We start from the raw sequence: 55,079 nt of genomic DNA on the forward strand, positions 1-55,079 counted from the left end.
GCGGGAGTTCGGAGTCGACACGGAAGTCCGGGCGACCGTCGATCACTCAGACGGGCCTCGCTTCGGTGGTCGCATCGAGCCGCACTCCCGTCGGACGATGGGGTGTTCAGTGACGGGCAGTGGCTCCTTTCGTTACAGCGATCCGTCTCACTCGACGCAACGATTATTTGATAAACTGCCGAACTGTCGATCACAGATGGTCTCCCGCGAAAACCGCGTTCTCATCGGCTCCCTGCTTTTGGTCTGGCTTGCCGTCACCGTAATCGGGCTCACCGGAATCGGTGCGGAGAGTTCGGTGGTCACGTTCCTCGTACTGGCTGGGCTCGGAATCGTCGTCCCCCAACTGTATCTCGCCGCTACCGACGACGACGTTCCCGGTCGACAGCGCGTACGAATCGCCGCTGTCCTGTCGCTTGTGATCGCGATGCTCGGGTTCTCAGGCGCAGACCCGGGCGAACGGCTGCTCATCGCGGGCCTCGTCGCGGCGCTACTGATCGCTCTCGTCGCCTACGAGTTCACTGCCGGCTTTCGGCGCAGCGCCGCCGAATCATAACGCTTTCCGCTTCCCGACATCGAAAGCTCCCTCGAGCAGCACGCGCTCGTCTCGCCGGCTCCTCGATTCACTGTGATCGGGTTCTGACTCGATGAGGTCCCCCGGGCTGTAAAAAGCGTGTGAGACTAGAGCAACCGGAAGTGTCCCCTAGCCACGATTGCGGTCGCCTCGTCGAAGATCTGGACGTCGTTAAACGCCTCGCGAGAGACTGTTCCGCCCTCTCGAATCTGTATCGCGTCGGTCGTGCTTACGATGACGCCGTACTCGAGACCGTCGTAGTGGTCCTGAAGCGTCGCTTTTGTCTCTTCGGTAACGACAGGCGTTCTCTCTTCTGAGCGGGTGAATACGTCGGCGTCCTCGAACCGTTCGGTGACGTAGGGTGATTGGGTGGTGGTATCCGCGATGACGACGTGGAGGTCGTCGGTCTCGCCGTCGCGTCGTCCACGAATCCACTTCTCCCAGACCTTTCCGCGGTGAAGTGATTCGTTCACCCCGACGCCCGCGACGCCGATCCCGATTCCAGCTCCGGCCGCCATGAGCACCTGTCGTCGAGACACCATACAGACAGTTCGGTGTTCGTAAGAATGAACCCTCCGCTTTGCCGTCCAGTCGTCGCGAGCGGACGGACTGGTACCGAGGTCGTGCGTTCGTTCCGACGCCGGACTGTCGTCTGATTTGGTGGGCTGCCGTTCTGTTCATCGTGTTTTCGACGGTGCTCGCACTGCCCGGCTTCGGCAACGCCGAGCAACTCGCTCTCTAATACTCTGCCTTCCGACCGGTAACGTCTCGTCCGTTGGACACCTCCGTTCGGTGTGAACGTCTTCTGGCTCGATGAGGACCCACGCCTCGCCGCACGATATCACTGCGACCAGCACGTGAACAAGCTGCTGCTCGAGGCTGCACAGGTGCTTTGTACCGCAGCCCGCGAGAACGGGTACGAGGCCGAGTTTCTCTACGGATCGACCCACGTCGGCCATCCCGTTACGAGGTGGGCCACGGAGTCACGAGCCAACTGGCTGCAGCTTCGCGATCACGCCGCAGCGCTCAACGCGGAGTTCGTCGAGCGCTACGAGAAGGATGACGACCACGCCAGCTGGCAGGTGATCGAGCGCATCGACCTCGAGGCAATCTCGTTTCCTGCCACGGAGCCGACGCCGCGGCCACAGGCGATGCCCGACGAGTACAAGCGCCCGGACGACCCCGTCGGCGCGTACCGTGCCTACTACGCCGGCGAGAAGGCCGACTGGGCTGAATGGAAGTACACCGACGAGCCGCCGTGGCTCGAGGCGGCGCTGCAAGCACTCGAGTCAGACGAGTAGTCCGATTCGAGAGCGTCGTGGTAGCGACCCCACACGAGGTGGTTCAGTACCGAATTTCGAAGCCGTCCTCGCTCTGTGGTGTGTCGTACTCGACGTCGACGCCGTCGACCGCCGCAGCGGGACTGCCCGTGTGACACCACTCGACCATCGACTCGACGGCGTCCTCGGGGCCTTCGAAGACCGCTTCGACGCGGCCGTCCTCGAGGTTTTTCNCCTCGCGCCATCAGAGATGTGTATAAGTGACAGGTGTCGTACTCGACGTCGACGCCGTCGACCGCCGCAGCGGGACTGCCCGTGTGACACCACTCGACCATCGACTCGACGGCGTCCTCGGGGCCTTCGAAGACCGCTTCGACGCGGCCGTCCTCGAGGTTTTTCCCCCAGCCGTCGATGCCTTTCTCACGAGCCGTGTCGCGTGTATTCGCACGGTAGTAGACGCCCTGGACGGTTCCGGAGACGAAGACGTGTGCGCGAGTTCGGTCTGCCATGGCTGGATGATCGAGTGCGACCATCAAAAATCCGGCCTCCTGTCGAAATTCTACTGTGGCATCGCTCGAGGTGCCAGCCACTGACCCATCGCTCACTCCGACGTTTCGTAGCGACGACTGCCAACGATCATGCGAGCAGTGAGCCCGATGACACCGACGGTGAACACGATCCAGACGATCGCTGTTCCGTCGAACGGATCGGTGTACTCGACGACTGCGACGGAAAGGACAAGCACAGCCACGTAGAGCGTGTTCGTCCCGATGAACGCTGCAAGTCCCGCTTCGTCGGTGACTCGGTCCGGGTCGTAGCCTGCGATTAACCGCACTGCACCGGCGTACTTGATGAGGGCGCCCAGGAGCCCAACGAACCCCGCAGCGACACCAAGGAGGAGTGGCGACTCGGCGCTCATACGTCACTATTATCAACTAGTTAATAAAAAGTTCGTCGTCTCGGTTCGTGGTCATTCCCCGGTCCGCAGATGGTGAAAGATGTACGTCTGTGCGTAGCCCGCATACTCGCCCCCGAGTCGGTCACGAATTGCTCTCGAGGTCGCCGTATAGCTGCCACGATCACAGTCGGGGTAGTAGTCCTCGATCGCCGACTTGAGCCACGTATCCAACGGCACGGCCTCGTCGAAGCCAAGCGAGAATAGCAGGACACAGTCGGCCACCTTGTCGCCGACGCCGACGAACGTGGTCAGGTACTCGCGAGCCTGTTCGTACTCGAGGTCACGTGCCTCTTCGGGGTGGGCCTCGCCGTCGGCGACCATCTTCGCCGTGCGGACGACGTAGGGGGCTCGATAGCCGAGGCCGAGATCGCGCAGCTCTGCTTCGGTTGCTGCTGCGAGCTGGACTGGCGTTGGGAACGCGTGGTACGTGTCGCCGTTGAACTCAATCGGGTCGCCGTACTCGCGGGCCAGCGTCGAGACCATCGTATGAATCCGGCTGACACGCATCTGAGCCGAACAGATAAACGAGATCAAGCAGGGAAACGACGGGTCCTCGACCAATCGCATCCCACGGTGGACCTCGTAGGCCTCATCCAGCAGGGGATCGTCCGGCGCGGCCGCGACGATCGACTCGAGGTCGTCGTCCAATCGTAACAGCCGGCGGACGAGCGACTCGGCGGCGACCGTCGACTCCCACTCGAGTGTGTCCGCACGAACGCGTACGCGGATGACGGCGTCCGAATCCGTTTCTGGCCCGCTGACGACGGTGTGATACCACGCATCGGGTTCAGGTGAGCCACGATACATCTCGCCGTCGCTCCGGCGCCAGCAGTAGCTCTGTCCGCTCTCGAGCGTGCGGTACAGATCGAGGCCGCCGGAGAGGTCATCGAGGGGGATCGTCCCGGTCTCCATCTGTCCGTGCCTTCGGGGGGGGGGGCTTTTGCCTTTCGAACCGGACGAGGGCGACCGCTGACACTGTATCCGTACAGACTCCCCGCCGGCAGTCGATTCATCCGCTGGGGCGAACTTTCATACTGGTGGCGAGACAATACCATGGTATGGACTGCAGGGTTGTCGTCGAGGCTGCCGTGCCGGTGTTCGATGTCGAGACGGAAGACGAGGCGATCCGCATCGCCATCTCGAAGACGGGCGAAATGTTGAACCCTGACCTGAACTACGTCGAGATCAACATGGGTGAGCGCACGTCGCCGTCGGGCGAAGAGTTACCACCCGCGTTCATCGCCGCCGACGAGGCGCTCGTTGCACTCGAGTTGGAGATGACCGTCTTCAACGTCGAGCGTGAGGAACACGCCTCACGGATCGCCCGCAAAGAGATCGGCCAGCGCCTCGAGAACATCCCGCTCGAGGTGATCCAGATCGACGAACTCGAGGACGAAGACGACGACGATGAAGCGGACACGGAGACCGACGAAGACGAGACAGCCGATGACGACGAGGCCGAGTCGGCCGAAACAGCCGACGAACAGCCGAACGAGGACGACGATATCCTCCCCGAATTCGAGGAGTTAGTCGAACGGGACTAACCGCCTGCGTTCTCAGTCGACTGTTTCCCGGTTGAATCGCAGATTACGTCGGTTCACTCTCCGACACTGTTCAGTGTACCCGTCGAAAACCGGCTGTAAGTGTCCGTCAGCGAGTCTCGCCAGTGGAGACCAGTACTGCTCGAAGGAGGCGACGTACGTCTCAGTCTGCGGTGGCGGCGACTGCTTCCTGCTCGTCTTCGCGCATGTTCATTGTGATTCCGCCAGCGAGTGCAAAAACAGCGGCTTTGTGGTCCGTTTTCGATTTGTGGATCGATGTTGGTCGAATACCGAGCGATTCGTACTCCTCGAGGTCGATCTGACAGTCGTTCCAGGCTGCACACTGGTTCGATACCTCCGCGAGAAGGCCGTGAAGGTGAATGAGCTCCTGCTTCTTCATAACCATGCAAGCCTACCCACTGCAGGGTTATATTATTATCTTGAGTCGCGTTAGCACATACACCCTGTTCGATACCCTGTATGTCACGGGAGGTATGTAATCGAAAGACGAGTCTACTGGTCGAATACCGACCGAAGGGGGTCGATACAAGCTGCTGTTACTACTGAAATATATTATTTCTTTCTGGTTCTAAATGAAGGACTTTGACTGGGTAATTCGAAATTACTGTTAGTGGTTCAATATGAACGGGCGCGTTGACGCTGTGTTTAGCCGAGCTGTTTTAACGTCTGGAGGTCGCGGTCCGTCCGCATAAACTCGGACAGCCGTCGGGAGGCATGGCAGTTGGGACAGTGAAACATCGTCGCGGGTGCATCGAGGTCACCAGGCGGACTCTGCCAGTTTTTCGCACATTCGGGACACAACAGGCTCACGCTCGTTTCATCCATGACACGTCATTGCACACCATCCGACAAAAGTGTTGTCGCCTCGTCGACCGCGAACCGCCCATCACGCTATCGAACCGCGACAGCCCCGAGAGACACACCGGACAGTCGCGTTTATGCCGGGGCCGCGGTATCGGAGGCCTCGAGTAGTTCCTTGTATCGGTTGCGGATGGTCACTTCGGAGATGCTGGCGACGTCGCTGACATCGTTTTGCGTGACCTTCTCGTTGGTCAGCAAGGCGGCAGCGTAGACGGCGGCGGCCGCGAGACCGACCGGCGACTTACCGCTGTGAACGCCCTCCTGACGGGCCGACTCGAGCAGTTCGCGGGCCATGCGCTCGGTCTCATCCGAGAGGTCGAGATCGCTGACGAACCGCGGGACGTAGTGTTCGGGATCTGCAGGTTTGACCTCGAGGCCAAGTTCCCGGATGATGTACCGGTAGGTTCGGGTCAGTTCCATCTTCTCGACGCGGCTGACGGCCGAGATCTCGTCGAGACTGCGCGGCGTGCCGGCCTGACGGGCGGCGGCGTACAGCGACGCCGTCGCGACGCCTTCGATCGACCGGCCCGGAAGGAGGTCTTCCTCGAGAGCACGGCGATAGATGACGCTGGCGGTCTCGCGTACGTTCTCCGGCAGGCCGAGCGCACTGGCCATACGGTCAATCTCACCGAGGGCCTGTTTGAGATTGCGCTCTTTGGAGTCGCGCGTGCGGAACCGTTCGTTCCAGGTGCGCAGTCGCTGCATCTTCTGTCGCTGGCGACTCGAGAGCGCACGACCGTAGGCGTCTTTGTCCTGCCAGCCGATGTTCGTCGAGAGCCCCTGGTCGTGCATCATCTTCGTCGTTGGGGCACCCACGCGGGATTTCTGGTCTTTCTCAGCGGCGTCGAAGGCTCGCCATTCGGGACCGCGGTCGATCTCGTCTTCTTCGACGACGAGCCCGCAGTCGGTACAGACCGTCTCGGCGTGTTCCGTGTCGGAGATGAGGCGGCCACCACACTCCGGGCAGTACTCTTTCTCACCCGACCGCTCGGTCGTTTCTTCGGTTTCCGATTCGTCCGTATAGGTTCTGATTCTGGTGTCTGTCATGGTGTATCAGGTCGGTTACTCGGGGCTTCCGGGTGGGGTAACCAGAAGAAACCCGGTCGCCTCAGCTAACATATTGTAAGTCCGGAAAGGTTATAAAGGTTTCGCCTACTTTATAAACAACTCGGGAAAATAGTTAAATATGTTTCGGTTATATGTCTATTAATCATGTGGTATCCGTGCTACACAGTCAGGTACCGGCAGCGTAATTCGTAGCTCTTTGATCAGTTACAATCGACCACAAATCAGACTCACCGAATTCGCGCTGAGGCGATCAGACCGTAAAGAGATGTCCGTCCGTGGGCACATCGAACAGTCCTACGCGTGCGCCCGCATCAAGCCACGCGTGACCGTACGAAAACGAGGCCAGTGCGTTGACGAGATCCCCCTCGTCGCGGAAGTGGCTCCCGTCCTCGAGATACGAGGCCGCCATTTCATAACACTCCTCAGCCGCCTCGGCCATCGGTGTCCCCGCCGGTGGCGCGACCGACGCTTCCTCGAGTGCTTCCGTGAGCAGTTCGCCGTACCGGTCCGTCTTCTCCTCGAGATCCGCAGCCATACTCGCTCGTCGGCCGTCACCACCGTAAGTGCGTCGTCGTCCAACGAGCGAGCGCCGAACGGCTCCGTTTGTCACAGTATTCCCGACACGTGATTGCTGAGAACGCAAGGCGTTTAGGCCCAGTTTCCCAACTGGTATCCATGAGCGACCAGCCTCGAGTCGAGATCTATACCAAGGAGAACTGCCCGTACTGTGAGAAGGCCAAGGACCTCTTCGATGCGAAAGGCATCGAGTACGAACTCTACAACGTTACGGGCGACGAGAGGCGCTTCGAGGAGATGGTCGAACGCGCCAACGGCCGCAAGACCGCTCCCGAAGTGTTCATTGACGACGAACTCATCGGCGGCTGGGACGACACCTGTGCACTCGACGAGACGGGCGAACTGGACGAAAAGCTCGGCCTCGAGAGCGACGATGCCGTCGAACACCGCACGTTGATCATCGCCGGCACCGGGATCGCCGGCCTCACTGCCGCGATCTACGCCGGCCGTGCGAACAACGAGCCACTCGTCATCGAGGGCGACGAACCCGGCGGCCAGCTCACGTTGACGACCGACGTCGCGAACTACCCCGGTTTCCCCGAGGGGATCAGCGGCCCTGAGCTGGTCAACAACATGAAAGCACAGGCCACGCAGTTCGGTGCCGAGCTCAAAAACGGTATCATCGAAAACGTCGACGCCTCGAGCAAACCGTTCCGCGTCGAACTAACCAACGGCGACGTCTACACCACGGACGCACTCATCGCCGCCTCCGGCGCGAGCGCCCGTACGCTTGGCATCCCCGGCGAGGAGGAGCTCATGGGCTATGGCCTCTCGACGTGTGCGACCTGTGACGGCGCCTTCTTCCGCGACGAGGATATGCTCGTCGTCGGCGGCGGCGACGCCGCCATGGAGGAAGCGACCTTCCTCACGAAGTTCGCCGACACCGTCTACATCGCCCACCGCCGCGAGGAGTTCCGCGCGGAGGACTACTGGGTCGACCGCGTCCACGAAAAGGTCGAAGCAGGCGAGATCGAGATCATGAAAAACACGGAGGTCACCGAACTCCACGGCTCTCGAGAGGACGGTATCGATCACGTCACCCTCGTCCGCAACGACGAGGGCCACCCGACCGACCGCCTCGACGACCCCGACACCGAAGAATTCGAGTTCGACGTCGGCGCGGTCTTCTTCGCCATCGGTCACACCCCCAACACCGACTACCTCGAGGACACCGGCGTCGTGACCGACGACGAGGGCTACCTCGAGACGAAAGGCGGCGACGGCGGCGGCCAGACCGAGACCCACGTCCCCGGCATCTTCGGCGCTGGCGACGTCGTCGACTTCCACTACCAGCAGGCCGTCACCGCGGCCGGCATGGGCTCGAAGGCCGCACTGGATGCTGACGAATACCTCGAGGATCTCGAGCGCGCAGAAGCGACGAGTGAGGCCGAGGCGGCTGCAGCGGACGACTGAGGACGGCGACGTGTTCCCCAACCGATCATCGACTCCGGCTGTCTTCGGCTAGCTGGCTCCGGTCGCCCACAGCCACACGGCAACATCGGTTTCAGCGCAGCCCATCTCGACAGCCTAATTCTGGATAAACTCGCCCGAGCAGTCGTACTCGAGCAGCGTAAACTCCGCAATGTCCGGGTCGTCGTCGTACGGCCCGGAGCGGTCCGACATACCGTAGACAGTGAGACTCTCGAGTTCGGTCTCGTGTTCGCTGTTCCAGCGTTCACAGAGGTAGTTGGCAAAGTACGAGCGATGGTTCTCGTTGCCGGCATAGCGCATGTTCGAGATGTATTTGCGTTCTCGAGAGGTTTCGTAGGTCTCATCGACGTTTGGCGGTCGATCCCAGTCGACCTCGGATTCGTGCAGCGCGTCGACTGTCGAGCCGTCTGCCAACTCTCCGGGGACGACAAGCCACTGGGCGGTCGACGTCGGGTTCGGTGCGAACATCTGCCAGCTCTGGCTGGACTGGATCGTATCCAAAACCTCGTCACCAGCATCCGGCACTTCGGTGTAATCGACGGCTTCGGCACCCGAGAGCACGACTAGCACGAGAATAAACCAGGGGACCACCGTCCCAAAGAGCACACGCCCACGCGCGAGGATCGCCGAACGCACGGTCGTCTCGTTGGCTCTCCCGTTCCCGAGGCGCGCGTCGACAGTCTCTGTCCTGGGGAGCACTGCCTCGAGTCTGTCGAGCCCACGGCAAAGCGGTGCAGCGAACCCGAGACGCGTCGCCAGTGTCGTGACCCAATCCCAGACGACGGGTGGATAGAACAGCAGCAGGCCCGCCACGACGACGACGGGAAACAGGTCGATCCGCAGTGTGACGAGCATTCCGAGGTGCATCCCGACGAAACACGTCGTGAACACGGCTCGAGGGATGCCGGTGAGCAGAATCAGCAGCGGTGAGAGAAGGATGAGCACCATCCACGCGTAGGTGAACCCCTCTAACAGCAGCGAGTTTCCTGCGAGCGTGTTTCCGAGCAGGATCGTCAGATGATCGGCCTCGAAGATATGGAGCACCGCCTCGCCGTTCATCCACATCTCACTCCGAGTTTTGTGGACGGCGTTGACCACGTACATCAGCAGTACCTGCAAGAGCACGGCCATCGTCCCAACGGTAGCCAGCGTCGACTGCGATTGGTCACGAGTAGACTCGAGTCGGCGGGCGTCGATCGACCACCGAGCGCCGAGTGGCAAGAACAGCCCCCAGAACAACAACATCCGCAACAGGATGTCGCCAGCGTTGAGAATCATCGGGTTGCGGATATGCAGCGAGATCAACAGCAGCCACGAGACCAGCGCTGCAACGCGTGTGTGATAGCCACAGACCAATGCGAGGGCAAACCCACCGGCGACCAGAAACAGGAGTCCCTGGACCCACGCCTCACCGGAGAGGGCGTGCAGCGAGTAGACCGACGAATAATCCGAAAACAGTGCCTCCCGTGGCAACACGCCGGCGTCGGTGTAGAACGCCTCGAGCAGTCGTGCTCGTCGCAGCAGGTCGACGAGGAGCAGTACCCCAAGCGAGATTCGAAACGCCGCCAGCGCACGGGGATCGATCGCAAACCGACGCCGCGTTGCACGCCCGATCCAGTCGAGCCCGCTGGCAAGCCGGTCCCGGGTGGCGGAACTGGGTGTGTCTTGTGACATTATCTCGATCTATTATCAATCAGGACTCTCCAGTACGATGGCATAAGCTTGGTGTTCGGTCAAATAGCGCTTTTAGTGTTCACTCGGTTGTGCTGTAGCCACTGGGAACAGCCCGTCGTTTCGATGGCGGCTGCTCACTCGGCGCTAGACGCACGGGTCTCGAGTGCTGTCGCTACTCGAGTGAAGCGCGCTGGGTGCGGTGGTGCCCAAAAAAGTCGAAATGCGGCAAGAGCCGGATGAAATCCGGTAGTTGGTTACAGCTTAGTTCTGGCGGCGGAGTGCCAGCATTGCGGCTGCGAGGAGTGCGACAACAGCAACAGCAACGCCGAAGCCGGGCGTACCGTCGTCGTCGCCGTCGTCAGCTTCGCCGTCGTCGTCAGCTGCGTCGTCGTCAGCTGCGTCGTCGTCAGCTGCGTCATCGTCAGCTGCGTCGTCGTCGGTTGCGTCGTCGTCAGCTGGCTCGTCGTCAGCCTCTTCGACGGTCAGCGTACCTTCGGATTCGACGTCTCCGTCAACGATGAGTTCCCAGTCGTAGTCGCCAGCTGGGGCGTCCTCAACGGTGTCGGACCACGAATCGGACTCGCCACCCTCGAGTTCGACGTCGTCACCCGAAAGCAGGGTGTCGCCGTCAAAGACGAACTCGTAGGCTGCGGAGCCGGTTTCGTCGCCGAGGTTCTCTGCGGAGACGGTCACGTCAACATCGTCGCCCTCAACGGGCTCTGCTGGGTCGACGTCAACGTTCCAGTCGAGGTTGGCCTCTGCAGGCTCTTCCTCGTCAGCGTCGATGATCACTGCTTCGACACTGTCAGAGTTGCTGGATTCGACCTGATCTCGGACTCGGAGGTCGAACTCGTCACCGGCCTCGTAGTCGGAGAGGTCGACTTCCACAGTGACCTGATTGTCGTGGCCAACGTCTGCGTATTCGTAGGAGACACCCGTTGCGTGGCGCAGGCGGTATTCGACTTCCGTACCTGGTGCAACGTTCGTCTCAGCAGTCAATTCAGCCTCGTTGGAGTTTTCGACGAGAAGTGCGTCGTCATCGTCGAACTCGCCGGTAACTTCGAGGTCACGCTCTTCGAGAGTGAACTCCTCGGAGAGCAGTTCCTCGTCATCCTCACTGGCGACGTATGGGTTATCTTCCGTCACTTCGAAGGAAGACTCCCAGGTCTCGTCAGCCTCGAGCTGGTCGATTTCATCGTCTTCCATGACGATGAAGAACTGACCGTTCTCGAGGTCGTTCACGAAGTGCATTCCGTCAGCATCGTTGTCAAAGACAACGTAGTCACCTTCACCGAATCGTGGGTCGTCGGTGTCGGAGATGTTGAAGTAGATACCGTTCTCAGTGGTGTTGAAGTCCGAAGCATCGCTGATGTAGCCGTTGAGGCCGTCGGCCTCAACCTGCGTGATCAGCAGATCGCCCTCTGCGACAGTGTTTCGCTCAGTCGCATCGTCGAGGAGATCATCAGCATCGAGGTCGTCAACATCGATATCGTCACTGGATGCGATCCAGTTCGTGAGGTCGGTGCTGCTACGTTCCTGAAGTGCGAGGAATGCGACGTCGTCTTCGTCATCCTCTCCTTCTTCGAACAGTTCTAATTCGTAGTCAGACGGTGCGATTCGGTCTCCGTCATCGTAGTCAAACCCACTTGGGAGTTCTTCATCAGTGACATCAACGTCTGCGTCCTCACTGGTGAGAATGTCCTCTGGGTTGCTATCGAAGTCTCCCGCTTCAGCCGTATTGAACTGGAGCGTCAGCTGATCATCTTCGAGGTCATCGTCGATGTGGGTGATCGAAGCGTTCAGCTGGTATGGGTCGTCAACGTCCTCTTCTTCGAGCGTCAGATCGAACGCATCGTAGTTCTCGATGTCGAAGGTGATGTCGACGATGTCTCCCTCAGTTCCATCGAAGGTGTTCTCGCTGAACAGCAGCGTGCTGTCAAGGTCTTGGAGGTTGATCGTTGCAGTTGCCTCTGCACCGGTGTCAACTGCTTCGAACTCGAAGTCGTACTCTTCAGCGGAGAAGTTATCGGAGTCGAAGCTAACTTCCCACTCTTCCTCACTGGATGCTTCGAGGATCGTCAGAACTTCGTTATCGCTGTCGGTGTCGTACTCTGCGTCCTCAAGACCGAGTGCGTCAGCGACGTCATCCGCGTCAACGTCGTCAACAGTCAGGTTGAGTTCGTAGTTGTTACGTGCGGAGGTAACATCCAGGTCAACAGTGCTGTCAAGAGTTGCATTGTCAGCACTGAATTCAGCACCGAGATCTTGGTCGTTGACGGAGAAGTTCACCGTGTTGGTATTATCGTCAAGCGAGTAACTCCCGTCAAGTGATTCGGTGTTGAGACGGATGTAGTCTCCGCCATCGTCGTTCGTGCGAACTGCGATTTCTCGAACGAGGCTGTCGTCATCGTCGAGAAGTGCAACTTCGTCGTCATCCCATTCCGTTGTTGTTCCATCGTCTTCTTCGATACCCTCAAGGTAGAGGACTTCTCCTTGCCAGTATCGTTCACCTTCGCTAATCGTATCTAGGTCGTCGTTGGTTACTGCTGCTGCACCGCCCGCAAACGCTGCGGACATGGCAACGACAGACATAACCATAAGCGCGGCCAGGAACAGTGCGCGTCCCTTTTCGCGATATGAAGTTTCGTTTGTCATTAAGTTGTCTTGTATTTCGTGTTGTGTTAGTCGTCGCACGATTCGGTCGGAGTGCGAGTGTGGTATCAATGCGGAAGCCGCACTGACTCGCACCGGGTAGGGGTAACAAAACGTATAAAGCATCGCGTAATAAGCTTTCTGGATATTGTAACACTCTCTGGCACTGAGTAATCGGCTCGAGACCGCATGACTGCGTCCGATTCGGAGGTGTTTGCTTGAATTGATAACGTATCGTGAGACACGTTCGCAAGCATAAATTACCGACGAACACCCAGTAGGTAATGAGTGATTCCTCGAGCAGCCACCGGTCCGATCACGGACGCTGAAGTATCGCTGTGAGTGACTAACTCTGTAAAAACTGATTACCATCGTCGAGACTCGAGTCGAACGACACTGCAAAAGTGGATGTCGACCACCGGATCAGAAGCGAATCGTCCCCGTGGTTCGACCGCGCCGAGACCGATCGACTGGCCGTGTCGACTCAGAACGGGAACAGCGACTCGGCCTCGGGGTCGCGCTCGAGCAGTTCGATCTCGTGGCCGTCTTGGTCTTTCGTAAACGCGTACATGTTGTCGTTGCTCTCGGGATTGCGGTAGTCGGGGGCCTCGCGCTCGAGCAGCGTCTCCCAGTCCTCGGCGAGGTCATCGACGCGAACGCAGAGGTGGCCCCAGGCGTCGCCTTGCTCGTACGTGCGCCCGTCGTAGTTGTAGGTCAACTCGAGCGACATCGCTTCGTCGGCGGCGTCCCGCGGCTCGACGAAGTAGTTCGCGAAGGTGTCGGACTCCCAGCGGCCGACCTCGTCGTACTCGAACTTCCGGGTCCAGTAGCCAAGCGCCTCGTCGGCGTCTTCGACGCGGATCATGGTGTGGTCGAGCGACCATAGCGCACCCTGATCGCGCTGGACGATCTCGATCTCGTGGCCGTCGGGGTCTGTGACGAACGCATAGCGGCCGCCACAGCTCTCGGGATCGCGGTAGTCCTCGACGCCCTCGTCCATCAGCTGTTCGTAGTGGGCCTCGAGTTCGCCTTCGGGGACCCGAACTGCAACGTGGCCCCAGGCGTCGCCGACCTCGAGGTCGTCCTCGCCCTCGTTGTGGGTCAACTCGAGCAACGCCCCGTCTTCGTGCATGTCTTCGGGACCGAGATAGACGATGGTGAAGCCGTCGCCCTCGTAGCGATCCTTTTCTTCGTACTCGAGGTGGGTCTGGTACCAGTCGAGCGATTCCTCGAGGTCTGCGACGCGAAGCATGGTGTGATCGAGCGTTCCGTCCATACGCAAAATCACACCTGCAGGCGGCAAAAACGTGGCGAAGGCGGCGGTTCAGTCGCCGTTGCCCGGCTGTGAGTCGGCTGTCGCCGCCGACTCCTGCGTGTCGGGATCGGCGGCCACCGTGGAGGCTTTCGGACTGACACCTCTGCGTTTCGCGTCGAGTTCGGAGAAGATGTAGACGAGCCCGATCAGCAGGGCAACGCCCAGCGGAAGGAAGACGAGCGGCGAGACGCCCAGGAACCCATACAGCACGTAGCAGACGAGGACAACGAGCATGACGGTCCCGGCGTAGTACAGCTGCGTGCGGATGTGATCGATGAGGTCGGCCCCCGTAAACGTCGACGAGAGCACGGAGGTGTCAGAGATCGGCGACGTGTGGTCGCCGAAGATCGCACCGGAGAACACCGCGCCGACCATCACTGGCATGAGTTCGAACGTCCCCGTGAGGTCGTAGGCGACGGTGATCGCGATCGGCGTCACGATCCCCATCGTCGCCCACGACGACCCCATGGTGAAGGCGACGAACGCAGCGACGAACAGCACGACGATCGGGAGCACGGCGGGCGAGACGACACCCTCCGCGGCTCCGGCGACGTAGGTGCCCGTCCCGAGATCGTCGGCGACGGCACTAATCGACCACGCCAACACCAACACCGTCACGGCGGTCAGCATGAGGTTGAATCCCTCGAGAACGGTTTCGATGCCGTTCCCGATATCGAAGAGATCGTAGCCGATCCCGATGGTGATGGCGGTCACCACCATCGCGAACGACCCCCAGACGAGCGCAGCCGCGAAATCGCCAGCACCGACGACGTCGACGAGCACCTGCACGACGCCCTCGTCGCCCATGGCCGCCTCGAGCGACGTTGTCGCGCCCGCCTCGGTCTGTGCTGCGAGCCAGTCTTGGTACCCAGTCCAGAACGCACCCGAAAGCGTCACGGCGATCAACATGACGATCGGTGCGAAAAAGGTCCGCAGCATTGGCTTGTCCTCGATCGGTGCGCCGAGGTCCTTTTCGACTTCCTGCAGCGGCTGGGCCTCGTCGCGGTTGACTTTCCCCGTCTGCCACGACCGATGTTCGGCGGTAAGCATCTCACCGTAATCGCGCCGCGAGATGACGATCAGGCCGACCATCACGATCGCGAGCAGCGAGTACGTATTAAAAGGGATCGAGCCGACGAACGTTTCGAACACACCCGGTGTGTCGGCCGCGGCCACGTCGTGGGCCTCGCTCTCGACGAGGCTCGTATACCCCTCGTCGATCATCGACAGCTGAAACGCCACCCAACTCGAGAGTCCGATCGTCGCGACGGGTGCGGCCGTCGAGTCGACAATGTAGGAGAGCTTCTCGCGGGACATCCGCATCTGGTCGGAGATCTCACGCATCGTGGAGCCGACGATGGCCGTGTTGGCGTAGTCATCGAAGAACATGGCCATTCCCAGTATCCACGTCGCCAGCCCGGTGTTGCGCTGGGTCTCGAGCCGTTCGGTCGCCCAGTTTCGGACGGCGGTCGCGCCGCCGAGTCGCCAGATCAGGGCGACACCAGAGCCAAGAAGCAGCGTAAACACCAGAATGTTCGCGTGAAACACGTCCCCGATCGACTCGGTGATCCATTCGAACGTTCGTCCGATACCAATACCGCCAGTCGCAATGATACCACCCGACCAGATGCCGAGGAACAGCGAGAGCATTGGCCGGCGCGTGACGATTGCAAGCGCAATCGCAAGCAGCGGTGGAACGAGTGACAGTGCCCCAAAGTCCGACATATCGGATCAATCGCCGAGCAGTGGGATAATCCTGCTCCTTCGGAACCTGAAAGTCGTCTCACAACTCGCCGGTCACCCCCCGTCGAGGACCACAGCCCGTTACCGACGTAAAATGAGTTTGAGAACGTCTTCGTCCTCGAGGACGTGTTCGGTCCCCACCTGTTGTTCGTCGTGGACTGCACTGGGGCCGGTCACACGGGCGAATCGGAACCGCTCTTCCATCTCGCCGCCGAGTTTCTCGATGGCTTCGCCGACTGTCGATCCCGCCTCGATGACGAGAGGTTCGTCCCAGTCGATACCGCGGCTGGGTTTGTTCATGTAGACGCGAATCAGGCCCAGATTGTCCCAGATGCGGTCTTTGAGGGCGTCCAGTCCCTTCTCCATCTCGGCGCTGATAAACGTCACTTCCTCGGGGTCCAAATCGCGCTCGTGCAACTGCTCGTCGACGGTCTCCTTGTAGGAGGGGTCGATCAGGTCGACTTTGTTCACGCAGGTGATCGACGGGATGTACTCGCGGTTTTCCATCAGGCCGTCGACCAGCCGATCGATGCTGACGTTCTCCTGAAGATTGACGTCCGCGTTGACGTAGCCGTGTTCGCGGAGGACGTCCGAGATCGTCTTCTCGTCTAAGTCCTGTTCGGTGCTCGAGGTGATCTTGATCCCGTCTTTGATCTTCGGTCGAACCGTCACCCGCGGCGGCTGTTGGTCGACACGGATGTTGATATCGTACAGCTCCTCCTGTAAGCGATCGTACTGTTCGATCTCGAACACTGAGAGGACGAAGACGATCAGGTCGGCGTTGCGAACGACCGCCAGCACCTGCTGGCCGTCGCCACGTCCCGACGCCGCACCCTCGATCAGCCCTGGCACGTCAAGCATCTGGATGTTCGCGCCGCGGTGTTGGAGCATCCCCGGGTTGACATCCAGCGTCGTGAACTCGTACGACCCCGTCTCGCTTTCGGCGTTGGTCATCGAGTTCAACAGCGAGGACTTGCCGACGCTGGGAAAGCCAACCAGCGCGACGGTCGCGTCGCCGTGTTTCTCGACGGAGTAGCCTGTCCCCCCGCCGGAAGAGCTCTGGTTCTGAAGTTTCTCCTTTTTCTCCGCGAGCTTCGATTTCAGCCGGCCGATATGGGCCTCTGTCGACTTGTTGTAGGGCGTGTTGGCGATTTCGTCTTCGATCTTCTCGATCTCCTCCTCGAGCCCCATTTGCCTGTATCCAACCGCCCGTGCCGAAAAACACTTTCCATGCGACCTGCCGAATTCGAGTGTGTATCGCTATCACCGCCCACACTAACGAACAGTCGTTCACTCGAGCGATTCGACAGGGATAAACAGCATGAAAAATGATGTTGAATTATGCCAGATGCGACACAGTTGCGCGATAGCACCCAGATCGTGCTTCACCGGGAGACTGTCGAAGGACTCGAGCCGCCACTCGATGAGGCGTTTACGGTATCGATCGTCGCTGAAGGCGAAGACCAGCGCCGGATCATCGGCAGCCCTGCCGAAATCAAAGCAGCCAGCGAGTCACTCGCCCGCCGTGGAATCTGCGTTCGCTGAGCCACACGCATGACTGCTGTGTTCGTCTGCTCGTGAGTCTGTTTTGCCGTTCCGTGGTGGCGAATTTGTGTCCCCGTGTGATCCGGAGACGATCACGAGTGCACTCGAGGCGGCTGCCAGATAGACGAACGCATCGGCCACCAACAGCTGTGGCGAGATCACGTTCACCTGCCGGAGACCAACGACCCACTGCAAAATGATGTACAGGACCACGGCCAGTATCGCAGCGCCGAACACCGTAGCACTCGAGCCGTCGTACGTCGCTGCGAGCACGACGCCGACTGGCACCGCGAGCAAGAACGCAAGCCAGTGCGAGATGGGCAGGCCAACCAGTTCGGCCCCCGCGGTCAGCAGCTGCTGTGCTGGGGCGACTGCTGGGCCAGCAGCGAGCGCGAACTCGAGTGTCCGTCCGACTGAGACAGCCGACGCCCGACTCATCGCGAGCCCACCTCGTAGACCGTCGCTCCGAGGCAGTGATAGACCCGGTCGTCGGCGATCAACGGCGTACATCCAAGCGAGCCGTCCTCGATACCCGCTGGGGAAACGTGGAACCGTTCGTTTCCGGTGTCGGCCTCGAGAGCGAGCAGTCCGTCTCCCGTCGACGCGTAGACTGTCCCGTTGCCGACGCTGATGCCGAACTCGACCGAGCTCCGGTCTGTCTCCCACACCAACTCGCCCGTGATATCGAACCGCGTAATCGTTCCCTTGTCCGTTCGTGACCAGTAGACTGCACGGGCCGATGGATCGACAGCGAGTGTATCCATCATCGTGTGCTCGTCTGTCCCACCGGAGATCGTCCAGCGGCGGTCGCCAGTTGCTGCCTCGAGCGCTGTCAGATCACCGTCTGCGGTTATGACGAAGACGTGATCGTCGACGATCACAACCTCACCACGACTGAGCGACGACGCGGACACTGCTGTGTCGCTCATCCAGCGTTCCGTTCCGGTCTCTGGAACGAGACCAGTTACGCGTCCCGCATCGTAGTCGGCCACCACGACCAGCCCGCTGTCGGCAGCCAACACCGAGTCGCGTGCAGTCCGCCGCCAGCGCTCGAGACCGGTCTCGGCATCGAGCGCGACGAGTCGATACTCGCTGTCGACGCGGGCAGTGACATACAGCGTGGTGCCAAACAGCCAGCAGCCGTCGGCACTGCTGTTCAGATCGTAACGCCAGCGGAGCCGTCGTGTCTCGAGGTCGAGCGCACAGACGGTCGTCTGAAACACCAGATAGACGACGCCGTCGCGAACCTGTGGCTCCGAATCGAGCTGTGTCTGTTCGTTGTATCTCGCTGATGGCCGCTGATATGCATACTGCCAGCGCGTAGTGCCAGTTTCGGCGTCAAGTGCCCGCAGCGAGTGATGGGTGGGCACAAGTAGTGTGTCGTCGACGAGCGCGAACCCGGCGTGTTCGTATCGTCGACGCGACGTTTCTCGAGCGTGTGTTCCCACTCAATCCGCCCATCGCCGCCGGGGCCGGGATCGGCCGTCGACGCGACGTTTCTCGAGTCGGCCCGCGGGTGAAGCCAGTCGTCGTCGACGGCCGGATCGACGTGGTCCGAGCCGCCGACTCGAGGCCCGAGCAGATAGCCGCCGAGCAACGAGCCGCCCGCGACGCCGAGGAGCCGACGACGAGTCAGTGGAGGGCGCATGGTCGATCCATTCCGTGCCGAACAAATAGTCGTTCTGTCATCTCCGAACGCATCCCCGCCGGTGGGCTCGAGAACGCGCTCGCGACCTTATCGTTCAGGATGTGTCGGCGCGTCGAACCCGCCACGCACCAACGGCTTCGCAATATGTCTGCGCGCACACGGGGGGACCTCGTACCAGCCCCCCTCGAGGTCGCGCTCGAGGTCCTGTGTTGCCTTCCCGTCTGCACTGGTTCCACAGTCTCGGCAGCGATACCCCTGGTTCCGACCGGCGCTTTTCATTCGCCGCTCGCAGTCGGGACAGGTCGGTGTGACGCGTTCGGTCGTCACGAGGTCGCGAACCGCGAACTTCTCGAGTTTGAGCGTCCCGCGAGCGACCTCGCCACAGACGGTGAGTCGGTCGCCAATCCGCAGCGCTCGCACGCGGTCGCGAAACCGTTTGGTCGGCTCGAACGCAGCACACTCGAGGCGTGCTGGGTCGTCGTCACCCTCGCTCTCGAGGTCGACGAAGACGTGGCCGCCGCGCCGGGTTTCGGGCTCGCTTGCGACCCGCCCGTCGACGCGGTAGGCGTGGCCATCCGTGACTGACTCGAGGGTCCCGTCTTGCAGGTGGACGTCCGTCCCTTGATTGGTCACGAACAGCTGGCTCGAGGCGACGGGTTCGCTTTCGATCCGGTTGGAAACGGCGCGAACGGCGTCGGGATCGTCGCCACGAATCCCGTGGAGGATCGGTCCCGGTGTGTGCGGAACGCAGACTGTGTCGTCCTCGCCGCGGTCGACCGTATCCCAGACCTCGGGGCGACCCCAGTCGGCTGCGGCGAAGACGCGCTCGTGGTCGACGTCTCGCGGCGTGCCCCAGCGCTCGGGTTCGCGGTAGGAGATATGTTCGTACGTCCAATCTTCGAGCGCGCGCCAACTTCCGATCGCAGCCAGCGCGCCGATCCGCCCGCGGCCGTCGTCGGCGTGCCACGACCGGTAGCCGTGGCGGTCGATCAGTGAGGCGGCGTCGGCGATCGCGAGATGCTCGCGGATCGCTCGCCACGCGAACTCGGCCACGTCGTCGGGCGTGTCGTCGGGGCCGTCCGCCGTCACGACGAGGCCCGGATTCGTTCGCTCGTCGGCCGTTTCGGCGAGGTCCTCGAGGTGTTCGCGGGCGAGTTCGAACGCCCGGTCGGAGTCGCAGTCGGTGTGGATCGCGAGCGCGGCGTTACCCCGAGTCTTGTACTCGACGGCGGGGTTGAGCCGAACGAGGAGCAGTCGCTCGACGGTCGCCCCATCGAGGCGCAGTCGCTCGGCGATCCGGGCGGCGACGTAGGTCGTACACATCCCGCGCTCGCGGGAATCTGTATCGTCGATCCCGACGACTGTCATCGGCGATCGTTGGGCCGGCGGCGAGTAACCCCTTTCGGGACGGTGTCGGATCGAAAGCGGACCCATTCCACGGGCTGAAAACCTGTATATAAGTATACTGCTGGTACGGTATCGAACCACGTTACAGCAGATGGGGCAGCGGGGAAATCGTTTTATATGAGGAATCACTTACACCCCCGTATGTCCCGCTCCGCACTGGTCGGCAACGTAACCGCGATGTTAGAGGACGCGGGGTTCGTCGTCAGTGACCGGTGTGCGATCCGACCGAAGAGTTTCGACATCGCAGCCCGACGTGGTGAAGACCTGCTGCTGGTGAAGATCCTCGGCAACATCGATGCGTTCAACGAGGCAACCGGCCACGAGATGCGCCGGCTCGGCACGTACCTCAACGCGACGCCGCTCGTGATCGGCCTGCGAAGCCGCGACGAGGATCTCAAACCCGATGTCGTCTACTTCCGACACGGTGTCCCCGTCTTCAGCCCCGACACGGCGTACAACCTGTTCATCGAAAGCGTCCCACCGCTGATCTATGCCGCACCCGGCGGCCTCTACGTCAACATCGACGGCGACCTGCTCGCCGACGAACGACAGGACAGAGAGTGGAGTCTCGGCCAACTCGCGAACGAACTCGGCGTCTCGAGACGCACCGTCTCGAAGTACGAAGACGGCATGAACGCCTCTGTCGAAGTCGCGATGGAACTCGAGGACCTCTTCGATGCGCCGTTGACGAGTCCCGTCGACGTCTTGGAAGGTGCCGACGAGGTCCACGAAACCGAGGCGACGCCGGACGACCCCGAAGCCGATCCGGACGACGAGCAGGTCGTCGCCGTGCTCACGCGGGCCGGCTACAGCGTCCATCCGACGCTTCGCTCGCCGTTCAAAGCCATCAGTCAGGACGAAGCCGACGACGAAGGCATCGTGTTGACCGGCCACTCGAAGTTCACGAAAGCGGCCGAAAAGCGCGCCCGGATCATGAGTTCGATCGGGCAGGTCACTCACACGCGATCGGTCTACGTCGTCGACCGCGCGAAACAGGAGTCGGTCGACGGCACCGCGCTGGTCGAACGCGAGGAACTCGAGGACCTCCACGACGCCGCGGAGTTGCGAAAGGTCATCCGCGAACGCGCGGAGTACGAAGAAGCGGCCTGACCCTCGCGGCCCGTCGCTCGCGGTTACACGCCGTTTTCGCCGTACGTCTCTTCTAAGTATTCGATGATGTCGCTGCTCTCAGGCATCCCTTCGACACCGTGGGCCTCGTCGGTAATCACGGGGACGCCCGTCTGTCCACTCACTTCTTCGACTTCCGTCCGTGCAGCGTGTGAGCGAGGGACGTCGATCGTGTCGTACTCGAGGTCGAGTTCGTCGAGTTTCGAGCGAACCATTGCACAGAACGGACAGCCCGGAAGGTCGTACAGCGTGATGTCTGCCATGTCTCGAGAAAGTGGTCTGATCGGCAAGAGGCCACCGGTTGGCTGAGCCGGGCTGCGTACCGTGTCTGTCACACGCCCACGAGCCGTTCATGGTCGCACCGAACCTGCCTGAAGCGATTCGGATGAGACGGTGTCTGGAAGCCGATAGGTGCGAAACGCGTCGAAAACTGAGTGCGTGTGTCGACGCTCTCAGAACGTCACCGATCCGGATTCGACCGAGAAGTAGATGATGAAGTAGCCGATGAACGCGATCGCAAGCGCCCACTGACCCGGCGAGACGTCTCGCGTTTCACCCATCGCGGCTTTGACCAACGGATAGCTAATAATCCCTGCAGCGAGCCCGTTCGCGATCGAGGTGGTCAGCGGCATGACCGTGATCGTCAACCCGGCGGAGATCGACCACGCGGGATCGTTCCAGTCGATGTCGGTGACGCCTTGGAGCATGATGATCCCGACGACGACCAGCGCCATATACGTCGCATACAGGGGTATCGCGGCGATCAACGGGACGACCAGCAAGGAGAGGGCGAACAGGCCACCGACGACCAGCGCCGTAAAGCCGGTGCGGCCACCTTCCTCGAGGCCGGTCGAGGATTCGATGAACGTCGTCACTGTCGAGGTACCGATCATCGCACCGACGGTGGTGCCGACTGCGTCGGCCATCAGTGGTTTTTCGACCTCCGGCAGATCACCGTGTTCGTCGAGGAAGCCACCGATCTGCGAGACGCCGATGAGCGTGCCGGCGGTGTCGAAGAAATCGACGAAGAAGAACGTGAACACGACCAGCAAGAAGACGAACGGGTCCTCAGTAATCATGCCGAGGCCGTCGACGAAGCCCCAGAACAGCGGGGTAAAGTCGTACTGGACCGAGCTGAGCATTGACATGAGCCCCTCGTTTGTGATGTCGTCGTAGGATCCCTCCGGCGTCAAGACGTCGGGGGCAACGACACCGGCAAGCGTCAGAACCCAGCCAGCGACGGCTGTCGTCACGATCCCGATGATGATCGAGCCACGAACGCCACGGGCGTACAACAACAGCGTCAGAAACAGGCCGGCGAGCGACAGCGCAGCGACCGGGCTCTCGAGGACGTTTCCAAGCGTTACCAGCGTTGCGTCGTAGGGCACGACGACCTGCATCTCTTGCAGTCCGAGAAAGAGCAAGAAGACACCGATACCAGCCCCGACGGCGAACTTGACTGGTTCCGGGAAGAGTTCGATGATGTACCGTCGCGCGCCGACAGCGGTCAGGGCAATGAAGATGATCCCTTCGACGAAGACAGCGGCAAGCGCGACCTGCCACGGGACGCCGAGAATAACGACGACCGTGAACGCAAAGAAGGCGTTCAACCCCATGCCGGGCGCCAGCCCGAACGGTCGGTTGGCGTACAACGCCATCACGACGGTCGCGACGACCGAGGCGAGGATCGTCGCGACGGCGAGCATCTGGATGATCTCGCCAGAGCCGTAGACGGTCCCGTTGATCGTCGCCTCACCCTGGAACTCGCCGGTTTCGTGGTTCCAGAGGATCGCACTGCTGAGGATTGCCGGATTGACGACGATGATGTACGCCATCGCCAGGAACGTCGTTACCCCCGCAAGCGTTTCTGTTCGATAGTCGGTATCGGATTCGTTGAACCCGAAGTACTCCGCGATTGTATCGGAAGCCCCCATATTGGACGCTCGAGCATAGCAAGACCGATTAGTTAAAAGTTCCCGTCCGAGGTCGTCAGATAGATGTTCATGTTTGTGCATTGTAGGCTTCGCCACCACTTTTGTCAACGGCATTGGACGAATCTCGGACAGCGGTCAGATCATGAACCCGGACCCCCTGATTTTAGCGGTTTCAGAGACACGCTCGAGTATGGAAATCCAGATCGAGAATCGGTCGCAGGTAGCGACAACCGACGCACGCGACGTTGCGCTGACCTGCCTCGAGGCGGGGGTTGACGCCGGACATCCACGGCGGGTCATCCACGACGCACTCTCACTCGAGGGCGACACGCTCCGGGTGGCCGACGCGACCTATGACTGCAGCGCGTACGACGAGGTCGTCGTTCTCGGCGGCGGCAACGCCGCCGCACACGTCGCCGCGGCGCTCGAGGACGTCCTCGGCGATCGGATCGATCGTGGCGTCGTCGTCACGGACGATCCCACCGAACTCGAGGCGGTCACGGTCTCTGAGGGCGACCACCCGGTGCCGAGCGAGCGCGGCGTCGCGGGAACACGCCGGCTCCTCGAGGCGGCCGACACAGCCGGCGAGCGGACGCTCGTGCTGGCGGCCATCACCGGCGGCGGCAGCGCGCTCATGGCTGCGCCCGCAGACGGGATTTCGCTTGCCGACCTGCAGGCGACCACGGACGCGTTACTCGAGAGCGGGGCCGACATCCACGAGATCAACGCCGTCCGCAAACACTGCTCGGCGCTGAAAGGCGGCCAGCTCGCCCGCCGACTCGCCCCGGCGACGGTCGTCGCCGTCGTCTTGAGCGACGTCGTTGACAACGATCTGAGCGTGATCGCGAGCGGCCCCGTCGCGCCCGACGAGTCGACGTTCGACGACGCGCTCGCAGTCGTCGACCGCTACGATATCGACGTTCCGGAGACCGTCGCTGATCGCCTCGAGCGCGGCCGCGCCGGTGCGATTTCGGAAACGCCGGGTCCCGACGACCCCGTCTTCGATCGGGTTTCGAACCACATCGTCGCCGACGGCATGACCGTCCTCGAAGCCGCCGCTGAGGTCGCCACCGAGCAGGGCTACGACCCGTTGCTCCTCTCCTCGCGGGTTCGCGGTGAGGCTCGCGAGGCGGCGACGACCCACGTCGCCATCGGCGAGGAGATGCTGGCAACAGGGACACCGATCTCACCGCCGGCCGTCCTCGTGTCGGGTGGGGAAACGACGGTGACGGTCTCCGGCGACGGGTGCGGCGGGCCGAATCAGGAGTTCGTGACGAGCGCAGCGCTGTCGCTCGAGGCCGGACTCACCGTTGCTGCCGTCGACACCGACGGGATCGACGGCGCAAGCGACGCCGCGGGTGGGATCGTCGACGCCGAGACTGTCGACACCGACAAACGGGCTCGAGCAGCGCTGGCTGCCAACGACGTCACGCCCTATCTCGCCGAGCGAAACGCGCTCATCAAAACCGGGCCGACCGGCACGAACCTGAACGATTTGCGGGTCGTCGTCGTCGAGCACAGCGCCCACTGAACTCGAGTCGCCCCCACCGTCGGCCGTCTGGCGGGAGAGCGTCCCGTCGCTTCGACACTCGAGGCAGCCGGTGTCTGCCCGTAGCCTATTTGACTCCTGACCATGTATACCAGTATCATGAGATTTGTCATCGTGGGATATGGTCGCGTCGGCTCTCGAACGGCACAGATCGTCGCCGAGGAAGGCCACGAAACCGTGGTCGTCGACGACGATCTCGATCGCGTCAAACGGGCACGCGAAGAGGGGTTCGAAGCGATTCACGGGAACGGCGCCGACGAAGCGGTCCTCGTCGATGCGGGGATCGACGCCGCCGACGCGATCGGTGCGTTCACGCCCGACCTCAACGTCAACTTCGCGGCCTGTATGGTCGGCACCCACCACGGCTGTCGGACGGTCTTGCGGATCGACGAGGACTACCGCGAGGAGATCTACGACCGCTACGCCGAAGACGTCGACGAGATCATCTATCCCGAGCGACTCGGGGCTGCTGGTGCCAAGACGGCGATGCTCGGCGGCGACTTCAACGTCGTCACCGATCTCGCCACGAACCTCCAACTAACCGTCCTCGAGATCGTCGATGGCTCGCCAGCCGTCGGGAAACGGATGAGCGAACTCGAGCTTCCCGAAGGGGCACGCATCTACGCTCACGGCCGCAAACGCGAGCCGCTGACGATTCCACTGCCGGGAACCGAGCTTGCGGTCGGCGACGAGGTCGCCGTAATCACCGAAACGGCACGCGCAGACGAGGTCCGAGAGCGGTTGGTGCCAGCAACTGCTTGACCGCACGGCTAGCGTCGCCGTTCGGGAGCACGCGAAAACGGGAGTGGGGAGGAGTGCTGGCGCGCGGGTTGCGTGGGGTCGAGTGGGATGTGGGAGGTCTCCGCCAGCGCGCGCCATCTGAATCGTCACTCTATACCCCAATAAAACCGCGTCAGACACCCGAATGACGCAGGTCAGACTCTAGGATTGCTCGTCCTCGAGCCGGAAGACGAGCACGTTCTGATGAACCATCGACGGCACGAACGAGAAGGGGTAGCCGTAGACGTGGAGGTCTTTCGAGGGGTCATACCAGATCAGATTCGCCGCCAGCGTCACTGGTGCAGTCGACTCGATAGCGCGTGCGAGATCGGCTGACAGAAACTCGTAGGACTGGTCGCGATACATATCGCCGATGAAGACGACGAGGTGTCCATCCGGTGTGATCACATCAGTGAACCGATCGAATTTCTCGGCCATATCCGCCAGCCACTCGGCTTTGGTCTGTGTGCCCACGTCGTCGGATGCCGTCGTCTCGATGGGGTCGTCGTCGGCGTCGTCGAACGCCCCGAGTTTGCTCTCGCGGGTCGCGTGTTCGTTGCGCGTCTGCTCGAGTTCGTCCATGTTCCAGTAGGGAACGTCGGTGAGCAGCAGGTCGACCGAGTCGTCCTCGAGTTCGTCGATCAGGTCGGCACAGTCGCCGTGGCGGAGGTCCTGTTCGGCGAGTGGCGCCTCGCCGCGGGCTCGTCGCGCCTCGTTTTCGCGCTCGAGGACGGTCTCATAGATATCGATCCAGCGCTCGGTGCGCTCGAAGCCGATCGCCTCGCGGAGCCCGGTGCCCTCGTGTTCGCAAAAACTCGCGCCGAGTAAGGTGCCGCCGACGCCGGCGAAGGGATCGAGAACGGTGTCGCCGGTCTTGCTGAACCGACCGATCAGCTCCGCACAGAGCCGTGGCGGCTTCTGACCGCCGTGTTCGCTCCGAAGGTCGTGCTGGACGGCTGGGGGGNGCCTCGCGGAGCCCGGTGCCCTCGTGTTCGCAAAACCTCGCGCCGAGTAAGGTGCCGCCGACGCCGGCGAAGGGATCGAGAACGGTGTCGCCGGTCTTGCTGAACCGACCGATCAGCTCCGCACAGAGCCGTGGCGGCTTCTGACCGCCGTGTTCGCTCCGAAGGTCGTGCTGGACGGCTGGGGGGTATCCCTCCGCAAGCACCGACTTCGTTGCGTACTTCCACTCTTTGCCCGTCAGGTCGTTGACTCGATTTCGCTCGTCGTAGATGCCCCGGCCCTCGAGATAGCGCTGGTGGTCGGCAAGCGCGTCGGTATCGACCAGTTCGCCGTCTTCGACCGGAAGCGACTCGTCGCGGGCGCGTTCGGCGTCGAACGCGCCGTCTTCGTCCGTTACCAGCCGGCTCTGGCGGTGCCGATCCCCGTCAGCTGTCATATCTCGAGTGACTACCGCGGGGGCTTAAAGTCGTGGCTCTCGAGCGGCGCGACGGCGATCGAAAAACAGAGCAGGCCGGCTAGCCAGTGTAGGAACTCTCGCCGACAACCGCGAGGAATTCGCCGCGTCCGGTCGCGTTCGTCTCGTCGAACTCGGTAACTCGGACGCGAACACGTTTCTCGACAGTGTCAGGCCCAGCATTCTCGATCAACAGATGCGTATCGCCAATGTAGGCGTGCCCGTCACCATCGCTGTTCGACTCTGCAACGAACACCTCGATCTCTTCGCCCACGTCGAACGATGGGGTCGTGGTGCGGAGCGTCCACCCTTTGAGATACTTTGTGAATAGGCTCATATTCGTGCCACCTCCTCGGTTTCGCGGTCGGTAATATACTCACGGCCGAAGCCGGTAATCGCTGCGACGACGAAGACGGCAACCAACAGCCAGCCCTGGAAGACGAAGGGGACGACGTCGATCGGCGTCACGAGCATCCCGGAATCGAACCACTCGTACTCACCGGGCAGCTGTTGCATCGCCGAGTAGCCGGCGAGAACGCCGCCGGACCACGGGAAGATGTAGCCAAGCGCTGCGGTCTGGCCGTCCAAGATGTTCGCGCGTCGGTAGCCGTTCAGATTGAACCGTTCGCCGATCTTCGAGATGTACGGCCCGATCGCGACCTCTGCGGCCGTGTTGATCGTGATGACGGCGTTAATCAGCGCCGAGGAGCCGACCATCGTGAGTTCGGCGTTGCGAACGTTCGTCGCAAGGTTGTCGATCGACCAGTCCAGAATCGCCTGGAACGCGCCGCCGCGGATCATGATCTGGGCTGCGGCGATGATCAACAGGACGAGAATCGCCAGTTCGAAAAAGCCCGATGCGCCAGTGATGAGGCTGCCGCCGACGCTGATTGCGTTCGGGTCCTCGACGATCGTCAGAATCGGCAGGAACTCGAGTGGTTCGGCAAGCGGTGCGTCCGGGGGTGCGTTGAACATGACGATGTCACCAAGCGAGATCAGGCCGAGTACGAGACTCGAGACAGCCGCCACGACGATCCCCCACGAGATCGCCTCGACGATGTGTCGCCCGGCGACTGCGGTGCCGATCACGACGCCCATCGAAATGAGGTGAACGAGGCCGATCGGTTCGCTTTCTGCGACGAGCAGTTCTCGCGCATCGCCGCCGATCGCGAGGCCGGACATGAACTGACCGGCGACGAGGTAGCCAGCGAACGCGATGATCGCGGCGATGATCACGTATTTGAATCGAGAGGCGACGACGCCACCGATATCCGAATCCTGCGTGACGGCGCTGACGATCGTGGTGTCGCTGACGGGCGCGAGGTTGTCACCGAAGATCGACCCCGAGAGGATCGCGCCGAACAGCAAAACGGGGTTCGCCCCGAGCAGGATACCGGCGGGGAAAAACAGGGTGACGAACGCGATTGCGGAGCCGTATCCCGTCCCGATCCCGGTTGTAAACAGGGCCGCGAGGACGAACGTGATCGCCGGGAACAGCGTCGCGCCGATCCCGCCGACGTCGGCCAGCCAGACCAGTCCGTCGACGAAGCCGCCGTCCTGAAGCAACTGGGCGAACATGCCGGCCCAGATCCAGGCGACGATGGCGGTCACCGCGACGGGTTGGGTCATCCCCTCGAAGATCGTGTTCGCGTACGTCTTCCAGTCTCCGCGAACGAAGAACATCCCGAGGATCAGTCCGAGCAAAATACCGACGACCAACCCGCCTTCGTCGGATATCCGCCAGAACGCGGTCTGTACGATCGCCCAGACAATAAAAAAGGCGATCGGGAACGCGCTCATTCCCCTGCCGCCATAAAACGTTATTCGTGGCTCTCCATCACTGGTTCCCTGTACGAATGCCTCGGTCGAGTCACCATCGGTTGAATCATCGCTAGCACCACTCATCTAAAGACACGATACGAAATAATCAAACTCTCAGTGATAAGCTTTCTCAATGGATCAATCGCTCGCCGTGGTCAAGCGACGCTACTGGCCTGGACATCCCGGTATACGACTGCTTTCTGGGTCGAAATCACCACACTCGAGGGACAGGAGCCGGGCGTGTCGGGTGCCCAGCCCGAACCCAACGCGTGCAGTGGCGCGCTCGGTCGTCGCCGCGGCTCACAGTCTGAACGCTTCGTTCCCCGTTACTCAGTAGCTGCCGCCTCGGTCTTCGACAGCGGTTCGATACGAAACAGGTAGTCTTCGAAGGCACTATCGAGATTCACGGGACTCTCTTCGGCGGTATGCGCTCGACACAAGACAGCCTCTGCTTCGACGGCGCCGTGGCCGGTTTCTTCCTGGTACCGTTCGACGATCAGAAACGTCGCCGGCTCGGTACAGCCTCGACGGTGACACTCACGAGGCGACTCGAGGGAGTCGGCCGCCTCGTCACCCTCGTCTTCGGCATCCGGTGGTTCGGCTTCGTCGGCACGGTCACGCGCTTCCGTGAGTTCTCGCTCCCGCTGGCGGTTATCTGCGTCACGAGCTTGCTTGTCCCGGCCTTTTTTGGTATCTGCCATACAGTGAGATACGAGCGTGAACGGGATAAAACACGCTCCCGAAGCGACCTCGATGTGGGTGCCCACGACCCGTCGCCATCAGTCCGTTCTGTTCGACGGGTGGTAATATCAGCCCCATATCAGAATCGATACTGCTCGATGCGGCTCACTCCGATTCGCCGTTTTTCTCCACTTCGGTAACGATGACGTCCCAGTCCGGGTGTTCGGTACCGTTTCGACATTCCCATCCACCTTCGACGTTGATTCCCTTGGAGTGGGCCCGACGAAGGAGTGCTTTCAGTTCGGCATTTAATTCTGCTTCGGACGAGAGTGGTGTCTCTTCGGTAGTCATTCGTTCGTGGCTCCTGTCTCCCGGACGCCTGTTCGTTCGTGGGCCGGTGGCGAGATTGCCATCACTCCGTCGCTGGACAGGGTTATCGCGTATCCTTCGAATGTAAATGAGATGTCGACTGCTCCGTTCGGCGTCCCCTGAACCTGTCCGAGTTTGTCGAGGGCATCTGTGTCGACCGCGTCGTAGAGCCGATCCAGTTCGAGCGGATCGGCGCCCAGAATGTCTGCCATCGCTGCGACGACGGCGATGCTTGCAGACGTCGAATCTTGGTCGTACTGGGCACGATACGCTTCTAACTCTCGAGAGTACTCGAGCGACTCCAATTCGACACTGGCTAGGCTGGCTGTCATGCTATTCTACATCCGTTTAGTAGCCCGAATCGGTTTAACACGACTACTGATTATACAGGAGCTATTAATATACAGAGTAAGCCTTCCAGCAGGACTTACTGACTGATGAGCGTCCCGGCAATGAGCCGTCGGTGCCCGCGTCTGAGTCGAGACGAAAGTGACTGTTGGGTAATTCCCAGTTCGTCGGCGATGTCCTCGAGCGACGCCTCGCGTGGCGAATCGAAGTAGCCGCGTTCGTAGGCCAACACCAACGCCTCTCGCTGGGTGTCAGTGAGCTCGTAGCTGTCGCCCTGAATTGGGAGCAACGCGTGAACGGCGGTGATCTCGATCGGAATGTCGTGGTTCTGGCAGTTGGTCCGAAACTCGCTGATCGCCTCGCGACTCTCACCACGGACCTCGAACTCCCATCCGTCTTTCGTCCCGACCCCGGAGAGAACGGCGACGTTGGCCTGGGCAAGCGCGCTCAGGATGCCGAAATACGTTCCCTCCCACTCTGCACGCATCAGATACTCGTCTTCGACGCTGTCGATGAGGTCGATACTGACCACGCCAACATGGGCTTCGAACGCGGCTTCGATGTCCTCGGCCTCTGCGCCGCGGACCCAGAAGTACGGGATTATCAGGGTCTGGTGAGGGATGAGTCGCTCGAGGTCGATCGTCACCCCCGGCAGGTTTTCGAAGACCGTTCCCAGTGGAAACTCGTCCGCCGGACTCGTAAACTCCATCACGGTAGCCATGTCGACCGATTCGTCCCGAGAGCCGATAACCCACGTGGGTGGTGTATCAAGCATTAGTCACTGAGATCCAATACGATTGGTGATTGTACGTTGAGGGGCACGAGCGGGTGGTCCCCTGCCGGTTTCGGAACAACATGGTACACCATGCTGGTCCGTTTTGTACGGGCATGACCAACCAAGGTGGTAGAGCGATTCATGAGCGTAATTGCAGCATTTCGGATTCCATCTACTGACTTCGAACTCGGCCGGATTCTTCGTATCGAGGGAGTCTCGTCGATCGAACTCGAAAACCTCGTCCCGATCGGTGACGCTACCGTTCCACTCTTCTGGATCCATAACTCGACACGGGACTCGTTTGCCGCCTCCGTCCAACGCCATCCGACTGTCAACAGCGCATCGGAAGTGGACGTGTTCGAAGACCGGGCACTCTTTACGCTCGATTGGGACGCGAACCACGATCATCTCTTCGAAGGGATCAGAAAGAGCAAGGGGCAGTTGTTGAGTGCCGTCGGAACACCCGATAAGTGGAACTTCGAGATTCGATTTCCCACTCGCGACGCCCTCAGCGAGTTCACGACACACTGTGAAGACGCGCAGGTCTCGCTTGAGGCAACCCGCGTCTATAACCCGACAGATCCGACTGCCGGCCCGTGGTATGGCTTGAGCGAACCCCAGCGCGAAGCGATTACGCTCGCCGTACGGAATGGGTACTACGATATCCCGAGAGGCTGTACGACCAAGGAGCTCGCGGACGAACTCGGGATTTCCGATCAGGCCGTGACGGAACGGCTTCGTCGTGCAATCGTGGCACTCACCACCCATGCACTCTTTCCCTCCGACTCAGAGACGTAATCCGCTTGTTTCCCTTGTGAGTCATGCCAAAATGACACAACGCTAGCGATGTACTAGACGAGCATGGATCCTTCCTCGAACATGGACCGACTGAACGCGAAAGAGTTTGTGACAACCGATTCATCCGAGCAAGGGCAATCGATCTCTCTCGATGAAATTCTCTCGATGGTCGCTCACGAACAACGTCGGGTCGTCCTTCGAACACTGACACGTACCGACGAGGACGCGGTGGCGGTTTCCGCGCTCACAGAGCAGGTTGCCGAGCAGCTTCAAAATGGAGACCTCCCGGACGACGACCATCGACAGCGCGTTCGCACTGCACTCCATCATATCCATCTCCCAAAACTGGACGCCTGCGGGATGATCGTCTACGATACCGAAACGAACCTGGTTCGGGACGGTACCGGGAAACAGAGTCAGCAACTGCTTGCGACGCTCGAGTCGTCCCTCGCGAGTGAGTAGATCCGTTCGTCGCGGTTATACTAATTTAATTGAAACAAGGTACGATCGCTCATCCGACGGTTCGGCTCCGTTTTGCTGACTCGGCAAGCGGTAACACGAGTGTTAGCGAGACCATTTGTGTCCGACAGCCCTACACGCAGTATGAACATGCTCGTCGACGGCGAGTGGCGAACCGATGCGTACGAGACGGCCGGCGACGACGGCTCGTTCGACCGCCAGGAGGCACCGTTTCGCGACCGGATTCGAGACGCTCCCGACGCCGAGTACCAGCCCGAAGCCGGCCGGTACCACCTCTACGTCTCCCTCGCCTGTCCGTGGGCCCACCGAACGCTCGTGACGCGGGCGCTGTTGGGCCTCGAGGACGCGATCTCCGTCTCAATCGTCGACCCGTATCGCGGCGACGATGGCTGGCAGTTTACCCCGGAGAAGGACGGCTGTACGCGCGACCACATCCGCGACGCCGACTATCTCCGGGAACTGTACGTCGAGGCGGACCCGAACGCAACCTGTCGCGTGACGGTGCCGGTGCTGTGGGACACCGAACAGGAGACGATCGTCAACAACGAATCGAAAGAGATCATGCGGATGCTCACCACCGAGTTCGGCGACCTCGCGACGCACGACGTCGATCTCTCCCCCGAAGGGTACCGAAACGAGATCGATCGGGCTCTCGAGGACATCTACGAGCCGATCAACAACGGCGTCTATCGGGCCGGCTTCGCGACCGAGCAGGAACCCTACGACGCGGCTATCGACGACCTCTTTGGGGCACTGGACCACTGGGACGAGGTGCTGGCTGACCAGCGCTATCTCGCTGGTGACCGACTGACGGAGGCCGATATCGCGATGTTCACGACGCTCGTCAGATTCGATACTGTCTATCACACCCACTTCATGTGTAACGTCCAGTACATCCGGGAGTACGACCACCTCTGGCCGTATCTTCGTGATTTGTATCAGACGCCCGGCGTCGCCGAGACGGTGAACATGGCCCACATCAAAGAACACTACTACACGACCCATCCCGACGTGACCCCACACGGGATCATCGCTCGCGGTCCCGACCTCGCGTTCGATGCGCCACACGATCGCGACGAACTGCCGGGAGCGCCGCCGTCGGCGTTAGTTGAAGCTAACGCAAACTAATACGGTCTGCTATCCCGAGCTCCCGGTGCACCCGCAGGGCGGGTTGCGGGTGCACTGGAACTGACTGACCGCAGTCGGGATGAAAAGAAATCTGCGTCCGTTCCGTTTACTTACCGACCCGATTCGCGCCGCCACATCTCGAAGCTGTGTTCGACCGGCTCCTCGGCGATGAACACGCGCCAGAGGACGTACGCAGGGATGAGCACCGGCAACAGCGGGAGCAGTAGAATCACCATTACGACCGCCATAATGTAGCCGAACGCAGACATCTGGAAGTTCGGCGTGTAGCCCGTCGAGTCGGCTACTTTCGTGGACATATGTTGCGATAGGGACCTGTCGGTATTCGGTCTTACGGTCCCAGGATCCGGATGCTGTGGGGCGCTCGACCAGCTCGGTGGCTTACAGCTCGCCGAGGGCGGCGGCTGAATCGTCCTGTGGCCGATATCCCAGCTCGAGCATCGTCTCCGACAGCGAGAGGAACCGCTCGGCGTTGGCCGAGATTCCGTGGGCGGTCGTCGGGGTCGACTCGAGCGTCGTCGTCACGGCAGCGTCGATCACCCGCCGGCAATCCTCGGGACTGAGCCACATCGCACGGGCGTATCGCTCGCCGGCGGCGTCGCGGTCGTTACACTCCGCTCTGAGTTCGTCGGGTGAGAGCAGCCAGCCGATTCGTAGATTGACAACGTCCAGTCCGTGCCGGATCGCGTAGTAGTGGCCCATCGCCTCGCCGAAGACCTTGGTGACGCCGTAGTAGGTGTCGGGGTCCATCGTCTCGTCCGGGCGAACGACGTCCGGCGTGCCGACCGTCGACTCCGGGCGGATCGGCGAGACCGTGTTTCCCATATTGACTGCGTGGTTCGAACTCGCGAAGACGACGCGCTCGAGGTCGTTCTCGACAGCGGCCGCGTAGGCGTTGTAGACGCCCTCGATATTCGGCCCGGAAAGCGAATCCCACTCGGCGCGCGGATTCGGGTTGGCCGCGAGGTGGAGCAACACGTCCTGTCCCTCGAGCGCGTCGACGAACGCCGCTCGATCCGCGATCTCGAGCGGTTCCGCGTCCAGATCCTCGGGTTCGCTGTGGGAAAAAAGCGTCAGGGTCGCGTCCGACAGCGCCTCGATAGCCTCGCTGCCGACGCGGCCAGTCGCCCCGGTGATGGCGATCTCGGTCATGGGCGGACGACATCGACGGAACGGAAATAGGTCGGGCCGGCGCGTTCCGGCTACTCGGTCGGTGCAGCGCGGAACCACCAGTTTCGACGGCGTGGGACACGGACTGAGACGGGCTTCTGTCGGCCAGTGCCGGTGTACCCGCGACCGGCCAGCGAGTCAACCAGCCATCGGGATAGCGGGCCGTATGAAGGCCCCGCCCGGCGGCGGAACGGTCGGCTGGCAATACGCGTTTCCAATCGGGTGGGTGACGCTACGGTTCGACGACGAGTTTGCCGACGCTCTCCCGGTCCTGCATCGTCGCAAAGGCCTCGCCGGTTTCCTCGAGCGCGAACGTCCGCTCGATCACCGGCTCGAGGGCACCCGCCGCCGTCAGCTCGACAAGTCGGCGCAGGTCGTCCTGGGTCCCCATCGTCGAGCCGACGACGCGCTTGTGGCCGAGAAAGAGGTCCGGCACGTCGACGGTCGACTCGGTCCCGGCCGTGCGGCCGCAGATCACCATCGTCCCGCCGCGGCGCATGACCGTCTGGCCGAGCCGCGTGTACTCGCCGCCGAGGTGGTTGATGACCGCGTCCGGGCGGCCGACGTCGTCGACCTGCGCCCGAATCTCGTCGGGATCGGTCGCGTGAACCGCGTGATCGAGGCCGAGGTCGCACACGCGCTCGAGTTTCCTAGCCGACGAGGACGTCCCGATGGTTCGAGCGCCGAGGATCGCCGCGAGTTGGACGGTGGCGACGCCGACGCCACCTGTCGCGCCCGGGACGAAGACGAGGTCGCCCGGGCCGACGTCGGCCCGCCGGAGCATGTGGAAGGCGGTCATGTACGCCGTCGGCAGCGCAGCCGCGGTCGTCGCGCTCACGTCGTCGGGTACCGAAAGGAGGCGATCCGCCCGAACGAGGGCCGTTTCGGCGAGCCCCCCGTGATACAGCGAGAACTGCTCGCAGGTGTTCTCCGGCCCCTCGCTGCAGAACCGACAGGTGCCACAGGTCTGGTTCGGACAGAGGACGACTCGGTCGCCCGGTTCGACGCCTCTGACGTCGTCGCCAACTGCCTCGACGACGCCGGCCACGTCCAATCCCGTGACAAACGGCAGGTCGCCCCCGTCGACCATCGCCGAATCCCCCTCGAGGATCCACAGGTCGTGGCGGTTGATTGCACAGGCCGAGACGTCGACGGTGGCCTCGTCGGGGCCGGGCTCTGGATCCGGCTGGTCGATCACGCTCACGCCGTCCGGGCCGATGAGGTCAGTGAAGGCAGCGGCTCTCATCGGCTTGGGAGATGGTCTCTATGGTAAAGACCGTAGGGGCCAGCAGGAACGTTTTTAGTGATCTTCTTCGACGGTTTGGGTGTGCTTGACGATACCACAGCGTTCGTGACGGGAGCGAGTCAGGGACTCGGCCGCGAAATCGCCATCACCTTTGCCGAGGCAGGCGCGAACGTCGCGCTCGCGGCGCGAAGCGACGGAATCGACGAAACCGCGGAGCTGATCGACGCACCGGAGCGAACGCTCGCGGTCGAAACCGACGTGACCGATTCCGGGTCGGTCGCCGACGCCATCGACGCCACCGTCGACACGTTCGGCGGCCTTGACTGTCTGGTGAACAACGCCGGGATCGCCGGCCCGACCGCCCCCGTCGAACGAACGACCGACGAGGAGTGGCTCGAGACGCTCGACGTGAACGTCGTCGGGATGGCGCGAACGGTCCGGGAAGCAGCGCCCCATCTTCGGGAGTCTGCCTGTGGCAGCATCATCAACATCTCCTCGATCGGTGGCAAGCGACCGTACCCGAATCGGACGCCGTACGCCGCCTCGAAGATGGGTGTGATCGGGCTGACTCGAGCGCTGGCGTTCGAGTTCGGCGACGACGTCACCGCGAACGCGATCTGTCCGGGCCCGGTCGAGGGTGAGCGCATTCGGAACGTCTTCGAACGGCAAGCCGACGACCGCGGGGTCGACCCCGAAGACATCAAAGACGAACTGCTCGAGAGCTTCGCGATGACCGAGCTGGTGCCGCCAGAGGACGTGGCCGAACTGGCACTACAGCTCGCGGGGCCGGCGTCGCGACACGTGACGGGCCAAGATATCAACGTCTCGTCGGGTGGCGCTTGGTACTGACGCGACCCCGGAGAACGTCACAACGTCGTTCGCCGATCTCGAGGGAGCTACAGCAGGTGTTTCGCTCGAGCGAGCCCAGTGGCCACGATCGTCGCGATCAGTCGACGAACTGATCGAGCGTCGTGTCCAGTCCGTCTCGCACCTCGCTGACCAGCGCGCCGTCGATATCGAGGTCGAGGACATCGACGGCGGCCCGGCCGACTCGATCCCGATCCGATTCGGGCGAGTAGATTCCGAGTCGCCACTGGGAGTACTGGGCCGCCCGAAGCGCCTCGACCAGCGGCGACTGCTGACCGAGCTGGCGAACGTCGCCGTTGACCATCACCCGCGTCGTGGATTCTTTCATCGAGGGACGGGCCGGCACGTCGAGGATCACACACTCCGGATCAACGCCCGCATCGGCCGCGATCTCGCGTTCGAACGCCCGAATCGCCTCGTGATCGGCTTCGATAATCCCCCCAGGAACGTCGTCGATTTCGGCCCACACCGCCCGCTTGAACAGCTCGCGATGATCCAGTCGCCGCGTAAACTCACTCGTCGACGGACATCCCCGCAGGGCGGCGATCAGATCGTGATCGTCCATCCGCTGGAGGCGGCCGGCATCGAGGTCGGTGTGTGGTGACTCGAGCAGTCGTTCGGCTGCGCGGCGAAGCATCGCCTTGCTGATCCGGGCGACGCTGTGGCTGTAGACGGTGGGGTTCATCAACGCCCGCGCGACCAGGAGGCTCTCTGCGCTCTGGACGTTGCCCTCATCGAGCACGAGTTCGCCGCCGACGAAGGTCAGCTCGCGGATCAGCCGGCCGTGGTCGATCGTGCCGTAGGGAACGCCTGTGTGGTGGGCGTCCCGGACGAGGTAATCCATCCGATCGACGTCGAGTTCGCCCGAGACGAGCTGTCCGAATCGGCCCTCGCCCGCGACGAGGTCGGCGATTGCGGCTGGCTCGAGATCGTGGTCTCGCAGGGCGTCTCCGACTGCGCCGTCGGTCAACAGCTCGTGGACGTCGTCGTGATAGCGGCCGGTCCGACGGTGGGTCAGCGACTCGAGGTTGTGGCTGAACGGACCGTGGCCGACGTCGTGGAGGAGCGCCGCGGCGTGGACCCGTTCGGCCTGTGTGCCGTCGATGCCGAGATACTCGAGGGCCTCACACGCGAGATGATAGACGCCGAGACTGTGCTCGAATCGGGTGTGGTTGGCCGAGGGATAGACTAGCGAGACGGTGCCCAGTTGGCGGATATTTCGGAGCCGCTGCATCTCGGGCGTATCGAGGAGGTCGCGGGCCACGCCGTCGATTCGAATGTGGTCGTGGACGCTGTCCTTGATGGTCGTCATACCACTCGGTTCGGCGCTCTCACGGAAAAACTGTCGTGCGAGAGGGTGTGCAGTGACGCTCAGTGGCAACTATGTCCGACGGCCTAAAAGCGCCCGGCCGCTGACGAGTCGGTGCTTACACCGCTTGCGCCCCTTCTCCGGACCGACGATGACCGAACTCACTATCCCGCCGGACACCGACAAAAATCGCGCCGCGGAACTCGTCCGTCAACACGTGACGACGGGCGATACCGTCGAAATTTGGGACCGCGAACGGACCGACGGCGACGACCCGAACCATACCGGCACGGTGACCGATATCACACCGGGGTATCTGGAACTCGACGGCCACTCACCCACCGACAGCAGCGTTCGATACGACGAGATCGATACGGTAATTCGCGTCGAGTCTAGCTGATCGAAACCCACTCACGTTTCTCGTCGCTCGCTTCGATCGCTGCGAGCACGCGCTGGGCGGCGAGACCATCCGCGAAGCTGGGTTCGAACGTATCGCCGCTTGCCACTGCGCTGAGGAACTCGTAGTTCTCGTGGACGAAGGTGTGCTCCCAGCCCAGCACGTGTCCCGGCGGCCACCAGTGGTCGACGTACGGATCGTCCTCGTCGGTGACCAGCACCGTCTCGTAGCCGCGATTCTCGTCGGCCCGCATGACCTCGAGTTCGTTCAGTCGCTCGAGGGAGAATCGCAGGCTGCCCTTCGAGCCGTGGATCTCGATCGTGTGGTCGTTTTTATGCCCCGTCGCGAACCGGGAGGCCTCGAGAGTCCCCATCGCGCCGTGTTCGAACTCGACCTGCGCGGAGTAGGCGTCGTCGACGGTCACGGATCGCATCTCATCACTTCCGTCCACAGGTCGCTCGTCGACGAACGTCTGGAGGTGGCCGCTGACGCGTTCCATCTCGCCGGCGAGGTCGTCGTCGCCGACGAGAAAGCGAAGCAGATCGACCGTGTGCGCGCCGAGGTCGCCCAGGGCACCCGACCCTGCCATCTCCGCGTCGTTTCGCCACGACCACGGGGCCTCGGGATCGACCAGCCAGTCCTGGAGGTATCGCCCGCGGACGTGGTGAATCTCGCCAAGTTCGCCGGCCTCGAGCAGCCCCTTTGCGTGCTGGATCGCGGGGACGAAGCGGTAGTTGAACGCGGTACCGTTGGGAACGCCAGCCTCGGCGGCGGCGTCGGCCATTCGTTCGGCCTCGGCAAGCGTCGGCGCGAGGGGTTTCTCACAGAAGACCGGCGTTCCGGCCTCGAGGGCAGCGATCGAGGGCTCTGCGTGGACGTGGTTCGGCCCGAGATTGTAGAAGACGTCGACGTCGTCGACGACGGCTTCCCAGTCGGTCGCGATCGACTCGAATCCGAGCTGGTCCGCTGCGTCCGAAAGGGCGTCTTCGTCGCGGCCGACGAGCACGCTGCGCTCGACCTCCGGTGCGTCCGGGAAGAACATCGAGAGCCGCGACAGGGCGTTTGCGTGGGCTTTCCCCATAAACCGATAGCCGAGTACACCGACTTCGAGCGTCATACACACTCATTCACAATAGGTGTAGTTAGTGCTTTTCGTCACGAGTGACAGTCTCACGATCCGTGATGAATCGACTCGAGAGACGGTCGGGGTAGCGACGCGGCTACTCGGCCCAGTACGCCTCGCCGGGCTGTTCGCGGAAAACCGCACGCTCGAGGAGGTTGACTGCCTTCTCGAGGCCTTCCCGCGAACTCGTCAGCGAGTCCTCGTGTTCGATGCTCAGGGCACCGTCGTAGCCGACCATTCGCAGCGTCGAGACGACGTCTTTCCAGTGGTCTTCGCCGTGGCCGTAGCCGACCGAGCGGAACAGCCACGACCGGTTGGGCTCGTCGTCGTAGTCAGTCGTGTCGAGAACGCCTTTCTCCCGGGCCTGCTCCTCGTAGATCCGCGTGTCCTTGGCGTGGAAGTGGTGGATCGCGTCGTCGAGATAGCGGATCGCGTCGGTGATCGAAATCCCCTGCCAGTACAGGTGTGAGGGGTCGAAGTTCGCACCGACGCGTTCGTTCGTCGCCTCGCGCAGGCGAGCCATCCCGTGGGGTTCATAGACGAGCATGTTGGGGTGCATCTCGAGCGCGAGGTCGACGCCGTGGTCGTCGGCGAACGCCGCGAGGTCGGCCCAGTACTCGATCGCAACGTCCCACTGGTACTCGTGGGCGTCGGCGTGTTCGCTCGGCCACGGCGCGGTGATCCAGTTCGGCACCTCGTCGTCGGGACCACCGGCTGGCAGGCCCGAAAAGCAGGTGACGGTGTCGACGCCGAGCTGGTCGGCGAGACGGATCGCTTCGCGCAGTTCGGTATCCGCGGTTTCGGCCTGCTCGTCGTCCGGGTGGAGTGGATTGTTGTGCGTTGCGAGTGCGCTGACGCGCATGTCGTACTCCGCGAGCAGGTCGTGTAATTCGGCCTGTGCGTCCTCGTCGTCGAGGTAGTCTCGGCGGACGAGGTGGGCGTCGCCAGGGTAGCCGCCGACGCCGGGTTCGATTGCGTCGACGCCGATCTCAGAAAGGTATTCGAGGGCTCCCTCGAGCGATTCGTCTGCCAGTGGCGGGGTGTGAACGCCGATATCCATACGTTGAACTCGAGGACTTCGACCAGTATAAATTCATCGGATATATGGCTGTAATTTAATCATAGAGGCGTCACTACGTGCCGATTTCTGTCTCGCACAGGGGTGTCCACTGACTCGAGTCGAATCGACCGAACGCGTGGCCGGTCCGGTTAGTGAGCCCGTGGGGGCTCGTTCACCGCGACCGTCTGCCCGTCCTCGCTCGAGCGATAGATGGCGTCGACGATCTGCTGTACGGTCAGTGCTTGCTCGACGCCGCCACCGACGGTTCGCCCGGCGTCGATTGCCTCGAAGAACGCCCGCTGTTCGTCCGCGTGTGGATCGTTCTCCGCCGGTTCGATCGTCGTATCGACGAAGTGATCAGCGCCGTCAGAACTCGCCGAATGAATCGTGAGCTCGTTCTCGAGCAGGTCGAATCGGGCCGCGGCCTCCGTTCCTCGGACGACGAAGTCGTGGGTCGGCGGCCGATTCGTGGCCCACGCGACCTCGAGTGAGATCGTTCGGTTGTCCGCACAGCGGATGAAGCCGCTGGCAGAGTCGTCGACGTCGAACGCGTCGGGGCCGCTGTCGTCGCCCCACATCTCGAGATACGTATACTCCTCGCGGGAGCCGAACTCCGATCGGGTGACACCCGAGACCTCCTCAACGGTCGGTTCACCGAGCAGGTGCAGCGCGAGGTCGATGGCGTGGACGCCGAGGTCGATGAGCGCGCCGCCGCCGGAAACCTCGCGCCGGGTGAACCACGAGCCGCGGCCGGGGATGCCACGCCGGCGGACGTAGTTGGCCTCGACGTGGGTGATCTCGCCGAGTTGGCCGCTGTCGATTCGCTCTTTGAGGAGTCGGACTGTGTTTCGAAACCGGTTGTTGAAGCCGATCATGCACGTTCCGTCAGTCGTTTCAGCCGCCGCGACGATCCGTTCGGCGCTCTCGACCGAGTGTGCCAGTGGCTTCTCGAGGAGCGTATGGAGGTCGCGCTCGAAGGCGTCGACGGCGTACGCCTCGTGGAACCTGTTCGGGGTCGTGATCACGACGGCGTCGGCGACGTCGTAGAGATCGTGATGATCGTCGTAGACATCGACGCCGTAGCGCTCGGCGAACCGGTCGCGAGCCTCGGCCGAGACGTCCATCCCGCCGACGATCGGAACACCGAGTTCCTCGAGGCGATCGGCGTGATACTGGCCGATGTTGCCGAGACCGACGATACCGGTTCGGACGGCTGGTGGCTCCGCCGTCATCGCTCCTCCACTGGGTGGGTCGCGTCGGAACCTCGCTGCGACTTGGCGTCGTCGGTGCGATCAGTACAACTGCTCTTCTCGGTCCTGTCTCTCATTGTCGTGTTCCTCTTGTCGGCTGCGTTGGGTTCTCGCGCGTCGATACTGTCGAACTGTGGGGATGAGCTTGTTTTTCACGTCGAGTGCGAACGAGACGATCCCGTAGATCCAGAAGAAAAACAGGACCGTCAGGCCACCGTAGTAGACGACGGCGACGAGTTCACTCATGTTGGCCTCCCGAGTCGGCCTCCGGAGCCACGCTCGCCGTCGACATTCCGTCCGAGAGGGCAGCGATTCCGTGGGCGATCGCCTCACCCGAAGCCGTCTCGAACAGGTGAATCTTCGACCGGTCGAGAACGATCGACACGGATTCGTTCGCGTCGATCTCCGTGTCCGGATCGACGCTCATCAGCAGCTGGTTCGACGCGGCCGATGCCTCGTCGCTGGTCATCAGTTCGCTGCTCGCGCCGTCGAGTGAGAGATAGACGAAGATCTCATCACCCATCGGCTCGAGGACGTCCGTTCGCGCCTCGACCGTCTCGGACGCGCTCGTCGTCGAGTCGGCTTCGTGCTCGAGGTAGATGTCTTCCGGGCGAACGCCCATCGTGATGTCGTCGGCGACCGTCTCGAGGGCGTCGGAATCGAACTCGAGGTCGAAATGGTCGGTCGTGAGTCCGTCACCGGTCAGGTCGCCTTCGACGAAGTTCATCGACGGGGAGCCGATGAAGCCGGCAACGAACCGGTTTGCGGGCTCGTTGTAACAGACCAGCGGTGGATCGATCTGCTGGAGTTCGCCGGCGTTGATGACCGCGATCCGGTCGGACATCGTCATCGCCTCGGCCTGGTCGTGGGTGACGTAGATGATCGTCGTATCCAGCTGTTTGTGGAGTCGCTGGAGTTCGGTGCGCATGTGAACGCGCAGCTTCGCGTCCAGATTGGCGAGCGGTTCGTCCATCAGGAAGACGTCGGGTTTGCGGACGATCGCGCGTGCGATCGCAACACGCTGTTGTTGGCCGCCCGAAAGCTCGTTTGGCTCCCGGTCGAGCATCCCCTCGAGCTGGACGACATCGGAGGCCTCCTGGACGCGACGATCGATCTCGTCTTTGTCGAACTTCCGTAGTCGGAGGCCAAAGGAGATGTTGTCGTAGACGTCCATGTGGGGAAACAGGGCGATGTTCTGGAAGACCATCGAGACCCCACGGTCTTTCGGCGGCAGATCGGTGACGTCTGTCTCACCGATCGTCACCGTTCCCTCCGTCGGTTTCGTCAGCCCGGCGATGGTCTCCATCGTCGTCGACTTGCCACAGCCGGAGGGGCCGACGAGACAGACGAACTCGCCGTCCCGAATCTCGAGGTTCATCTCGTTGACGGCGATGATATCTTCGTAGCGTTTCGTTACGTCGTCTAAGTGTACTCGTGCCATGATTACTCTTTGAGTGCGCCCTCGGTCAGTCCGCTCACGATCTTTTCCTGTGCGACCACGACGATGATCAGCATGGGCAACACGCCGACGATACTGGCGGCTGCCATCAGGTTGAAGTCAGTCGTGTACTGGGTCTGGTAGCTCAAGATCCCGCCCACCAATGGCGACCACTGCTCGGGCTGGTTGTTCAGCGCCATAATCGAGCTGAAGAAGTACTCGTTGTAGACGGCGATGAACGTCAACACGGCTGCCGTGGCGACACCGGGTGCCGAAAGCGGCATGATCACGCGAAACAGCGCGCCCAGTCTGGTCGTTCCTTCGACGCGTGCCGCATCTTCGAGTCCGTCCGGAATCTGTGCGTAGAACGTGGTGAGGATGAAAATCGACAGCGGGAGGAACAACGCGCTGAAGGGCATGATCATCGAGCCCGGCGTGTTGACGAGCCGCGGCGGCTCGAATAGTTCGATCCCGAGGAAGGGAACGACGACTGCGTTCCCGAGGAACGCATCGAACAGCGGGATCAGGAACGCCGCCGGCGGGAAGTACGACACCGCCAGAATGGCGAGCATCATCAGGCCGCGGCCGGGGAACTCGAGGCGGCCGAAGACGTAGCCTGCGAGGCTCGCAAGCAACAGGACGATGATCGTCGTCGTCGTCGCGAGCACGAAGCTGTTGAACACGTAGAGGTGGAACGGCACCTGTTGGAACACCTCGACGAACGCGTGGACGTTGAACCCCTGTGGCGTCGGGAACGGAACCTCGCCAAGCAGCGGGATGGAGACGTTCCAATCTGCCTGTCGAACGCTGGGTGTCAGTGCCAACACCAACAGCCAGTAGAACGGGAACAGTGTCGTGACGAGGAAAAACGCCGCTGCAACGTAGAACAGCGCCTTGTACAGTCGGTTGCGCTTTTCCTGATCGTTGACGACGCCGTGAGTCCATCGCTCGAGTGGTCCCATTTCGTCGTCAGCTGTCTGAGCGGGGTCGGGTTCGGTCCCCATCTCAGAACCCCTCCTTGTACTGCTGGTAGATGACGCCCATTACGGCGATCGCGATGAGGCCGGCCGTGACGAACGCGACGGCGGCCGCGAGGCCACGGTTCGTGTTGAACGTCTCGACGACCATACACGACAGCGACGGGACGGTCGTACAGCCCGACACCGAGTCGATGAGGCCGTAGATCCGCATTGCGTCGATAGTTCGGAACAACACCGCGATCCCGAGGGCGGGCAACACCAGCGGGAACGTAATCAGCTTGAACTGTTGCCATTTGGTCGCGCCAGCGACTTTCGCCACGTCGTAGAGGCTCCGATCGATGCTCTGGAGCCCGGCGAGGATGAGCAACGCCATGAACGCCGTCGTCTTCCAGATGTCCGCGACCGTGATGATCAACAGCGAGCTGAACGGATCGTTGAGCGTATTCGTCGACGCGATGATCCCCAAGTTCGAAAGTGGTCCCGTCAGGAAGCCGGCGCTCGGGTGGAACATCAGGTAGAAGATCATTCCCTGAATGACGATCGGAATCGCCCACGGGATGATGATCGCGGCGCGGACCCAGCGTCGGCCACGGAAGTCCTGGTCGAGGACCAGCGCCTGTCCGAAGCCGATGATCGTTTCGAAGAAGACACTCACGACGGTGAAAATCAGCGTCACCGCGAGTGCGCTTCGGAGCAGTCCCTCGACGTGGACGAACGGGAAGCTCCCGCTCGTGCTCACGCCGGGTAAGAACGTCGTCGAGCCGGGGAGCCGCGCGCTCGCACCGCCGGTGAACAGCTGGACGTAGTTCTCGAGGCCGACGAACTCCGGGTCAGAGAGCACGTTCTGATACAGCGACAGCTCGAACGTCCGCAAGAGCGGATACAGCGCGATTGCGCTCAACAGGAGCATGACCGGCGTCAACAGCAGGTAGGCGAACCCTGTTTCGCCGAGGTTCTCCATCCAGCGCGTGATCGCGACGACCGGCCCCGACCGATTCGATTGCCGGGTGGGTCCCGTCGTCCGGTCTTCTGTGCTCATCCTTACTCTTCCGTGGCTTCGAGTCCGTCCTGCAGATCCGCCGCTGCATCTTCAGGACTTTTGTCTCCGGCAACGGCGAGGTTGACTTCCTCGGCGATGAGACTGGATTGGTCCGGCCAGACCGTCGTCACGGGTCGAGGCATTGCGTTCTCCCCGGCGACACGAAGCGTGTCCATGTAGTGTCCCATCGGCTCGACCGATTCGGCGTCCTCGGTGTCGAACAGGGCCGGCTTCGGTGGAATCCATCCGTAGAGATCGAACATGCCGAGATTGAACTCGTCGGTCATCGCCGCACGGAGAACCTCGAGCGCCTCCTCTTTGTTCTGTGAGTTAGGGTTCAACACGATGTGCCAGCCACCGAGGGCGGACGTCGAGCCGCCGGTTCCGGGCTGGGCGGCCTCGTCTTCGGTCACGGCGTAGGGCATCGGCATCGCACCGTAGTCGTCGACTGTGAGGTCGTGATCCTCGCTTCCGAGATTTTCGTTGATCGTGTACGGCCAGTTGCGCTGCATGACCGCATCCCCGTCGAGGATCGCCTCACGGGCGTCTTCTTCCGTCCAAGAGGTGATATCCGAGGTGGCGAGGCCGAGCGGGTACTCGTCCTCGAGGGTGTGTTCGTCTGCCTCCTCGGCGACGAACGTCCGCATCATCTGCAGGCCCTCGATAAACTCGGGTTCGTCGACAGTCACGTCGCGCTCGCCGATCGGGCCGAAGAGGTTGTCGAAGCCGCCGAAGTACGCACCACCGAACGAGGACATGACCTCGTTCCACGTACAGCAAGCGGTTCCCTCGTACTGGTCCCACTGGGTTGCGAGGCCGTACTCCGCGTCGGAGGCCTCGACGATCTCTTCGGTGACCTCGGCCCACTCCTGCCACGTCATCGGCTCGGTGGCCCACTCCTCGAAGTCGTCGTCGTCGTAGCCGGCCTCCCGGGCGTAGTCCTTGCGGTACTGCATCGTCGGGTAGTCCGGGAAGATCGGAACGCCGTAGAGGTCGCCCGTCTCCGGATCGCGGGCCGTCTCGGTAAAGGACTCGAAATACTCGTCTTCGACGAGCGAGAGATCCTCGTCGTCGAGTTCCTCGCTCAGGTTGGCGATGTGGCCGCGCTGGATGAAGACGTTTACCCAGCCGTTGTCCATCAAGAACAGATCCGGTTGAGTCTCCTCAGCCTGCAGCAGGTTCGTGTACGAGTCCCGTCGATCGTCCGTGTCCTCGTCGCCGGGTTGCAACTGGATGTCGATCCCGTCGGCCCCGTTCTCCTCGAGGAGGTCGATGATCTCGTCACCGACTGCGTCCTCTGCGTTCGGGTCGAATCCCCATACGACGGCGTCCTCTGACGCCGAGTCGCCGTAGATACAGCCTGCGAGGCCGACTGCGGCCCCGCCTGCGCCCGCTGCCTTGACGAACGTCCGCCGTGAGACGCTCGAGTCGATCTGTTCGTTCCCCTGTGAGTATCTCTCACTCATAGGAAAGAATATGACAGTCTCTGCTATTTATAATTACTGGTGAGGTACAACAGGTGTAGTTAACAAGCTCAGTCCGCGAAAACCGAGAGCATGTGCTGTTCCAGAATCAGCCATGCACTGTCTCTACCGGTTGTTCACCGTCGAGACGATCTCGGTACAGCGATCGGAACGAGAAGTAGTCATACTGTCGGACCGCAGTCCGTGAGACGTCGGCCGCGAATCCGCGACCGACCGTCGAATCGTGCTGGCCGGAAGTATCAGTCGATCGACTCGAGCGTGATCCGTGTCGCTTCGAAATCCTCGATCATCGCACCCCAGCCGCCGACGGTGTACGTTCCGTCGTCGGTCGAAATCGTCAGCGAGGCTTCGCCCGCCAGCTGTGTAAGCGGCGTCTCACGATCGTCACTCGTCGAGACTCCAGCGTAGGTGCTGTCGGTGATCGTCCCGTGTTGGATCACTTCGTGTCCTGTATCCGTCTCGAAGCCGTGGATCGTCGCATCGACCTGCCGACCGTCCTCGAGCAGCGGGACGATATCCCGGAGACACTGCCGGAGATCGACGTAGGTGATCGGCAACTCGTCGTCGCGTGCCGAGTAGATCGTCTCGTGGACCTCCCAGAGACAGGTCTGGAAGTACCAGTTGAAGACGTATGCGTGGGTTCGATCATCGACGATGACGCCGTACTCGTTTGTCGACCCACCGTGCGGTGAGAAACACGTCCACGACCGGTCGATCAACGCCAGAAACGGCGACGGAATGTCTCGGTAGCGGGCCTCCGTACACGCCCGGGAAAGCTCGTCGGTCGACGGGAGCTCCGGCTCGGCCCCCGTCTGTGGGAACAGACAGACCTTCACGTCGACGCCGTTTTCGGTCGCGGTCTCGAGCGCATCCGAGAGGTCACGAAACTGCGACGGTGTCAGGCCGATCTGAACCTGATTCGTCGCCGCCCGAATCAGCTCGTCGGCCTGCGCCAAGACGGTATCGAGTCGTTTGACAATACTGACTTTGTGGTCCTCGAGATCCGGGCGACTCCAGCGGTCTTCGATCTCCTCGGCTGCAGTCTCGAACCGATTGGCACGCGAGCGCAGATCCGCGAGCACGTCCGCCGGATCGTGCGCTCGAGCGTGTAAGCTGTCCTGTTCGTACGTCTCGATGTAGCCGGCGTCCTCGAGATCTCGCAGGACGTCGTAAATTCGCGGGTCGGGAACCGAACTGGCCTGTGCAATGTCGGTCGCCGAGGCCGAGCCGAGGCCGAGCAGCGTCACGAACGCGTCGGCCTGATACGGCGAGAGGCCCGCGTCCTCGAGTATCTCGGTGAGTTCGTCACTGTCCATGGGAAACTCTCATTTGCAGTGGCGCTTGGAGACCGCTCGGCCGGCAAGAGCCTGATGAGTGACGCTGCTGGCGGCCACTCAGCGTTGATCGTCGGGTCACTATCACACGCGTGTCCATCACTGGCTGAACCTTAGACCTGTTACAAAAAAAGGTATTGCTGGCGCTACACTCAAGACAGTGCACTCGGAACGCATGGTCCATGATCGACCCTCTCGAGCGGATTCGACGGCGCGAGTACACCGGCGAGAACCGATGTTGGCCGTGTACAATTACCAACAGCGTCCTGCTGGCCGCTCTTGTCGGCACGCTCACCCTCTTGGGACGGCGGACCATCGCCGGGGCAGTTGCCGTCGTCGGCACGGCAGCGATCGCTCTTCGTGGCTACGTCGTGCCGTACACGCCGCGGTTCGCGCCCGCACTCGTCGCCGCGTTGCCGATCGACCCATTCGATCACGGACAGCCAGCCGCTGCCAGCGGCTCGCTGTCGGACTCGAGTACCACAGCCGACGGGACGCCCAGTGCAGCCGAGCCAACCGGCAAAGACGTTCTCAGGACACTCCTCGAGGCCGGAGTTCTCGTCCCCGAGGGAGACGATATCCAGCTTACAGACGACGTTCGCGACGACTGGCGACGCGAGATGCGAACGCTTCGGGAGGCCGAGTTGGCCACGCTCGCACGGATCGCCGACGAACAAACCGAGTCGTCGATCGACGCCCGCGCGGGCCGTAACTGGAGCCGGCCGATGCTCGTCCTCGAGCGCGATGGCGGCACCCCCGTCACGCTTCGGCGGAGCGTCGCCATCGCCGAACTCGCCGCCGTGTGCGCCCTCGAGTCCCACGTCGATGCCGCCCCGGTTCGTCGCGCCGCCGGCCGACCGATGCGCTCGCTGCTCGAGACGTGTCCACTCTGTGAGACCGAGTTGACCATCACGCAGTCGAGTTGCTGTGGTGAAACGACGCCAGTCGGGCAGACGCCGTCGGAAAAGCTGGTCTGTCCCGCCTGTGACGAGCGAGTGTTCACGTTCGACGACGCGGGACGCTGAGCGTGTTCAGTCTTCGAACGACGTCACAGCCGCTCGAGTCGGGAGTGCCGCCATCGCCCCGGCAGCCGTCGTCGCGGCGGCACCGACGGCGTTGGCGAAGGCGAGCGTCTCAGCCAGATCACGATCCTCTCGTAACCCTGCAATCGCGCCGGCGACGAAAGCGTCCCCCGCACCAGTCGTATCGACGACGTCGGGTTCGTAGCCGGGATGGGAAGCTGTGCCCGCCCACGGCGTCCCGTCGTCGGCGACGGCGATCGCCCCTTCACTGCCGCGCGTGACGAAGACGACCGACGGACCGGCCGTCATCGCGTCTCGAGCGATCGCCTCGGTGCTGTCGCCCTCGAAACCGAGGCGCTCGAGTTCGCCCGCGGTGGCTTTCAGCACGTCGACGCTCGCGAGTGCGTCGCGGACGACGCGCCGGTAGGTGTCGTCATCTGGCCACAGCTCCGGGCGCTCGTTGGGGTCGAACGAGACCGTACAGTCCCGTTCGGTGGCTCGCTCGAGCAACTCGAGGGTCGCCTCCCGGGAACGCCCGCTCGAGAGCGCCACGCCGCCGGCGTGGACCCACTCGTGGTCGGCGAGAACGTCGTCGTCGATTCGTCCCGGCTCGAGGCGCGTGTCGGCGGTGTCGTCGCGATAAAACGAGAACTCACGGTCCCCGGTTTCGTCGTGGGTCACGAAGGCGAGTGAGGTCTTCGCGTCGGGGTCCAGTTCGACGTACCGGTCGGCGATGCCGTACTCGCGGAGGGTTTCACGGAGGTACCGACCGAAGGGATCGTCGCCGACGCGGGTCCAGAACGCCGGCGTGTGCTCGAGTCGAGCGAGGGCGACGGCGACGTTCGCGGGCGCGCCGCCGGGTCGTCGTTCGAACCCCTCGACCGCCTCGATCGGGCCTGAAGCAGTCGGGAGAAAGTCGATCAGCGTTTCGCCGGCGATCAGTACGTCGTGGGACACGCCGCTTCGTTCGCCGTCCCTCGGATAATGTGTTCCGAATACATACGAGCGACGAACGGACGCGAGCGCGTTACTCGAAACGGCCCTGGAAGACGATCTCCGACAGGGGCTTGCGGTCGCTTGGCTGTTCGCGCTCTTGTAGCTCCTCGGGCAGCGTTTCTGGCGGCGCGCGCTCGCCGACGGCGAACATCGCTTCGACCGCGAACTCCTCGGGGACGTCGAGTTCCTCGGCAGCGCGCTCGTAGTCGAAGCCAGCCATCCCGTGGACGGCGAGGCCGCGACGGGCACCCTCGAGCGCAAGGTTCTCCCACGCCGCACCGGTGTCGAAGGAGTGGACCGGGGCTGGCTCGCCGTTGTGGTCGAAGGTCGTCTTCGAGAGAATTACGGCGAGGACGCCGGCATCGGCTGCCCACGCGTTCCCCTCGCTCAGGAGGTCGACGAACGTCTCCCACTCGTCGTCCTCGCGTGTCGCATAGACGAACCGCCAGTGCTGGTTGTTAAATGCCGATGGAGCCCAGCGTGCGGCTTCGAACAGCGGGAGAAATTCGGCTTCCTCGAGCGGTTCGCCGGTCATCGCGCGCGGCGACCAGCGGTTGACGAACAGCGGGTCGATGTCGTGGTCGGGGCTGCGGTGGTCGGCGACGTCCTCGTCGAGTTCACGCTGCTGTGGTGGGACTTGCGTCATTACGCACTCGTATGGCCGCGCCCCATATGTATCCTTTTGGACATATGGGTTACCAGGTGACAGCGATGTCGTCGGAACGTGTCGACAGGAGCCATGAAACGGCCACTCTAGCCCTCAGATTACATGTCGCAGCAGGAATAACTACTGGTGTTTTCGAGCCGTGACGGTGACAACGGTACAAAAACGAAGACGACAACCCGGCGTCGCTGTGTCGCGAGCGACAGCCCGGTGGTTCGAGGTGGGTTGCGAGTCGCTTAGTCGTCTGCGGGTGCAGCCGTGTCGCGTTCGATGTCGATGGTGCCCTCGTCGAGGTCGGCCTCGACGTTACGGGCCGCTTCGACCATGTTCGCCATCTTGCCGTAGGCGACTTCGCGTGGCAACAGCTTCACGCCACAGTCCGGCGAGACGACGAGCTGTTCCGGGGGAACGACCTCGAGGCCTTTCTTGATGTTCTCCTCGATCTGCTCGACGGACTCGACCTCAGCGACGTGGACGTCGGTGACGCCGAGTGCGAGATCCGCGGTGAACTCGGGGTCTTTGAAGACGTCGAGCTGGTCGTAGTCGCCGTTGGCGAGTTCGAGGTCGAACTCGTCGACGGGGAACTCCAGAATTTCGGGGTAGATCCGGGAGTAGTCACCGTAACAGACGTGGAGGCCGATGCGGACCTCGTCGGGAATGTCGGCGACGATCTGCTCGAGCGCTTCGCCGACGATGGCGTGGTCGTCCGGGGTCGTCGCGAGGGCGGGCTCGTCGATCTGGATGTAGCGTGCGCCGGCGTCGACGAGCTTTTCGATCTCCTCGTTGACGAGGTCGGCCAGTGCGAGCGTGAGTTCGTCGTCGTCCTCGTAGGCCTCGTTGAACGACCAGTTGGCGAGCGTGTAGGGGCCCGTGATCGGGACCTTCACCGGACGGTCGGTCGCCTCAGCGGTGAACTCGTACTCGTCGACGAGCCACGAGTCGGTGTACTCGACCTCGCTCACGACGCTTGGCTTGTCGAAGTAGTTGTGTCCCCACACCTTGACGGGGCCGTTGAACTCGTATCCCTCGATACGGTGGGCGAAGAACTCGACCATCTCGTTGCGGCGCATCTCGCCGTCGACGACGACGTCGAGCCCTGCGCGTTCGTGTTCGTTCGTGATAAGGCGGGCGGCGTCGTCTTTCGCTTCCTGATAGTCGTCCTCGTCGAAGCCGTGGTCCGGGTCCTGATACAGCTCTTTGGCGCGGTTGAGCCATTTGGGCTTCGGGTAGGAGCCGACGACGGTCGTCAGCAGGAAGTGGTCGTTTTCGTGGTCCTCCGGTCGGAACTGGTCTTTGTTCTCGTTTGTGCTCATGCGACGGTCACCTCGGCGAGGTCTGCGGCCTCAGCAAGGACGGCGAGTTTCTCCTCGTACTTGGCGTATGGCAGATAGAACGTCTCCGTGTTCGTCGTCAGGTAGACGGTCTCGAACTCGGCGACTGGTAGCTGTCCTTCGACCCAGTCGACCCGGTCGCGGATCGCTTCGGGGTCTTCGACCAGCGTGTTCTGGCCGTCGGCGAGACCGAGCGAGATGTCCGCCGGCGCGCCGTACTCCTGAATGTTGTAGAGGTTGTCGTCCTGATTTGCGACGAAGTCAAAGCCGACCGCGTCGATGTCGGCATCGAGCAGGTGGGCGTAGACCTTCTCCTCGAGTGCGCCCCAGTAGGGCTGGACGACGACGTCGGCGTCCGTCGCGGAAGCGACCTGATCGATCGCCTCGCTTGCGCGTTCGTCTGTGCCGTCTTCGGGTGCGTTCTCGACGAGCGAGGGCTCGAGCAGGAACAGGGTTTCGACATCCGGGAAGGCGTCGACTTCGCCGGCGAGGAAGTCGGCAATCGCGCCGAGGAACTCGGCCTCGTCGCCGTACTGTTCGTCGGTGGCGAGGTCAGCCAGCGAGTACGGGCCGGGGAGGACCGCCTGCAGGTCGTCGGTCAGCTCCGACGCGGCTTCGAGTTCGCCTGCAACGTCGCCCGAGAACTCGAGGTCGCCGCTGACGACGGGCTCTCGATAGAAGTTGTTGTTGTCATAGTAGCGGACGATGCCGCGGGTTTCGACGTTGTCGTGGACGGCCAGCGGGTGGGCGAGCATGTCGTCCCAGCGAAGCTGTCCTTCGACAACGCGGTCGAGGCCGGCGTCTTGCTGGCCCTCGATTACTTCGGCGCGTGCTTGCTCGTATACCGAAGCAATCTCCTCACCTTCGTCGCCGCCGATGAGGTCGTGTTTCTGGTGGCCCTTCAGGTCCGAGAGGTCGTCTTTCGCCCAGTCCGGGAGCGGAAACAGCCCCGGCGTGGTCGAAACGTACTCAGTCATCGTGGGAGCGGCTAGGCTATACCGACGCTTAATATTTTCCATCCATAGTAATGCATTACAGTAATTTTTGCAGGTTTCTTCGCGTTTGGCGACGAATTCGCGATTCCTGTGAACACAGGACAGAGGGGGACTCTACTCGAGGGCGACGAGCGCGTACTCGCCGTCTTCGACTTCGGCGACGACGTAGAGCACGCCGTTGTCGAGCACCGGCCCGGGGCCGACCCGGCCCTCGAACTCGCGTTGGAATCGGACTGCAGGGCCGTCCTCGAGAACGCCGTCCGGAGTCGGATCAAGTGCGTAGAGGGCGTCGCCGCCGATAAACACGGTCTCGCGGCCATACGTTGGCGCGGTGTGTTGCCAGCCGCCGACATCGTGACTCCAGTAGCGGGTTCCGTCGTCGGTACCGAGCGCGTGGAGCGTTCCGGTGCCCCGGAGGAAAACCCGACCGTTCGCGACACAGATACCACGTTCCGTCCAGCCGGTGTCGGCCGACCAGTACGCCTCGTCCGCGTAACCGTCCTCGTCGGTCAGCGCGTACGTCGTCCCGTCCCGACAGCTGACGTAGATCGTGTCCGTGTCCGCGCTCGGTGGTGCCATCGGGACGGCCGGGAGTTGCCATCGCCGTCCCCCCATCCCACTACCCTCACTGAGCAGGTAGACCATCCCCGCCTCGGTGGCGACGACAACCCAGTAGCCCATAACGAACGCGGCGTGGTCGAGCACCTGTCCGAAGACGTCGCGTCGCCACTCCTCCTCGCCGGTCTCGGCCTCGAGTGCGACGACGGTTTCGCCCGCGCCACAGATCAGTCGATCCCCGGCGTAGGTCGCCGGGCCGGTCACTCGCCCCGGCACCTCGAACTCTCGTTCCCACAGGGGATCGCCGGTGTCTGCCTCGAGTGCCTGGACGGTATCGGTCGACGAGACGTAGACGACTCCGCCCCGAACCAGCGGCACCGCTCTCGTGTCCTCGAGCGTCCACAGTTCGTCGCCGCTGTCGGCGTCCAGCGCGCGGAGACGCGACTGGGCCTCAAGCAGGTAGACGGTCCCGTCGGCGACGACGGGTTCGTGGTAGGTCGTCTGTGCGGTCTCGACGCGCCAGCGTTCGGATACCTCTTCGACTGGCGCCTCGCCGTCCGCGACTTCACGAGTGTTGGCGGCGTTACAACCGAAACTCGACCACCTCCCGTTCGCGCCGAGGATGTGTCGCCCGGGATCGGGCAGGTCATCGACGCCGGCCGGCGGCGGGTCATCAGGAGACGGAGCACTGCCCAGTCTTGAGCAGCCGGCGAGTGCGGCGCTCCCGCAAGCGATTGCCGAGAGAAACGTTCGTCTATCGGAGGGCATTATGTCGCTCTACTCTAGTCAGATTACAAATTGCTTTGGGAACTGAGTTGTACCCACCTTGATCGGTGACCGTGGTATCTAGCTCCTCACCGGAAGAGTTTGAGCACCGTCAGCGTCTCGAAGGGAAACGACTCGTCGGCGACGGCAACGGCGCTAAACCCTTCCTCACCGGCCCGTTCGACGACCTCGTCGACCCCCGTCAGACTGCTGACGAGCAGGTAGACGACGCCGTCGGGAGCGAGCACGCGACCGACGCGAGAGAGGAACGGATCGATGACAGCCCGGCCGTCCTCGCCGCCCGAGAGCGCGTGTTCCATCCAGTCGTCCCACTCGTTTTCGGGATCGGTCGGGAGATACGGCGGGTTGAACGCGACCGCGTCGAACGCGCCGTCGGCAAACGGCGCGACCAGATCGGCACGAACCGTCTCGACGCCCTCGCCGCGAGCCTGCCGGACCGCGTGCGGGTTCAGATCCGAGGCGATCACGCGCGCCGGCGTCTCCTCAGCGATCCGGCCCGCAACGTAGCCCGAC

56 protein-coding genes and 4 pseudogenes (1 of these 60 only partly in view) are annotated in these 55,079 nt (G+C 62.3%); 14 read left to right on the plus strand and 46 right to left on the minus strand.

The annotated features are described in order from the left end of the window. The first annotated feature begins 196 nt into the window (after positions 1-196). Entirely contained in the window at positions 197-553 is a 357-nt protein-coding gene (locus C495_RS02315; protein ID WP_008159637.1) for a hypothetical protein, read from the plus strand. Positions 554-678: 125 nt separating this feature from the next. On the opposite strand, the gene C495_RS02320 is transcribed toward C495_RS02315, so the two are convergent. After that, on the minus strand, positions 679-1,089 hold the full coding sequence (locus C495_RS02320; RefSeq protein ID WP_008159638.1) for a hypothetical protein: 411 nt from the start codon (positions 1,087-1,089) through the stop codon (positions 679-681). A 276-nt stretch (positions 1,090-1,365) separates the two neighbouring features. Here C495_RS02320 and C495_RS02325 point away from each other — a divergent pair, with 276 nt between their 5' ends. Continuing rightward, a complete protein-coding gene (locus tag C495_RS02325; protein WP_008159639.1) occupies positions 1,366-1,872 on the plus strand; it encodes a hypothetical protein in 507 nt (168 codons plus the stop codon). Between the two features lie 43 nt (positions 1,873-1,915). Here C495_RS02325 and C495_RS18310 read toward each other — a convergent pair. From C495_RS18310 to C495_RS02345, 4 genes and pseudogenes are all read right to left on the minus strand, one after another. Further along, positions 1,916-2,071, minus strand: a pseudogene (locus C495_RS18310) (acylphosphatase); the annotation flags it as partial. Between the two features lie 49 nt (positions 2,072-2,120). Further along, positions 2,121-2,360: pseudogene (locus C495_RS02335) on the minus strand (acylphosphatase); the annotation flags it as partial. Between the two features lie 92 nt (positions 2,361-2,452). Next, a complete protein-coding gene (locus tag C495_RS02340; RefSeq protein ID WP_008159644.1) occupies positions 2,453-2,770 on the minus strand; it encodes a DUF3784 domain-containing protein in 318 nt (105 codons plus the stop codon). Positions 2,771-2,821: 51 nt separating this feature from the next. Further along, complete coding sequence (locus tag C495_RS02345; protein ID WP_008159645.1) at positions 2,822-3,721, minus strand: DNA-3-methyladenine glycosylase family protein; 900 nt, start codon at positions 3,719-3,721, stop codon at positions 2,822-2,824. A 146-nt stretch (positions 3,722-3,867) separates the two neighbouring features. Between C495_RS02345 and C495_RS02350 the strand changes: the two genes are divergently transcribed. Next, entirely contained in the window at positions 3,868-4,353 is a 486-nt protein-coding gene (locus C495_RS02350; RefSeq protein WP_008159647.1) for a DUF555 domain-containing protein, read from the plus strand. Positions 4,354-4,513: 160 nt separating this feature from the next. On the opposite strand, the gene C495_RS02355 is transcribed toward C495_RS02350, so the two are convergent. From C495_RS02355 to C495_RS02370, 4 genes are all read right to left on the minus strand, one after another. Next, positions 4,514-4,750 (minus strand): UPF0058 family protein, encoded by a 237-nt coding sequence (locus tag C495_RS02355; RefSeq protein ID WP_008159649.1) that lies wholly within the window; start codon positions 4,748-4,750, stop codon positions 4,514-4,516. A 266-nt stretch (positions 4,751-5,016) separates the two neighbouring features. Then, a complete protein-coding gene (locus C495_RS02360) occupies positions 5,017-5,196 on the minus strand; it encodes a DUF7836 family putative zinc-binding protein (protein WP_008159651.1) in 180 nt (59 codons plus the stop codon). Between the two features lie 111 nt (positions 5,197-5,307). After that, on the minus strand, positions 5,308-6,279 hold the full coding sequence (locus C495_RS02365) for a transcription initiation factor IIB (protein ID WP_008159653.1): 972 nt from the start codon (positions 6,277-6,279) through the stop codon (positions 5,308-5,310). 271 nt (positions 6,280-6,550) lie between these two features. After that, entirely contained in the window at positions 6,551-6,835 is a 285-nt protein-coding gene (locus C495_RS02370; RefSeq protein ID WP_008159655.1) for a DUF357 domain-containing protein, read from the minus strand. A 140-nt stretch (positions 6,836-6,975) separates the two neighbouring features. Between C495_RS02370 and C495_RS02375 the strand changes: the two genes are divergently transcribed. Continuing rightward, on the plus strand, positions 6,976-8,289 hold the full coding sequence (locus tag C495_RS02375) for an FAD-dependent oxidoreductase (protein WP_008159656.1): 1,314 nt from the start codon (positions 6,976-6,978) through the stop codon (positions 8,287-8,289). Positions 8,290-8,403: 114 nt separating this feature from the next. Here the strand turns inward: C495_RS02375 and C495_RS02380 are convergent, their stop codons facing one another. The 5 genes from C495_RS02380 to C495_RS02400 form a co-directional block, all read right to left on the minus strand. Next, the gene (locus C495_RS02380; protein WP_008159658.1) at positions 8,404-9,981 is read right to left on the minus strand and encodes an HTTM domain-containing protein; all 1,578 of its coding nucleotides are present in this window, start codon (positions 9,979-9,981) and stop codon (positions 8,404-8,406) included. Between the two features lie 261 nt (positions 9,982-10,242). After that, positions 10,243-12,573, minus strand: coding sequence for a BGTF surface domain-containing protein (locus C495_RS02385; RefSeq protein ID WP_161605550.1), 2,331 nt, complete (start codon positions 12,571-12,573; stop codon positions 10,243-10,245). A 544-nt stretch (positions 12,574-13,117) separates the two neighbouring features. After that, positions 13,118-13,909, minus strand: a complete 792-nt coding sequence (locus C495_RS02390) for a VOC family protein (RefSeq protein ID WP_008159661.1) — start codon at positions 13,907-13,909, stop codon at positions 13,118-13,120. A 48-nt stretch (positions 13,910-13,957) separates the two neighbouring features. Further along, a complete protein-coding gene (locus tag C495_RS02395) occupies positions 13,958-15,673 on the minus strand; it encodes a Na+/H+ antiporter NhaC family protein (protein WP_008159663.1) in 1,716 nt (571 codons plus the stop codon). Between the two features lie 99 nt (positions 15,674-15,772). Next, positions 15,773-16,882, minus strand: a complete 1,110-nt coding sequence (locus tag C495_RS02400; RefSeq protein ID WP_008159665.1) for an OBG GTPase family GTP-binding protein — start codon at positions 16,880-16,882, stop codon at positions 15,773-15,775. 150 nt (positions 16,883-17,032) lie between these two features. On the opposite strand from C495_RS02400, the gene C495_RS02405 reads away from it, so the two are divergent. Next, the gene (locus tag C495_RS02405; protein WP_008159666.1) at positions 17,033-17,236 is read left to right on the plus strand and encodes a VNG_1110C family protein; all 204 of its coding nucleotides are present in this window, start codon (positions 17,033-17,035) and stop codon (positions 17,234-17,236) included. Here C495_RS02405 and C495_RS02410 read toward each other — a convergent pair. From C495_RS02410 to C495_RS02420, 3 genes are all read right to left on the minus strand, one after another. Then, the gene (locus tag C495_RS02410) at positions 17,204-17,674 is read right to left on the minus strand and encodes a hypothetical protein (protein WP_008159668.1); all 471 of its coding nucleotides are present in this window, start codon (positions 17,672-17,674) and stop codon (positions 17,204-17,206) included. The two genes, C495_RS02405 and C495_RS02410, sit on opposite strands and share 33 nt — an antisense overlap. Continuing rightward, positions 17,671-18,684 carry a PQQ-binding-like beta-propeller repeat protein gene (locus C495_RS02415; protein WP_241430574.1) on the minus strand — a complete coding sequence of 338 codons (1,014 nt, stop codon included), beginning with the start codon at positions 18,682-18,684 and terminating at the stop codon, positions 17,671-17,673. Before C495_RS02415 ends, C495_RS02410 begins: the two co-directional genes overlap by 4 nt. A 287-nt stretch (positions 18,685-18,971) precedes the next feature. Beyond that, entirely contained in the window at positions 18,972-20,252 is a 1,281-nt protein-coding gene (locus C495_RS02420) for a tRNA(Ile)(2)-agmatinylcytidine synthase (protein ID WP_008159675.1), read from the minus strand. Between the two features lie 180 nt (positions 20,253-20,432). On the opposite strand from C495_RS02420, the gene C495_RS02425 reads away from it, so the two are divergent. Then, positions 20,433-21,401, plus strand: coding sequence for a transcriptional regulator (locus C495_RS02425; protein WP_008159677.1), 969 nt, complete (start codon positions 20,433-20,435; stop codon positions 21,399-21,401). A gap of 23 nt (positions 21,402-21,424) precedes the next feature. Here the strand turns inward: C495_RS02425 and C495_RS02430 are convergent, their stop codons facing one another. Together C495_RS02430 and C495_RS02435 are read right to left on the minus strand one after the other, a co-directional pair. Then, positions 21,425-21,682 carry a glutaredoxin family protein gene (locus C495_RS02430; protein WP_008159680.1) on the minus strand — a complete coding sequence of 86 codons (258 nt, stop codon included), beginning with the start codon at positions 21,680-21,682 and terminating at the stop codon, positions 21,425-21,427. A 189-nt stretch (positions 21,683-21,871) separates the two neighbouring features. Next, positions 21,872-23,353 carry an NCS2 family permease gene (locus C495_RS02435; protein ID WP_008159681.1) on the minus strand — a complete coding sequence of 494 codons (1,482 nt, stop codon included), beginning with the start codon at positions 23,351-23,353 and terminating at the stop codon, positions 21,872-21,874. A gap of 190 nt (positions 23,354-23,543) precedes the next feature. Here C495_RS02435 and C495_RS02440 point away from each other — a divergent pair, with 190 nt between their 5' ends. Together C495_RS02440 and C495_RS02445 are read left to right on the plus strand one after the other, a co-directional pair. Then, positions 23,544-24,884 (plus strand): glycerate kinase type-2 family protein, encoded by a 1,341-nt coding sequence (locus C495_RS02440; RefSeq protein WP_008159683.1) that lies wholly within the window; start codon positions 23,544-23,546, stop codon positions 24,882-24,884. Positions 24,885-25,001: 117 nt separating this feature from the next. Next, positions 25,002-25,664 (plus strand): potassium channel family protein, encoded by a 663-nt coding sequence (locus tag C495_RS02445; RefSeq protein WP_049890099.1) that lies wholly within the window; start codon positions 25,002-25,004, stop codon positions 25,662-25,664. Between the two features lie 180 nt (positions 25,665-25,844). Here C495_RS02445 and C495_RS02450 read toward each other — a convergent pair. From C495_RS02450 to C495_RS02485, 8 genes and pseudogenes are all read right to left on the minus strand, one after another. Beyond that, a pseudogene (locus C495_RS02450) lies at positions 25,845-26,645 on the minus strand (DNA methyltransferase); the annotation flags it as partial. A 4-nt stretch (positions 26,646-26,649) separates the two neighbouring features. Beyond that, a pseudogene (locus C495_RS02455) lies at positions 26,650-27,081 on the minus strand (DNA methyltransferase); the annotation flags it as partial. A 79-nt stretch (positions 27,082-27,160) separates the two neighbouring features. Further along, entirely contained in the window at positions 27,161-27,436 is a 276-nt protein-coding gene (locus tag C495_RS02460; protein ID WP_008159687.1) for a DUF7513 family protein, read from the minus strand. Next, the gene (locus C495_RS02465) at positions 27,433-29,004 is read right to left on the minus strand and encodes a Na+/H+ antiporter NhaC family protein (RefSeq protein ID WP_049890100.1); all 1,572 of its coding nucleotides are present in this window, start codon (positions 29,002-29,004) and stop codon (positions 27,433-27,435) included. The genes C495_RS02460 and C495_RS02465 overlap by 4 nt, the downstream gene beginning before the upstream one ends. Before the next feature lie 242 nt (positions 29,005-29,246). Beyond that, positions 29,247-29,621 (minus strand): hypothetical protein, encoded by a 375-nt coding sequence (locus C495_RS02470; protein WP_008159691.1) that lies wholly within the window; start codon positions 29,619-29,621, stop codon positions 29,247-29,249. A gap of 145 nt (positions 29,622-29,766) precedes the next feature. Continuing rightward, on the minus strand, positions 29,767-29,952 hold the full coding sequence (locus tag C495_RS02475; RefSeq protein WP_008159693.1) for a hypothetical protein: 186 nt from the start codon (positions 29,950-29,952) through the stop codon (positions 29,767-29,769). Beyond that, positions 29,949-30,302 (minus strand): HalOD1 output domain-containing protein, encoded by a 354-nt coding sequence (locus C495_RS02480; protein ID WP_241430575.1) that lies wholly within the window; start codon positions 30,300-30,302, stop codon positions 29,949-29,951. Before C495_RS02480 ends, C495_RS02475 begins: the two co-directional genes overlap by 4 nt. A gap of 95 nt (positions 30,303-30,397) precedes the next feature. Further along, positions 30,398-31,039 carry a helix-turn-helix domain-containing protein gene (locus C495_RS02485; protein WP_049890120.1) on the minus strand — a complete coding sequence of 214 codons (642 nt, stop codon included), beginning with the start codon at positions 31,037-31,039 and terminating at the stop codon, positions 30,398-30,400. A gap of 195 nt (positions 31,040-31,234) precedes the next feature. Between C495_RS02485 and C495_RS02490 the strand changes: the two genes are divergently transcribed. The 3 genes from C495_RS02490 to C495_RS02500 all read left to right on the plus strand — a co-directional run bounded on the left by C495_RS02490 (position 31,235) and on the right by C495_RS02500 (position 33,499). Beyond that, a complete protein-coding gene (locus C495_RS02490; RefSeq protein ID WP_008159697.1) occupies positions 31,235-31,891 on the plus strand; it encodes a helix-turn-helix domain-containing protein in 657 nt (218 codons plus the stop codon). 63 nt (positions 31,892-31,954) lie between these two features. Further along, on the plus strand, positions 31,955-32,353 hold the full coding sequence (locus tag C495_RS02495) for a DUF7344 domain-containing protein (protein ID WP_152418847.1): 399 nt from the start codon (positions 31,955-31,957) through the stop codon (positions 32,351-32,353). A gap of 141 nt (positions 32,354-32,494) precedes the next feature. Further along, positions 32,495-33,499 (plus strand): glutathione S-transferase family protein, encoded by a 1,005-nt coding sequence (locus tag C495_RS02500; protein WP_008159698.1) that lies wholly within the window; start codon positions 32,495-32,497, stop codon positions 33,497-33,499. Positions 33,500-33,609: 110 nt separating this feature from the next. Here the strand turns inward: C495_RS02500 and C495_RS02505 are convergent, their stop codons facing one another. From C495_RS02505 to C495_RS02515, 3 genes are all read right to left on the minus strand, one after another. Further along, positions 33,610-33,816 carry a DUF7535 family protein gene (locus C495_RS02505; RefSeq protein WP_008159699.1) on the minus strand — a complete coding sequence of 69 codons (207 nt, stop codon included), beginning with the start codon at positions 33,814-33,816 and terminating at the stop codon, positions 33,610-33,612. A gap of 82 nt (positions 33,817-33,898) precedes the next feature. Next, positions 33,899-34,669 (minus strand): NAD-dependent epimerase/dehydratase family protein, encoded by a 771-nt coding sequence (locus tag C495_RS02510; protein WP_008159700.1) that lies wholly within the window; start codon positions 34,667-34,669, stop codon positions 33,899-33,901. Positions 34,670-34,919: 250 nt separating this feature from the next. Then, complete coding sequence (locus C495_RS02515; protein ID WP_008159701.1) at positions 34,920-35,933, minus strand: alcohol dehydrogenase catalytic domain-containing protein; 1,014 nt, start codon at positions 35,931-35,933, stop codon at positions 34,920-34,922. 81 nt (positions 35,934-36,014) lie between these two features. Here C495_RS02515 and C495_RS02520 point away from each other — a divergent pair, with 81 nt between their 5' ends. Next, positions 36,015-36,782 carry an SDR family NAD(P)-dependent oxidoreductase gene (locus tag C495_RS02520; protein ID WP_049890121.1) on the plus strand — a complete coding sequence of 256 codons (768 nt, stop codon included), beginning with the start codon at positions 36,015-36,017 and terminating at the stop codon, positions 36,780-36,782. A gap of 97 nt (positions 36,783-36,879) precedes the next feature. On the opposite strand, the gene C495_RS02525 is transcribed toward C495_RS02520, so the two are convergent. Continuing rightward, positions 36,880-38,112 carry an HD domain-containing protein gene (locus tag C495_RS02525; RefSeq protein ID WP_008159703.1) on the minus strand — a complete coding sequence of 411 codons (1,233 nt, stop codon included), beginning with the start codon at positions 38,110-38,112 and terminating at the stop codon, positions 36,880-36,882. Positions 38,113-38,260: 148 nt separating this feature from the next. Here C495_RS02525 and C495_RS02530 point away from each other — a divergent pair, with 148 nt between their 5' ends. Further along, entirely contained in the window at positions 38,261-38,509 is a 249-nt protein-coding gene (locus C495_RS02530; RefSeq protein ID WP_008159704.1) for a hypothetical protein, read from the plus strand. Here C495_RS02530 and C495_RS02535 read toward each other — a convergent pair. From C495_RS02535 to C495_RS02575, 9 genes are all read right to left on the minus strand, one after another. Continuing rightward, positions 38,502-39,623 (minus strand): Gfo/Idh/MocA family protein, encoded by a 1,122-nt coding sequence (locus C495_RS02535; RefSeq protein WP_008159706.1) that lies wholly within the window; start codon positions 39,621-39,623, stop codon positions 38,502-38,504. The two genes, C495_RS02530 and C495_RS02535, sit on opposite strands and share 8 nt — an antisense overlap. Before the next feature lie 103 nt (positions 39,624-39,726). Further along, on the minus strand, positions 39,727-40,689 hold the full coding sequence (locus C495_RS02540; protein WP_008159707.1) for a sugar phosphate isomerase/epimerase family protein: 963 nt from the start codon (positions 40,687-40,689) through the stop codon (positions 39,727-39,729). 149 nt (positions 40,690-40,838) lie between these two features. Then, on the minus strand, positions 40,839-41,921 hold the full coding sequence (locus tag C495_RS02545; protein ID WP_008159709.1) for a Gfo/Idh/MocA family protein: 1,083 nt from the start codon (positions 41,919-41,921) through the stop codon (positions 40,839-40,841). Between the two features lie 60 nt (positions 41,922-41,981). Then, positions 41,982-42,185, minus strand: a complete 204-nt coding sequence (locus tag C495_RS02550; protein ID WP_008159711.1) for a hypothetical protein — start codon at positions 42,183-42,185, stop codon at positions 41,982-41,984. Next, positions 42,178-43,380 (minus strand): ABC transporter ATP-binding protein, encoded by a 1,203-nt coding sequence (locus tag C495_RS02555; RefSeq protein ID WP_008159713.1) that lies wholly within the window; start codon positions 43,378-43,380, stop codon positions 42,178-42,180. Before C495_RS02555 ends, C495_RS02550 begins: the two co-directional genes overlap by 8 nt. 2 nt (positions 43,381-43,382) lie before the next feature. After that, positions 43,383-44,381: a carbohydrate ABC transporter permease gene (locus C495_RS02560; RefSeq protein WP_008159715.1), complete on the minus strand. Its 999-nt coding sequence runs from the start codon at positions 44,379-44,381 to the stop codon at positions 43,383-43,385. Position 44,382: 1 nt separating this feature from the next. Next, positions 44,383-45,396, minus strand: a complete 1,014-nt coding sequence (locus C495_RS02565) for a carbohydrate ABC transporter permease (RefSeq protein WP_008159717.1) — start codon at positions 45,394-45,396, stop codon at positions 44,383-44,385. Positions 45,397-45,398: 2 nt separating this feature from the next. Further along, a complete protein-coding gene (locus C495_RS02570; RefSeq protein ID WP_008159718.1) occupies positions 45,399-46,862 on the minus strand; it encodes an extracellular solute-binding protein in 1,464 nt (487 codons plus the stop codon). A 257-nt stretch (positions 46,863-47,119) separates the two neighbouring features. Then, on the minus strand, positions 47,120-48,196 hold the full coding sequence (locus C495_RS02575; RefSeq protein WP_008159721.1) for a TrmB family transcriptional regulator: 1,077 nt from the start codon (positions 48,194-48,196) through the stop codon (positions 47,120-47,122). Between the two features lie 200 nt (positions 48,197-48,396). Here C495_RS02575 and C495_RS02580 point away from each other — a divergent pair, with 200 nt between their 5' ends. Then, a complete protein-coding gene (locus C495_RS02580) occupies positions 48,397-49,239 on the plus strand; it encodes a hypothetical protein (protein WP_008159723.1) in 843 nt (280 codons plus the stop codon). A 6-nt stretch (positions 49,240-49,245) separates the two neighbouring features. On the opposite strand, the gene C495_RS02585 is transcribed toward C495_RS02580, so the two are convergent. From C495_RS02585 to C495_RS02610, 6 genes are all read right to left on the minus strand, one after another. Further along, positions 49,246-50,193 (minus strand): carbohydrate kinase family protein, encoded by a 948-nt coding sequence (locus tag C495_RS02585; RefSeq protein WP_008159724.1) that lies wholly within the window; start codon positions 50,191-50,193, stop codon positions 49,246-49,248. 70 nt (positions 50,194-50,263) lie between these two features. Continuing rightward, positions 50,264-50,878 carry a nitroreductase family protein gene (locus C495_RS02590; RefSeq protein WP_008159725.1) on the minus strand — a complete coding sequence of 205 codons (615 nt, stop codon included), beginning with the start codon at positions 50,876-50,878 and terminating at the stop codon, positions 50,264-50,266. A 254-nt stretch (positions 50,879-51,132) separates the two neighbouring features. Then, positions 51,133-52,209 carry a methionine synthase gene (locus C495_RS02595; RefSeq protein WP_008159726.1) on the minus strand — a complete coding sequence of 359 codons (1,077 nt, stop codon included), beginning with the start codon at positions 52,207-52,209 and terminating at the stop codon, positions 51,133-51,135. Continuing rightward, positions 52,206-53,204 carry a hypothetical protein gene (locus tag C495_RS02600; RefSeq protein ID WP_008159727.1) on the minus strand — a complete coding sequence of 333 codons (999 nt, stop codon included), beginning with the start codon at positions 53,202-53,204 and terminating at the stop codon, positions 52,206-52,208. The genes C495_RS02595 and C495_RS02600 overlap by 4 nt, the downstream gene beginning before the upstream one ends. Positions 53,205-53,336: 132 nt before the next feature. Continuing rightward, the gene (locus C495_RS02605) at positions 53,337-54,548 is read right to left on the minus strand and encodes an outer membrane protein assembly factor BamB family protein (protein WP_008159728.1); all 1,212 of its coding nucleotides are present in this window, start codon (positions 54,546-54,548) and stop codon (positions 53,337-53,339) included. 86 nt (positions 54,549-54,634) lie between these two features. Continuing rightward, positions 54,635-55,079 carry the 3' portion of a HemK2/MTQ2 family protein methyltransferase gene (locus C495_RS02610; RefSeq protein ID WP_008159729.1) on the minus strand. Its footprint extends 134 nt past the window's final position, so the window shows 445 of its 579 coding nt (coding positions 135-579); its start codon lies beyond the right edge, outside the window — the gene reads right to left on this strand; it ends in the stop codon at positions 54,635-54,637.

Source organism: Natronorubrum sulfidifaciens JCM 14089 (assembly GCF_000337735.1).
GTDB lineage: Archaea > Halobacteriota > Halobacteria > Halobacteriales > Natrialbaceae > Natronorubrum > Natronorubrum sulfidifaciens.

What these genes read in the sequence shown, in the direction of transcription:
- C495_RS02315 (WP_008159637.1), top strand. Translation starts at nt 197, where the DNA reads ATGGTCTCCCGCGAAAACCGCGTTCTCATCGGCTCCCTGCTTTTGGTC.
- C495_RS02320 (WP_008159638.1), bottom strand. Translation starts at nt 1,089, where the DNA reads ATGGCGGCCGGAGCTGGAATCGGGATCGGCGTCGCGGGCGTCGGGGTG.
- C495_RS02340 (WP_008159644.1), bottom strand. Translation starts at nt 2,770, where the DNA reads ATGAGCGCCGAGTCGCCACTCCTCCTTGGTGTCGCTGCGGGGTTCGTT.
- C495_RS02345 (WP_008159645.1), bottom strand. Translation starts at nt 3,721, where the DNA reads ATGGAGACCGGGACGATCCCCCTCGATGACCTCTCCGGCGGCCTCGAT.
- C495_RS02350 (WP_008159647.1), top strand. Translation starts at nt 3,868, where the DNA reads ATGGACTGCAGGGTTGTCGTCGAGGCTGCCGTGCCGGTGTTCGATGTC.
- C495_RS02355 (WP_008159649.1), bottom strand. Translation starts at nt 4,750, where the DNA reads ATGAAGAAGCAGGAGCTCATTCACCTTCACGGCCTTCTCGCGGAGGTA.
- C495_RS02360 (WP_008159651.1), bottom strand. Translation starts at nt 5,196, where the DNA reads ATGGATGAAACGAGCGTGAGCCTGTTGTGTCCCGAATGTGCGAAAAAC.
- C495_RS02365 (WP_008159653.1), bottom strand. Translation starts at nt 6,279, where the DNA reads ATGACAGACACCAGAATCAGAACCTATACGGACGAATCGGAAACCGAA.
- C495_RS02370 (WP_008159655.1), bottom strand. Translation starts at nt 6,835, where the DNA reads ATGGCTGCGGATCTCGAGGAGAAGACGGACCGGTACGGCGAACTGCTC.
- C495_RS02375 (WP_008159656.1), top strand. Translation starts at nt 6,976, where the DNA reads ATGAGCGACCAGCCTCGAGTCGAGATCTATACCAAGGAGAACTGCCCG.
- C495_RS02380 (WP_008159658.1), bottom strand. Translation starts at nt 9,981, where the DNA reads ATGTCACAAGACACACCCAGTTCCGCCACCCGGGACCGGCTTGCCAGC.
- C495_RS02385 (WP_161605550.1), bottom strand. Translation starts at nt 12,573, where the DNA reads ATGTCTGTCGTTGCCATGTCCGCAGCGTTTGCGGGCGGTGCAGCAGCA.
- C495_RS02390 (WP_008159661.1), bottom strand. Translation starts at nt 13,909, where the DNA reads ATGGACGGAACGCTCGATCACACCATGCTTCGCGTCGCAGACCTCGAG.
- C495_RS02395 (WP_008159663.1), bottom strand. Translation starts at nt 15,673, where the DNA reads ATGTCGGACTTTGGGGCACTGTCACTCGTTCCACCGCTGCTTGCGATT.
- C495_RS02400 (WP_008159665.1), bottom strand. Translation starts at nt 16,882, where the DNA reads ATGGGGCTCGAGGAGGAGATCGAGAAGATCGAAGACGAAATCGCCAAC.
- C495_RS02405 (WP_008159666.1), top strand. Translation starts at nt 17,033, where the DNA reads ATGCCAGATGCGACACAGTTGCGCGATAGCACCCAGATCGTGCTTCAC.
- C495_RS02410 (WP_008159668.1), bottom strand. Translation starts at nt 17,674, where the DNA reads ATGAGTCGGGCGTCGGCTGTCTCAGTCGGACGGACACTCGAGTTCGCG.
- C495_RS02420 (WP_008159675.1), bottom strand. Translation starts at nt 20,252, where the DNA reads ATGACAGTCGTCGGGATCGACGATACAGATTCCCGCGAGCGCGGGATG.
- C495_RS02425 (WP_008159677.1), top strand. Translation starts at nt 20,433, where the DNA reads ATGTCCCGCTCCGCACTGGTCGGCAACGTAACCGCGATGTTAGAGGAC.
- C495_RS02430 (WP_008159680.1), bottom strand. Translation starts at nt 21,682, where the DNA reads ATGGCAGACATCACGCTGTACGACCTTCCGGGCTGTCCGTTCTGTGCA.
- C495_RS02435 (WP_008159681.1), bottom strand. Translation starts at nt 23,353, where the DNA reads ATGGGGGCTTCCGATACAATCGCGGAGTACTTCGGGTTCAACGAATCC.
- C495_RS02440 (WP_008159683.1), top strand. Translation starts at nt 23,544, where the DNA reads ATGGAAATCCAGATCGAGAATCGGTCGCAGGTAGCGACAACCGACGCA.
- C495_RS02445 (WP_049890099.1), top strand. Translation starts at nt 25,002, where the DNA reads ATGAGATTTGTCATCGTGGGATATGGTCGCGTCGGCTCTCGAACGGCA.
- C495_RS02460 (WP_008159687.1), bottom strand. Translation starts at nt 27,436, where the DNA reads ATGAGCCTATTCACAAAGTATCTCAAAGGGTGGACGCTCCGCACCACG.
- C495_RS02465 (WP_049890100.1), bottom strand. Translation starts at nt 29,004, where the DNA reads ATGAGTGGTGCTAGCGATGATTCAACCGATGGTGACTCGACCGAGGCA.
- C495_RS02470 (WP_008159691.1), bottom strand. Translation starts at nt 29,621, where the DNA reads ATGGCAGATACCAAAAAAGGCCGGGACAAGCAAGCTCGTGACGCAGAT.
- C495_RS02475 (WP_008159693.1), bottom strand. Translation starts at nt 29,952, where the DNA reads ATGACTACCGAAGAGACACCACTCTCGTCCGAAGCAGAATTAAATGCC.
- C495_RS02480 (WP_241430575.1), bottom strand. Translation starts at nt 30,302, where the DNA reads ATGACAGCCAGCCTAGCCAGTGTCGAATTGGAGTCGCTCGAGTACTCT.
- C495_RS02485 (WP_049890120.1), bottom strand. Translation starts at nt 31,039, where the DNA reads ATGGCTACCGTGATGGAGTTTACGAGTCCGGCGGACGAGTTTCCACTG.
- C495_RS02490 (WP_008159697.1), top strand. Translation starts at nt 31,235, where the DNA reads ATGAGCGTAATTGCAGCATTTCGGATTCCATCTACTGACTTCGAACTC.
- C495_RS02495 (WP_152418847.1), top strand. Translation starts at nt 31,955, where the DNA reads ATGGATCCTTCCTCGAACATGGACCGACTGAACGCGAAAGAGTTTGTG.
- C495_RS02500 (WP_008159698.1), top strand. Translation starts at nt 32,495, where the DNA reads ATGAACATGCTCGTCGACGGCGAGTGGCGAACCGATGCGTACGAGACG.
- C495_RS02505 (WP_008159699.1), bottom strand. Translation starts at nt 33,816, where the DNA reads ATGTCCACGAAAGTAGCCGACTCGACGGGCTACACGCCGAACTTCCAG.
- C495_RS02510 (WP_008159700.1), bottom strand. Translation starts at nt 34,669, where the DNA reads ATGACCGAGATCGCCATCACCGGGGCGACTGGCCGCGTCGGCAGCGAG.
- C495_RS02515 (WP_008159701.1), bottom strand. Translation starts at nt 35,933, where the DNA reads ATGAGAGCCGCTGCCTTCACTGACCTCATCGGCCCGGACGGCGTGAGC.
- C495_RS02525 (WP_008159703.1), bottom strand. Translation starts at nt 38,112, where the DNA reads ATGACGACCATCAAGGACAGCGTCCACGACCACATTCGAATCGACGGC.
- C495_RS02530 (WP_008159704.1), top strand. Translation starts at nt 38,261, where the DNA reads ATGACCGAACTCACTATCCCGCCGGACACCGACAAAAATCGCGCCGCG.
- C495_RS02535 (WP_008159706.1), bottom strand. Translation starts at nt 39,623, where the DNA reads ATGACGCTCGAAGTCGGTGTACTCGGCTATCGGTTTATGGGGAAAGCC.
- C495_RS02540 (WP_008159707.1), bottom strand. Translation starts at nt 40,689, where the DNA reads ATGGATATCGGCGTTCACACCCCGCCACTGGCAGACGAATCGCTCGAG.
- C495_RS02545 (WP_008159709.1), bottom strand. Translation starts at nt 41,921, where the DNA reads ATGACGGCGGAGCCACCAGCCGTCCGAACCGGTATCGTCGGTCTCGGC.
- C495_RS02550 (WP_008159711.1), bottom strand. Translation starts at nt 42,185, where the DNA reads ATGAGTGAACTCGTCGCCGTCGTCTACTACGGTGGCCTGACGGTCCTG.
- C495_RS02555 (WP_008159713.1), bottom strand. Translation starts at nt 43,380, where the DNA reads ATGGCACGAGTACACTTAGACGACGTAACGAAACGCTACGAAGATATC.
- C495_RS02560 (WP_008159715.1), bottom strand. Translation starts at nt 44,381, where the DNA reads ATGGGGACCGAACCCGACCCCGCTCAGACAGCTGACGACGAAATGGGA.
- C495_RS02565 (WP_008159717.1), bottom strand. Translation starts at nt 45,396, where the DNA reads ATGAGCACAGAAGACCGGACGACGGGACCCACCCGGCAATCGAATCGG.
- C495_RS02570 (WP_008159718.1), bottom strand. Translation starts at nt 46,862, where the DNA reads ATGAGTGAGAGATACTCACAGGGGAACGAACAGATCGACTCGAGCGTC.
- C495_RS02575 (WP_008159721.1), bottom strand. Translation starts at nt 48,196, where the DNA reads ATGGACAGTGACGAACTCACCGAGATACTCGAGGACGCGGGCCTCTCG.
- C495_RS02580 (WP_008159723.1), top strand. Translation starts at nt 48,397, where the DNA reads ATGATCGACCCTCTCGAGCGGATTCGACGGCGCGAGTACACCGGCGAG.
- C495_RS02590 (WP_008159725.1), bottom strand. Translation starts at nt 50,878, where the DNA reads ATGACGCAAGTCCCACCACAGCAGCGTGAACTCGACGAGGACGTCGCC.
- C495_RS02595 (WP_008159726.1), bottom strand. Translation starts at nt 52,209, where the DNA reads ATGAGCACAAACGAGAACAAAGACCAGTTCCGACCGGAGGACCACGAA.
- C495_RS02600 (WP_008159727.1), bottom strand. Translation starts at nt 53,204, where the DNA reads ATGACTGAGTACGTTTCGACCACGCCGGGGCTGTTTCCGCTCCCGGAC.
- C495_RS02605 (WP_008159728.1), bottom strand. Translation starts at nt 54,548, where the DNA reads ATGCCCTCCGATAGACGAACGTTTCTCTCGGCAATCGCTTGCGGGAGC.